Below are 57,671 nucleotides of genomic sequence, written 5' to 3' on the forward strand. Positions count from 1 at the left end.
ACCCTATAAGATGGGCTTTTTTCAAAGTGTCCATCTTATAGGGTACATTTTATTTTTTGAAGTGGCTTTTTACTCGGCTATTTTTTACTCAGCGATCAAATGCTGAACGGCAACCATCTTATCGTCTACCTAGTGTCTCCCAAATTCCTTGGAGCCAGGAGTCGAACTCAGCATCTTTGTCGCCCTCGTAAGTATCATAGATATCCAGACGTGTCTTTTGTAGTTTTTCCTTGAATTCCTCAAATGTGTGACCTTCGGGAAGGCTTTTTTTGATCCGTAGCAAAATTTTGTTAGTACCTTTAAACAGCTCACCTTTGTTTTTGGCAGGCATTTGTACATCTTCTTGCAACTGTTTGAGCTTGAGATATGCGGCTTCGCGCACTTGAAACACTTGATCATTTTTCAAAACATTCTGCAGCAACTTAATGGTAGGTTCTGTATCCCAGTTTCCCAACTCGTTCACCGCATTCAGTCTGTCTCTCCAGCTTGACGTCCGATTAGCCGCACGTTTGAGCTCTTCAAGGTTCTCTGGTAGTTCGTTAACTGCTCCAATATCATGGTTGTTCGTCAAAATTCAATCTCCTTAATCATCGCCATCTCGGCAAATGATGAATGTTATTTACGTGATCACTATTATAGCACGAACCTGACTAAACTATCCTATGAAGCCGATTGGTTAGCCATATTGTTAACCATGTACACCCAACCAATGAGTCCACATAAGACAAAACCAAACGCATGCAGAGCTCCATAAATGGGAATAAAGTCGAGTATGGTTAAGGAATACATTTTTTTCAGTAACGGATAGAAGATTGAAATGACAACAACTGTATAAAAGGCTAGGCAAGAAAAGCCTAAGAAGAAGGATGCCTTCATATTTAAAGCGTTTTTTCTCAAGTAAGCAAGGAGATAAGCGGTATAAACCACAATATTACAGGCGAATAAAGCGACACCAATGTACTCGATCGGCTTAGAGAAAATCATTCCAAAAGCAATCAATAGCGGTCCAACAATATCGATGGCAACCACCCAGGGATACCAGCTTTTTTTCGTCATAATCCGTCCCAGTGCACCAATAAAAATTGGAACAATCGCAGATGAAAAATGAAAGTGAACCGAGCTTAACGCGTGCGTTGCCACATTAGCATTGAAGAGATCGACTTGATATTGATATAACGTGAACCACGTGCCCCCGATAAAAAAATAAACGAGTCCCGCGCCAATCGCTATTTCCGCTGCTTTTCCTTTAGAAATCACAATCGTGCTCAAGCCATAGATGCCAAGCAACAGTGTGAACAGTAGCCATCCAAGGGAAAGAGTCCCTGGTATTGCCGTGCCTTCGAATCCCCACATCTTATTACTCATAACGGAAAACAAGGTAAGAAACGCGGCAGGATATTGAAGCCATTTCATAAGAGCATACATCATTCGTTGTTGTGTATTCTTAGCATCATATCTCAAAAGCAAAATGACAAGAGGTACAATGACAAATGCCGCAAACAGTAGAAATTTTTCAACAAGTTGAAATTGGAAGTAATCCAGATAAAATATAAGAATCGTCATAATTCCACCGGGAATTACGGGTACTAGTATGGACTTCGTCCTTTGCTTCAGAGAACGATTCATGGTGGCCCCTTTCTAAGCTATGTTTGTCATATAAACGGCCTACATTCAGTTATGTAGCATTCTTTAGGATAGATAGGCAATGCTCGTTTAAGTTTAGCACATATATCTGCCCTATATATTCCTGGTCGATATATTCCGGGTATAGATTTATTAGATTAAGTTTGTGAGAAATAGATACCTAAACATTCAATTCAGATGTGAATCTGCCGATAGATACTTTATAAGTGTTGAGATAATATACAAGAACGTTTTAATTTTAAGTGTAAATAATAAAAACTGACACTGGGGTGCGCGAAAAATGATTAATTATATATTTCCGTTTGATAAGGTTGAGAAAGGTTCGAAGATTATCATTTATGGGGCGGGAGCGATAGGAAAAGGTTATTTAGAACAAATAAATAAGTTGAATTACTGTGAATGTATATTTTTTGTTGATCGAAATTTCGAAAAATTGCAAATACTAGACGGCATTAAAGTATCTTCTATTGAAGAAATCAATACTTCAAAGTACGACAAAATAGTGGTTGCAGCAAAAGATCAATCCATCTACGAGATTCTTCGTCAAATGGAAATTTCAGAAGACAAAATAGTTCACAGTTTAGTAACGCAAGTACTTACCTCTGAGGTTCGCCATCTACCGGATCCTAGTAATAGTCCATTCTGGGATGATTACTATCAAAAAGCAGAGAATGCAGCCAAAGGTGAGTTCGATCATTATTTAAATCCAATCTTAAGTAAACATAATGATATTGACTTTAGCAGTACACTGGATTTTGCTTGTGGTCGAGGAAGAATGGCTAATATTTTCTCAAATCTTGCCCAAAATATCACTTGTTGCGATATAAATACTACTGCTATAGATTACTGCAAGGCCAGATTTCAAGATTCCCAAGATAGCATCTTTCATTTCCAAATAAATAATAGGGCTGGAAGTAATCTAGGGCAGTTGGACTTTGAGGATGAATCATTTACATTTATATATTCTTGGGATGCAATGGTGCACTTTACATATAAATGGCTTGATTACTATCTGAAAGAGTTCTACCGAATTTCACAAAATAATTCATATGTTATGATCCATCACTCGAATTATGCAAATACATCTACTGGTGATGAAGTAAAAAGCGAAGATTGGCTTAATAATCCTCACGGTAGATCGAATATCAGTAAGGAAGATTTCCGTTTTATAGCTGAAAAACATGGGTTTTCCGTTGTGGAGCAACAGCTTATAGATTGGGAAATCAGAGAGCTAGATTGTATTAGTTTATTGAAAGTGGTAAAAAATTAGATAAGTAACCAACCAAGGCACAATAAGGACAGCTGAACAAACTTTGTTAAATCCCCTCCATAGTAGGCAGTGTAAAAAGAGAGTATCTTACAACGAACTCAAGCACTGATAGCGGAGGGGATTTTGCTATTCCTAAAAGCTACACCAAAGATCATTCATATGTCATGTGAAAATAATGTTTTTGAATAATGCAGTGACCCGTACCACCACAAGTAACATCAAGTTTTCGAGAAAACTCGTGTAATTGGAAAAATGTTGTTCTTCGTTTTCTTTCCCAAAGTACTTCTGTGTCTGAGATCGTGGTATCTTATATTCGTCAAAAGAATGAAACGGTTCAACGAAAAGGGGAGATTTCCGTCGAACAGGAATTTTTGAATACGATCGCGAACGAATTTAAGAAGAACCAGAAGGTGCTGAATGCCATCGGAGACGAGACTCGGCAGGCGATCTTGATGGCCTTGATTCAAGGGCCGCAGAAACCCGGCATGCGTGTGGGTGAGATCAGAGTGCAAACGCACCTCTCCCGGCCTGCTGTCTCGCATCATCTCAAAATATTGAAAGACGCACAGATTATCAGCGTTCACAAAGAAGGAACCCGTAACTTTTATCGTCTGGACGCCGGGAGTAAGCTGATGTCGTTGAAAAACTTGGTGAACGAAATTGATAAGCTTTTTGAACAATGTGAGGAGCAAGTTACGGAATCACGATCCCGAACCAATGGAAGGGACGATTCTCGATGAAACATACAATCCAGGCAGCAAATGGAGTCGATATTCCTCAACTCGGATTCGGCCTATACAAGATCAAGAAGGGAGAATCTTTCAAAAAAACGGTCGAGGAAGCTATTCGAATCGGGTATCGCCATTTCGATACTGCGAAAATTTACGGTAATGAAACAGCGCTAGGCCAAGTCATTCAAAAAAGTGACATTCCTCGAGAGGAGTTCTTCATCACCTCGAAAGTATGGACGACGGATCTCGGATACCATGCGACGAGAAAATCATTTGAGCAAACTTGCCAGAGACTGAACGTAGCTTATCTCGATATGTATTTGATTCATTTTGCCGGTGCTCACTATGTGGATGCTTGGAAAGCGATGGAGGAATTGTACGACGAAGGCCGGGTCAGAGTCATCGGTGTAGCTAATTTCGAGATTGAGCATTTGGAACACCTGAAGAAACATGCCCGGATCACGCCGATGGTAAATCAGATCGAAACACACCCGGAGTTCCAGCAACACGGATTACATGATTATATGGTGAAAAATCAGATTCTACATGAGGCTTGGGGGCCGCTGGGACAGGGGAGTAAAGAACTGCTGAAGCATCCGGAACTGCTTGCAATCGCTAGAAAGCATCGGAAGTCGGTGGCACAAGTCATTTTGCGCTGGCATCTGGAGCGAGGAATTATTGCGATCCCGAAATCGTCAAATCCCCAGCGGATAAAAGAGAACAGTGATCTATTCGACTTTGAGTTGAACGCAGAGGATGTGGAACAAATTCGCCGCTTGGACACGGGGGAAAGATACTCCGTAAGCCCGACAGGTCTTATGGTCCATCCGATTTACGTCAAATTTATGAAGTTATTCAGTCGTCCATAATCACGTATAAAGCGAGGATCATCGGGCAAAGGATGGCCCTAAACATGCTGCATACAGGGATATATAGGACGGAGAAATCCTACTCTTCATATGGCAGCACACAGGTTCCTCTTCAAGATGTTGTTTCTTTGGTCAAATACGTAATCGACATAGCCAAACTTTGGTTCGGGCCAAGATATACAAATCAATTGTACTCGCCCCCAATCAGTGTTACGCTGAGAATCGAAACCTCAGGCTTATTCAAATTTACGTTTTGCAACAATCCCACACCATAATCACACTATTTTAGATACCAAGAAAGGTAACACCATGATCAAAGCCCAAAATCTATCTTTTTCTTTCCCGCAAAAAGAACTCTACAATAATATTTCATTCACGCTTGAAGAAGGCCAACACTGTGCCTTTATCGGTACAAGTGGTAGTGGTAAAAGTACGCTGATTGAGATCCTGATGGATCCGGAAAGACATTTGTTCGAGGGGAAGCTGGAGATCGATCCGGATTGCACAATCGGGTATATGAGTCAGTTCTCACAGGTAGACCCAACAACAGATATGACTGTGTTTGAATATATCGGGGAAGAGTTTATCAAGGTCCAGGATGAAATTACAGCGATATATGCGGAAATGGAAACTACAACGGATATGGATTCGCTGCTGGAAAAGGTTCAATCGGCTCTGGACGCACTGAGTGCAATGGGCGGCGATGATTTCGAAAGTACCATTCATAAACAGCTAAATCTGGCCAACCTCTTGAAGCTAAAGGATATTAGCATATCCTCCTTAAGCGGCGGGGAATTCAAGCTTATTCAAGTGATGAAGGAAATGCTCCGTAGACCTGATCTGATGATTATGGACGAACCGGATGTATTTTTAGACTTTGAAAACCTCAATGCGCTTAAAAAGTTAATCAACTCCCATAAAGGCATGTTATTGGTCGTTACGCATAATCGCTATCTGTTGAATCATTGTTTCAACAAAATTATCCACCTCGAAAACACGGAACTCCAGGAGTTCGACGGACGATATATCGAATATAATTTCTCCTTGCTACAGACGAAGATTGAGCTGCAAGAGATCGCGGTTGCTGAAGCGGAAGAGATCGAGAGATACGATGGTGTCATCGAAAATCTCAGAGCGATCGCAACGATTAATTCGGAAGCTTCCAGAGGAAGAGCGTTAAAGGCGAGAGTGAAATTTCAAGAACGATTAGAAGCGAGAAGAATTAAAGCACCCTTTGTTGATATCAAGCAGCCGAATATTCGATTTGATCTGGATCATAAAGTAGAAGAAAGTACCGCGATTAAACTCAATAACTATAGCGTTTCCTTTGACGAGCTGCTTCTGGAAGATGTGAACTTTGAGATCAAATCGACAGATAAAGTGGCTATTATCGGCCCCAATGGTACCGGTAAAACGACGTTACTTCGTGATATTTTCAAAAACAATCAGGATTCCATTGAAATCAATGAGGATCTCAAAGTGGCTTATCTATCACAGCTTCAAGGGGAAACGCTCAAAGATTCGAATACGATCCTCCATGAATTCATCGATGCCGGGTTTGAAACGTATGATGAGATCAGAGCCTATCTTGTGAACTACGGCTTTGAAGGTGAAATTCTGGACCAAAAGATCGAATCGTTGTCTGGCGGCGAAAAAAATATACTTCAACTGGCCAAAGCGGCTGGCGTTCAAGCCGACCTGTTGCTTCTTGACGAACCGACAAGCCATTTGGATATCTATACGCAGATCGCACTGGAGAAAGCCATTGTAGAATATCAAGGCGCGATCCTTATGATCTCCCATGATTTCTATTCCGTCGTAAACGGTATGGATTATGTGCTCATCATTGAGGGCAAGACGATTAGAAAAATGAGTATGCGCAAGTTCAGACAAATGATATACGCCAGTCATTTCAATAAAGACTATTTGCAAAATGAACAACATAAAAAGGCCGTTGAGATGCAAATCGAATTGGCCTTGAAAAATACTGATTTTGAACGCGCAAAAGGCTTGGTTGATGAGCTGGAAGGGATTATCAAGCAGTTATAATCTTCATAGCTGGCATGCAGCAAATAGACCAATCTTTATATCTTGATTATATTCAATTCATAAGTATGATGTTTGTTCTCCAGGCACATGAAATGGTCATAACGATGATCCACAGCACTTCGCTACACTCTATATATCCATGACCCTATGCGGTTGTGGATTTTTTGCTTTCTAAGGTCTTCTAGCTATTGTTAAAAGCTATGACCAGTCATGCTTTTTTCATATAACCTGCAATCTTTTCGATCATGCTATACTCAGTTAACTAAAAAGTGAGAAGGAGAAACATCTATGACACCATTTCGGAATGATCATGTAGGTAGCTTTCTACGTCCTGCGAATTTAAGTCAGGCGCGCGAACAATATAAAACAGGCAACTTTACATATGAGGAATTAAGAGCTGTAGAAGATAAAGAGATTATCCGAATCATTGAAAAGCAAAAGGAAAACGGCGTACTCGCCGTTACGGATGGTGAATTCCGTAGAAGCTGGTGGCATTTTGATTTTCTGGGCGGCTTGGATGGCGTAGAGCTGTATGAGGAAATCGATGGACCACAATTCCATAACATGAAGACTCGTAAGGGTGGACTTCGGGTAGTGGGTAAAGTCGATTTCTCTACGCATCCCTTTGTTGAGCATTTTGAATTTGTGAAAAAGCATGCAGGTGAAGCAGTGGCGAAACAGACCATTCCAAGTCCCAATATGCTTATTTATCGATTGGAAAACGGAGCAAATAGCTATGCGGATCGGGAGCAATTTCTTCAAGATACGGTTGCAGCATATCAAAAAGCTATTCAAGCCTTCTACGATGCAGGATGTCGTTATCTGCAATTAGATGATACGGCTTGGGCAGACCTATTCTCAGAGGCTGGTCACGACAAGCTACGCGCCAAAGGGTTGGAACCGGCGGAAGAATTGAAAACGATGCAGCGAATGATTAATGAAACCTTGGCTCATAAACCGGCAGATTTAGTAGTGACGATGCATATTTGTCGTGGGAACTATAAATCTAACTATTTCTCAACGGGTGGTTACGATTATGCTTCTGAAGTTATATTTGGAGGCTTAGACGTAGATGGATTATTTTTAGAATTCGATGATGAGCGTTCAGGTAGTTTCGAGCCATTAAAGTATGTGAATCGAAAAGATTTGAAAATTGTGCTTGGTTTAATCACATCGAAAACCGGCGAGTTAGAAAATAAAGAACAGATTAAAGCCCGCATTGCAGAAGCGGCAACTTATGTTCCCCTGGATCAACTTTGCTTGAGTCCACAATGCGGTTTCTCATCTACAGAAGAAGGCAATATCTTAACCGAAGAACAACAATGGCGCAAACTTCGTTACGTTAAGGAAATTGCAGAAGAAGTATGGAATTAAGGGAGGGGATTTCAAATGACGATTCAAGCGGACCAAGAGACAGTTACAGTTGAAGCCTTCATTAATGGTCAACATGTAAAATCCCTTTCGCAGTTACCCAAAGAGAATCCGGCTAATCCAACTGAAATTGTAGGCTATTTCCCTGTCACTACGAAAGAGCAGGCAGTTGATGCAATTGAAGCGGCGGCAGGGGCTTTTAAAACATGGAAACAGACCTCCATTGATGAACGCATTGAGATGATGCGTAAGGCGATCGAGAAGATTAGAGCAGCTGAGAATGACATTGTGCATCTGCTGTCCAGAGAGCATGGCAAGCCGCTGTATGATGCACATGGTGAAATTTATGTTTCGTTAATGTGGATGGAGTTTGCTTGTAATGAAGCGAAAGCAGCTCTACAAGAAGAGATCCAAGAGCATGATCACGGTAAAACGATTCTTTCCTATGATGCAATCGGTGTGGTGGCAGCGATTAGTCCATGGAACTACCCTATTGCTTTATCTACTATTAAGATCGCTCCTGCCTTGCTTGCGGGTAACACGATTGTGCTCAAACCAAGTCCATATGCACCACTGGCGGCGGCGAAGGTGGCCGAGATCATTGCAGGTGAGTTCCCTGCGGGTGTAATCAATGTCGTATACGGTGATGCGGACGTGGGCGTTGAACTGACGAGTCATCCTCTTGTTACGAAAATTGCCTTTACAGGCGGAACCGCAACAGCGAAGCATATTATTAAAGCAGCTTCGGAAACGATTAAGGATATGACGCTGGAGCTTGGTGGTAATGATGCGGCTATCTTCTTGGAGAGCTTTGATGTTCATGACGAGCGAGCAATGCGTCGGATTGTCATTTCGAATTTCCTGACAACAGGCCAAATCTGTATGATCGCCAAACGTGTATATGTACACCGTTCGATTTATGATGCTTTTGTGGAAAAATATATAGAGGCAGCCAATCGCTGGATTCGAATTGGTGACCCATTTGATTCCAATACGACGGTAGGTCCAGTTAATAACCTGAAGCAGAGAGAGTATGTGCAGGGTTTGGTGGAAGATGCGCAAAGGCGCGGGGCTAAGGTCATCCCTCTTGGTCAAATTCTTGATCAGAAGCTGTTTGAACAAGGGTACTACCTGCAACCTACGCTTGTTTTGGATTGCGATGTTCATGATCCGATTGTGGTGGAGGAACAGTTTGGTCCTAGCGTTCCAATTCTGCCATTTGACGATGAAGAACAGGTTATTCAACTACACAATGAAAGTATATATGGGTTGACGAGTTCTGTTTGGGGGAAAGAAGAGGAAGCGATCTCCGTTGCACGACAGCTCGAAGCTGGAACGACAATGATCAATACAGCTGCTGTACAGGGGCTGGATGTTGGTTTCCCATTCGGCGGCTTCAAGCAATCGGGTATTGGCCGTGAATACGGCGTAGAAGGCATCCGTACGTATACTGAAAAGCATGTCATCAACGTTCCGAAAACACTGGATCTTCCGTATATACCCGAATAGATTCTAACCCCAAAACTTCCACATCGTACAGGGAATGAATATGATGTGAAATGAAAATGAGGCTCCATACTTGCGCCCTGTCTACTGATTGTTAATCAGTAGACAGGGCGTTTTTTTGTTATATATGATTCGCAACCCATATTTTAAAGCTAAAAATGCAGCATTGATCGGATGGAGGCGATTCAGTACGAATCATGCCTAAACGGCATATATACGGTGTTCAGAATTTGGTTAGGCCTCTAAATTTATAATGACTAGGTGTGCCATATAAAATTGATGAATTTCATCAATTTCCTGTTGTAAGGAGAAAAACGGGCAGGGGACAGAGAGAACGTTTGGGTTTCTGCCAAAAATTTTAGAAGTGGAGGGGACTTTCGTATTGAAACAAAGAAGCAATGTAGGTAAACCGATATTGTCCTTATTTCTGGCAATTGTGCTTGTGCTGCAGACGGTGCTATTCTCCACTGCTGCATATGCGGAGAGTGTACCTAATGATACTGAAGTGGGAGCAGTTAGCGATCCCAATTCGCCGATTGTGGACGAACCATCCGAGGAAACGGTTAACGAGACCGACTCGCCAATTGTGGACGAACCGTCTTCAGTATCTGAGGAAGTGCAAGATGTACCAGACAATTCCATAATGATGGCAGCTGTCCCAATGGATAAAACATCAGTGTTTATGGAATCTAATGCATCCTTTCCGCTGGAGTTGAAGCAAGGAAATGTGGTCATTAATCAGAACGGTACTATTCAGGGACGACAACCATTTACGCTCAAATCGGAAGGGCTCAAGGTACCCGTGAATGGGGACGACTCCAATCCAACAAATGCAGATCTGGAGAAATACATCCAAAAGGGTGATTGGATTGAGCTGAAACGAGAAGATCACTTTAAGGAAGTCGTGCTTCCGACAGCGACGAGACCCCTGTATGCACAGACTGACTCAGGCACCAAACAGTTGGGTACGACCTATTTTACTCCAAACAGCATTCGAGTTGTCTTCGACGGTGATGATAACTTTTTCAATGGTGTTGGACGAGGTATTACCTTCAGTTTCGAAACGACAGCTGATGCAGATGTAACAGGATTGAATTATGGCGATAAGAAGCCTGTCAGCATCTTTGGTAGTACATATCAGCTAGAGAATCCAAATGTCACAGCAGAGTATGGTATCACGTTAACCTCGCCTGGAATGATCAGATGGGATCAGTACAGTTACCGCGGCATTCAACCGGCTCAATTCGTTGAAGGCGCGATCACTTGGCAGTCAACCGTATCTGCGTCCGATCAGTTCGATAAAACGATCAAATTGCCATTGGACGGGAAGATATTTTATACGAATCCCTCAACCTATAATACGGGCTCTGGTAATTCACGCGGCATTTATGTGGAGGGTTCCTTCAAAGTTAACGATCAGAACGTAACCCCAGTTGTTGGAGCAGACGGATCGCTGACGTACATTTTTCCACAAGGAACAGGTTCAGAACCCAAAGTGGAATATAAAACCTGGATTCCTAAGGAATCGTATTATTACGAGTATCGGAATCCACCAAGCAATCTGGGGCGCAGCCACCGGGATATGAATGGTAAAGTGGAACTGAGACAGGACAGTAGCATGCTGGTACAGGCCGGGCTGGAGATTTCCTTTGCTCCCGACTGGATTCAATCCAGTGCCTCTTACGATCATGCGAGTGAGACCATTACCTGGAGAGTCACAGTTAACCGATATAACAAAAATGGGTTGAAGGACTTTACAATTACCAATAATTTACCTGCCGGGTTGGATTTTTTATCGGCTGAATGGCAAGAAGAGGGCACTGAATCTGGAGTAACACCCATTACACCAGATGCAAACGGTGTGTATTCTTTTGGAGACATTAACGGTAAAGTGGATTTAGTTATAAAAAGCAAAGTAACAAGTGGTTCCAGCTTCAGAATTGACCCTCGTGCCAACTGGAGTTTGAATACACCGGCTGGTATACAGAACAACGATGTGAAGGCGGGTGTAAGACCTGCAGCGGTAACGGACGAGGCCATCGTCAACATCGGTGCGCATGATTTCACCAAATCAGGCGCGGTTTCTAATGAGGATTATAACCAAGGCAGCATCACGTGGACGGTTAACCTTGCTCCACAATATGCTCTGCCGAATGCGGCGGTATATGATGTCCTGGTACATGGCGGTAATTTGGACGTCTTGGACAATGCCGTAGATGTAAGTGGTGAAGTGAGTGCAGAAACCATTGCGAAGATCAAAGCAAATGTAACTTCCGCACAGCTTTGGAAGCAGTATAAGGCAGGGACGCTGAAGACGGGTGCAGCCAATCTGACCACGAAGGCAATCCCTTTAACGGTGGATGGTAAAGTAGTGGCGGATTTGATCAAGGTGACTGGATATACAGAAAATTCCGCATCCTTCAGCTTCCGTGCACTGGAGACCAACCCGGACATCCTGTTTAGACAGGACATCAACGTAGGGAAAACAAGTTCGAATCGCGCTTTGCTCATTGACGGCGAAAGTGTAAGACAAGCGCAAAACAGCGCCAATCTGCATCTGCGTATGCTGAACAAGGATATGCTCTTTGCTTCGAGACCATTGAAAGTAGATGGCACATTTGAAAATGTTAGCCCAAATAACATTAACAGTTACATTAGAAACGATAGTAATGATGCATGGACGATTTCTGCTTATGACCGGACAACCAAGACAGTCACCTTCCGTCTAGGAGTGAACATGCCTGGATATAACACAGAAGAAATGGCTAAAGATGGTGGTAATCGAGTCATTAGTAATATGAAGTTAGTGGATACATTGCCTGAAGGCTGGGAGTTTGTTCCTTTTGCTGAAGGCAAAGATTATGAGCTTTGGAAAGGATATTCCGACAACGGTTCAGGTACAGAATACGGTACGAGAAACGATGCCAAAACCATGATTGAACCAGGCACGGATGCTCATGTCGTAAGCTCCTTCACCCATAATGGCAACGTAGGAACGTTCACTTTCTCTAAATTGGAAAGTCCTTATGTTATCTTGGTGAAGGCAAGACCTTCTAACGAAGCTTTAGAGGAATATTTGCATGACTACACAACCAATGGCACGGACAAGCAGGTGTTATATAACAAAGCTGACCTCCATATGTCTTGGGGTGGAGTAGAAAAGATTGTCTCCGAACAGCGTAAGATTATCGTACCGATCCAGACTCTGGGCAAGACGGTAACTAAACCTGTTCCAGGTGTGTTGGAATGGACAGTAAACTATACTCCACCATTTAACATGAAGCAGGGCGTTTATCTGGAGGACACCTTGGGTGCAGGCATGAACCTACGTTATGAAGGTAACGGAAAGCTTGTGCTGACATCACCTAGTATGGCCGTCTATCCTGCGAAACTAACAGCTAGTGGTACTCTGGAACGAGGTGAAGCTCTTGACCTAAGCGACCCTAATGCCGAAGTTCAAGTTGAGGTTGCACCAGGTGCAGAAGGGACTACCGTCCTCAAATTCAAAATGAACGACCCAAATACGTTTTACCAGTTTGTATACCAAACGGAAGTTGATCCTACAAAAGCGAAAGCCGGAGACAAAATGGGCAACGAGGTAAAACTGGAGGGCGATGACAGTCTGAGTGCTGTCAGTGCCAGAAGCGAAAGTACACTGGATAGTTCGGACGTAGCAGGTAGTTCAAGCTCTAATGCCCTACTGCCTTTGATAAAAGTAGATCCGAATGGGAATCCGCTAAAAGATGTAGAATTTACACTCTATAAAAAAGACAGCGGAACTATAGTTGTCAAAGGGAAAACCGATAGTTCAGGGAAACGTAATCTGCTATTCCCTGACCCAGGCTACTATGAGCTGAAGGAAACATATATTGACACAAATACTTGGTTGCCAACGACAAGAGTTTATCAAGTATATGTAGGAAATACACCGGGCAAACCTCTCTGGGTCGACGGAGTAAAAGTAACCACGGATCAACCGCTGATTGTGCCTACACCTGCCCAAGGTAAGCTGACCATTACCAATAAGGTAGAAGGCAATGGCAGTGATCCGAACAAAGGATTTGTATACACCGTGACCTTCACTGGTGAAGGTAAGGACGGAGAGTATACCTATAAAAAGTCGGATAATACGTCTGGAACGTTCAAAAATGGAGACAAGATTACCCTCAAGCATGGGGAATCTGTAATGCTTCCGGCTTTGCCTGCGAATCTGGGCTATACCGTAACCGAGGACGATTATACGACCGTTGATGGCTATACGACGACACCTGATACGAGAGAGCTATCCGGCTCCATTGTGAACAAAGGTGATCATAAAGCGGACTTCATCAACGAACGAATCGTTAACAAGCTGACCATCAGTAATACGGTTATGGGCAACGGTGGCGATAAGACGAAGGAGTTTGAGTACACCATTCACTTTGAGGAAACAGGCAAAGATGAAAGTTACTCCTACATGAAGTCGGATGATAGTAGAGGTACGATCAAGTCTGGAGACACATTCCGTCTCAAGCACGGAGAGACACTGGATGTTTCGGGTCTGCCTAAACATCTAAAATACACCGTTACCCAAAAAGATTACACAACCGATGAATACATGACTAATCCTGAGGAACGGTACTATACCGGAGTCATGAAAGGCATGGATGAAGATGCTCCATTCACGAACGTACGAGTCTTGAAGGGCGGCCTGCTCATCAGCAACACCGTTAAAGGTAAAGATGACGACAAGAAGAAGCTGTTTAAGTACACAGTCACCTTCACAGGCGAGGGAGCAGACGAATCCTACGTCTATGAGAAGTCAGATGGAAGCAAGGGTACGATCAAGAACGGAGAGAGCTTCGAGCTTACAGATAGTCAGACGCTCGTAGTGCAAGGATTGCCAGCATCTCTCAAGTATACGGTAACCCAGAATGATTATACGCAAGATGGTTATGTAACAGATCCTGAAAATTTCGTTCACACAGGTACCATTCTGGAGAAAAAAGTGGCTGAAGCTAAATTTGTTAATACCCGCCCATATCTGGAAGGTGTACTGCGTGACAACAATACAGGAGAAGTCATTCCGAATGCATCCATCACCGTGACCGATCTGAATACAGGCGAAGAGCTTCAGATTAAGACGAACGAGAAGGGTGAATATGCGGTTCCAGCCGTAGCTGACACAGACTACACGATCACATATACGAAGGTGTATCGGGTAGGCGGAAAGGATGTACCTGTCGAGTTTACGCAAAAAGCAAATGTGAACAGCAGTGTGACGGATGAGACCGTTCCAGCGGATATTACGGCCGTAGGTATCATTCTGCTCAAACAAATGGATGGAACGACAGAGTTATTTAACAGCTTGTATACCAGCCATATGTATATCTACCTGAAGGACAGAGACGGTAATTACATTATGGAGAATGGTAGCCCTAAGGCGTTTCCAATGGCATCGAACGGAACATTTTCTGTGGAAGGGTTAAGCGAGCAGAAGTATACAATGGAAGTTCGTTATCAAGTGCAGACTGGTGAGGAGCTGCTCCTCAAAGTGACGCAACTTGACGTGAAAGCTAACGGAGAGTTGAATATCTCTGAAGAATTAGTTGACCCTTATGGTACGGTCTATGATGAAACTACAGGGAATGCGAGCACGGGCAAGAAGATTGAAGGAGCCAAAGTTACACTGTATTATGCGGATACACAGCGGAATAGAGATAAAGGCCGCATTCCGGGTACAAAAGTAACACTTCCAGCGGTTCCAAATTTCCCGCCGCACAACAACAAGAGTCCAGAGCAGGATAGCGATGTCAATGGATTCTATGCGTACATGGTATTCCCTGAAGCAGATTACTATCTGGTCGTAAAGAAGGACGGATACGAAACGCACACAAGCGGTACAATTTCAGTAGATTTTGACATTGTCAAATACGATGTGCCAATGAAGCCGATCCGTTCAGGTGGTGGTTCCGGCGGCAACAGCGGCGGCAACAATGGCAACGGTGGAACCAACACGGGTACCCCAGGAACGAACACTGGCAACAGTGGAACCGACCCGGGTATCCCAGGAATCAATAATGGTACTCCAGGAACGAACAATGGGAACGGTGAGACCGATAATGGTATTCCAGGAACCAACAACGGTACTCCAGGAACGAACAATGGAAACAATGGAACCGATAACGGTACTCCAGGAACGAACAACGGCAACAGTGGAACCAATAACGGTACTCCTGGAACGAACAATGGAAATAATGGAACCAATACGGGTACCCCAGGAACCAACAGTAGCAATAATGAAATCAACAACGGTAACACTGGCGCGAGCAAAGGTGACCATGTTACGGATAACGTTAGCGACGAGTTGGACGATGCTCCGAAAACAGGAGACAACAGTGTATCGCCAATGTTCTATATGATTATGGCGCTGATGTCCTTGATCACGATCGCTTTCTGTCTGCTCGGTAACAAGAAGAAAAAGCACATTTAATGACCAGGAAAGGCGGTAAGAACATGAGCAAAACTAAAAAAATTCTTATCGCCATTTCCTCCCTTGTGTTGGTATTTTCTCTGATTGGTTTTTCGAGAACGCTGCTGCGAGATTATGTTGAGCAACAGAAAATGGATGAGTTGGCGAGCATGTGGGAGGAAGGGTCGAATAAAAACGGAGGGGATGCAATCCCCTCTTTTTTGTTCAATAAGAGGAAAAGGCAAGTTATGCTTCCTGAATTTCGAGCCCTTTACGAGCGGAACTCGGACATTGTGGGATGGCTGAAAATTAACGGCACCCGAATTGAGTACCCGGTCATGCAAAATCCACAGGATGCGGAGTATTATCTCAATCATGATTTTGATAAGAAGGAAACCCAAGGTGGCCTTCCTTTTTTGGACAGGCATAGCCAGATCAAGGGTTCAGATATTTTGCTGATTCACGGACATCATATGAAAAGTGGCTGGATGTTTCAAGATCTAATGAAATACAAGAGTGAAAGCTTTTATAAAGAGCACACTACATTCGAGTTCAGCACGCTTTACGAAAAGGAAGAATACGAGATAGTGGCTGTGATTCTGTCCAAAGTTTATCGTAAATCAGATGACGTGTTTAAATACTATCAAATTGGGGATGTACAGACGTCCACCGAGTTCGATTCATATGTTCAGAATATCAAAAAACTCGCTCTTTATGACACAGGTGTAACAGCTCAGTATGGTGATAAACTTGTTGTACTGTCCACATGTGAATATTCGACTGAAAATGGGCGGCTAGCGGTAGTTGCTAAAAAGCGTTAAGTTCGATGGCAAAACACGAAATGAATGGGTTCCATCTCGCGTGCTCTCTTTAGAGGACGCGATTTTTTTGTCCCCTAACTTTTAATGAAGTTCCAGGAATGAGGTTAAACGTGGTGGATTAGAGATAAGTCTTCTTTATAATGGAGATGAGGGCTATACATATCAGATTCTGGAGAGGGAGTTGTAAAGTGACGATAGAGAATCAAGCGAATATTTTGACGACCAGATCAGAGCTCATCCACGAAGGTAACCAAAAGTATGCTTTTTATCTGAGCCTCAACCACCCCTTCTAACCAGAGAGCATGATCACGATCTTTATCCCTGAAGACCGTGAAACCTATTTGGAAAATAACATCTATCCTCATTGCTTAATAGGTGGGCGGCAATCCGAGACTGATTCAGGATGAAGACTATTATTTCGCAAAGCTCAAGGAGGAGTCACTATCATTCTTTTTCCAAGTCGATGAAGATGGTTATCCCGATACATTGATTCAAGAGGATGGGGATTATCCATTTGGTTTTGGTTCGCTATATATTTTCGCCAAAATGGGTAGAGAAGTACAACATCCTGTGGCCGGATTCTGTCAGTTTTCTTAAGTGAAATAGACGAATTTCTTAAGCGCAGTAGATGAAAATCGCAAGTCATGAAAGGAAGAGTGATTACTTTGAGGTACACCGAATATGTCCGTATAAAAACAGGCAGCGCCCAATCTGTAGGGACGTTTGGCAATAACATCTATGCGTATGAGATTTTAACCGGTGTAACAGACTCCCCGGAGTACCATCAGATTTCAAAGGAGGAGTTCGACTCTTTCGAAATGTGGTCTCAGGATCATACAACGAATAATAAAAAACTTTATGAAATCCTTGGCCGTCCTGTCCTCTGCAGTGGTTATTTGGGGAGAGGGGAATTGGATAACTCGTTGCTTCGTGATATGTGATTCCAGACAATACTTATTAACGCTACTGACATAACGTTGTCAGTGGCGTTTTTTTATAATCAGATCAGTACAGCAAAGGAGACAGGTAAGTAACAAGATTTAGGGAGAAATAATGAAGAAGATTAGGGAGGATGATCTGTTGTGAATTTTGCTTCTGTACGTATAATTACTGACGATGTAGATGGTCTTGTGGCGTTCTATGAGCACGTTCTTGGGATTTTAGCAGAGCGCCCTGCGCCTGTATTTGCACAATTTATTTTACCATCATGCACACTTGCCATTGGTCACACAGAGACCACAACATTATTTGGAGTGGACTCTGCAAATACAGCCGGGGCCATGAATTATCCAGTCATTTTGGAGTTCCATGTTGCCGATATCGAAGCTGAGTATTTACGCTTAGAAAGCTATGTTGATCATTGGATACAGCAGCCGACGACGATGCCGTGGGGGAACCGTTCGATGCTGTTCCGCGATCCGGAGGGCAACCTGGTTAACTTATTTGAACCGGTAACCGAGGAAGCAATTCAACGATTACAATGAGGGACATTCATCCGTAAATAAACACATAAAAACAGCTCATCATTCGAGGAGTTTCCAGATAGGTTTGCAAAACTAGAAGTCCCCGCATTGACGTGGGCCGTATTCGAGGCTTTCGGACCGTCCCCGAAAACGTTGCTATGTAAAGTGATTTTCAATAGGATCTAAACGGAATTAAGTAAGTCAGGAAATCGCAATCAAGAAAAACGAAAAGAGCCGAGGCAGGGATGAACTCCTGCTTCGGCTTTTTCACATATTCATGGTGAATATCATTCAGCAAATGGCCCGCCGGTGTCTGCCTACCTTAACGCCCCCCTGTATTGGATGCCCAGACAGGAATCCAGCTATTCGGGTAATATTGGTTGGTCAGGGTAGTATTGTAGAGAACCAGATTACCATCACTTTGCATGATGAGAGTATCACCTGTTGTATTTACTGGTAGCCCGCTTCCGTGGTGACCTGGAATCCATGCTTCCGTATTCATAGACCAGACAGCTACTACTTTGGATGTATCAAGCCCCCAAACTTTATCCCATCCCCAGCTCCCGACATATTCATATCTGAATGTGACAGGGTTATACACATAGCGATAAGCATATTGGTACACGTCTTTATATGCCCAACCGTATCCGTACATTATAGGTCTACCATACTGTTGATTAAATTGGAAAGTTTGTGGAACGACGTTGACGTGTGTATTACTACTCCAAATCGAAGAACCATTCTGATAGATTACAAAATTTCCGTCGTTCTGCCAGACGGCTTTAAATCGGCCATCTTGGGACAGGAGATAGTCTTCCTTTTGCATGCTCTGGCCGATCAAGAGTTTATCTCCAAGATAGCCTGCGGAGGCTGTTGCAGGTACAGCAAAGGCCAAGATCAGTAAACAGGCGATAAAAATGCGGAAAGATCTGGGGAAGAATAGCTTTTTCATTGGGCACACTCCTATATTCCTTAGAATGGTTAAAGTCAATTGCGTAGTACAATGAACGCCTACAGTTATTGCGTAGTGCAGCAAAATGTTGGGTCAGGAGTGGTGAAAGAGCAATCAACACTTCCCCCAGTAGTGATTCTTGGGAAATCCATATGTACAGTGCTCTCAGAGTCACCTCCTTTAATAGAAAAGGTAATGTTAGATTATAGGGTTATGTGCTTCAACATAATTTGCAGAAGTTACATGAAGGTGTACTAAGAGAGGTTTATTCTTATAACAAAGATGGAAGGTGATTACAAAAACAATATATAACAAATTATTCCACTAAATCAACTAAAAGTTAAAAATAATATTTTTCAATTTAAAGAGAACGATCAATCTCGTAAAAATTTTTACATAGATTTAATATAAATGGACACTTTTGTGAATTAAACTATGGTAAAATATCTCAGGATCTGAAAATGGAGAGGGGTTTTGTTTACTCATGTCTTGGAAAAAAGTTTTGGGGAAAAGCACCATTCGTTTGGCTGCTGCTACATTATTACTCACTCAGCTATTCGGTGCAGCAGGTTCGGTTTCTGCCGCAGGCAAAGATGTAGAAGTACATTTGATAGGAATCAATGACTTTCACGGCCAGCTAGATACGACTTCTGTGGTTGGTGATAAGAAGGCAGGATCGGCTCCAATTCTAGCAACCTATCTCAAAGAAGCTAGGGCCAAATACGAGCATTCCCTCTTATTCCACAACGGGGACTCGGTTGGCGCATCCGCTCCAGTGTCATCTCTTGATCGTGATGAGCCTACGATGGAATGGATGAATATGATGGGCTTTGATGTGGGTTCCCTGGGTAACCACGAATTTGATCAAGGGATCGCAGCATTGAAGGCACAAATTTTTGGCGGTCTTGATCCAAAAGAAGGAAAAGTAACCCATGCCGGTGCAAAATTTGATTATGTGAATGCCAACGTGATCGAAAATTCCACAGGTAAACCCCTGATTAAACCGTATGTCATCAAAGAAGTAGGCGGCATCAAAATCGGATTCATTGGACTCGTAACGAAATCAACGCCAAACAAAGTATCTCCAGCAGGTACGGCAGGTGTACGTTTCTTGAGTGCGGAAGAAGAGGTTGCAGCTGTTAATAAATACGCAAAAGAATTGCAAGACCAAGGCGTAGAAACGATCATCGTCCTGGCACATGACCCAGCATCGACCAAAGAAGGTGTAACGACTGGAGAAGCGGCTGATCTGGCAAAAGCTTTGCCTGCAGACTCTCCTGTTGATGTCATCGTTGCGGGGGACAATCACGCTCTGGCGAACGGTGTCGTGAATGGCAAGCTAATCGTGCAAGCGTACTCTTATGGTACGGCTTTTGAAGATATCAAGCTAATGATTGACCCTGTTACCGGGGATGTAACTGAAAAATCAGCTACTGTAACAACAACGTTCCAAGAGGGTGTAAAAGAAGACCCTGAAACACTCGCTATCATTAAAAAGTCTTTGGACAAGCACCCTGAGCTGACTAAGCCAGTAGGTACAACAGATGGCTCTGTTTTGCGTAAAGATGCTTACAATAACGAAGCACCACTGGGCAACCTGATTGCAGACGCTATGCGTCAGGCAGACTTTGGAGACAAAGCAAGCAAGGCTGATTTTGCATTCATGAATCCAGGTGGTATCCGTGCAGATCTGCCAAAAGGTGATGTGACCTTTGCGGATTTGGCTAAAATCCAACCTTTCGGTAATACACTCGTGAAGCTGGAACTGACAGGTGAGCAAGTGAAAACATTGCTGCAACAGCAATGGGGTACCAATGCAGACGGTACACCAAACACGAAAACATTGCAGATCGCTGGTTTGAAATACACAGCTGACTTCAGCAAGCCGGTTGCTGAACGTGTGACGGCTCTTACGCTGGAAGATGGTACACCGGTTGATCCTAAAAAATCATACACCGCTGTTGTGAACAATTTCATGGCTGCAGGTGGAGATAACTACAAAGTACTGCTAGATGCAAAATCCTCTTTGGCTGGCCCAATTGATCTGGATGTATTCTACAAATACATCACAGATACATTCAAGGGTGGCGATATTCAAGCTAAGAAAGAAGGACGTATCACAAACCTGGCTGTCGCTACAGAGCCGACAGAAACACCAGCACCAGTAAGTAATGAACCCATTTCTCGTGCTGAATTTGTAACTGCACTCGTGGATCTGTTGAAGCTTAACGAAGTATCTACAGCACCTGTGTATCAGGATGTTTCTCCTAATGCTGCATATGCAGATGCCATTGCAGAAGCTTCCAAAGCCGGATTTATTCAAGGCTACGGCGGTAGCTTCTATCCTGAGCGTGATATCACTCGGGAGGAGGCAGCAACGATTTTGGCCAAATTGTTGAACAGCCCGGCATCCGAAGCGAAGGCAGCAACAATTATTGCTGGTTTTGAAGACGGAAAATCCGTATCTGCTTATGCGGTGAAGCCACTGGCGAAACTGATTGATATAGGTATTTTCAGTGCAACAGACAAAAAAATGCTGGAGCCTAAGCAAGGCCTTTCCATGAATGACGCTAAAGCATTCATTCAAAAAGCAGTTGCGGCGAAAGCTTCCTAAGCTTCCTGGCTTTAAGCTGCCCGGCAATAAGGTAGATCATCGTGCAACGGGCATCATACATGGTTACAGCAGCTGCAAACCACTCGCTAATCCAAGCGGGTGGTTTTTTTATTGGACAGACACACTTTTTCAGCCTTGTCCACGTCTATCCCTCACCAAAACCGCTCTATTGCCATCTAATAAACTATCAACAAAAAGGAGGTTTTGAGAATGGGAAATCGTAGACCTACGGGCGGATATGATCCGGTTCAAATCTATAACTCTACTCCGTTTAATGCGTATGGAACAGTCGAGTATGCATCCATCTTCTGTAGCAATGACCGTTATAGTGTTCAGCGTGAGGGGACATGGCGGGCTTCGGGGCGTGGTGTGTGTCTGTTGACCCGAATTACAGCAACGGTGATCACACCGAGTGGAAATATTGAGGCTGAACCGTACACGTCATCAGGGACATCATACAGCCAGTTTGCCATTATTCAGGTCGGCCCGAACCAGTTTCGGGTAACGCGTGTGGTAGGCTCCGCTAGACATCGCCGGAAATGTTAAGGAAGATCAGTAATATGGTAGAGCAAGGCAAGATCAAGCAGATTATCGCGTAAAAAATATCTATGCAACGCAAGAAGCGACTCTCCAGATCAACGGTGAGTCGCTTCTTTGCGTCGTAACGTCGTAAAGCTTCAAAATTAGTGTTTCTGGTACCACAATATTCGGCGATACATCGAGGAATCTTTCAAGCGGCGAAAAGGGCGTAGATCAGGCCGATAATTGCCTTCAATGATCCAGACCCGGCCTTTCTTATCGATGCCGATATCAAAACCGATTTGTCTCAGATCAGGGTAGTGCACTTCCAGACCCTTGGCAGCCAGCAACACAGTACGCTCGGCTTGAAGCAGCAACTTGCGTCCCCCGATACGTGCTAATTGTAGCGCTTTGAGCGCAGGAATGGTGCGATTCGTCACATTGGTCACCAGGTATCCGCGTGATGCGACCTTGGCGTAGGACCCGGTCACCTTCCAAGCGGATGGAGCTGCCGTTTGGCGTTGAACCATAATTCGAAGATCGAACGGCCTTTGCTGAATGCGAGCTAAATATAGACGCTGCTGAATGATATACTCACGATCTTTATCGACTTGATCAAACCAATTCTGCAATTCATCTCTGTTTTGCATCGTAATGGTGTTATTCTCATTTTGGATTTGGTAGGTGCCGTTCTTCAGACGACGGATGAATATAATATCTCTTCCATAACGTCCATCGCAGGGTTTCAGCACGACACTTGAATGTTGAAGCAGCATATGGTGTAATGTTTCTTTTTCCAGCAACAGTGTTTCTGGCAGCCGCCGAGTGAGTTTGGGTACACTACTAAGGGCGCGATACTGCAGCCATTTGTCCCGTTGGACTAACATTGACATCACAGCCTTTGGTCAGGATCAAATCAGGGCCTACGATTCTTCTTTCATTTTAGTCTAAACCCGTCTGTGGCATAAGCCACCATTCGTCTATAAATGATAGGCCCCTTCCCCAAATTGAACCGCTGCAAAAAATCCTCTATAAAGATATACATGTTGTCATAGATGGATAGGAAAAGCTGTGCTACACTTTATCGCATAACTAAGTGAATTATTTCACAATACAACATGAGGGGAAACGATCTCAGTGGAACTGACCAAAAAGAGATGGATTATTCTGATTGCAAGCTGCTTTATTAATCTATGTATAGGCTCCATCTATGCATGGAGTGTATTTGCTGCACCGATGGCTGCTTATCTAAGTGGTCTCACCGGGCGTACATTAACACCAGGCGATCTGGCTATTGTTTTCACCATATGCAACTCCGTCGGTCCGATTACGATGATATCGGGTGGATGGATTAATGACAAGTTCGGACCCAAAAAGGTCATTCTGATTGGCGGATTATTATTTGGGGGCGGTATGATTTTATCCGGTTTTGCGGCTTCTGTAGGTTTTCTGGTATTTGCCTACGGGATTGTGCTTGGTTTGGGAACAGGGATGATCTATGGGTGCACCATCAGCAACTCGATCAAGTTTTTCCCGGATAAACGTGGATTGGTTGGGGGCGTCACTACGGCAGCCTATGGATTAAGCTCTGTAATCATTCCTCCGATTGCCAATATATTTATCAGTAACTCGGGTGTAACCTCTGCATTCTTTATCATTGGGAGCGCTTTTCTTATTATTATCTGCGTGGCTTCATTCTTTATTGAGAAATGTCCAGCCGATTTTGTTCCGACAGGTTGGACACCGAAGGCAGCTAACCTTGGCCGTGCTGTGAGAGAAGATAAGAACTGGAAAGGCATGCTGGCAAGCCCGATCTTCTATGTTATGATCTTGTTGCTCATCAGTGGGGCTTTTGCCGGACTGATGTGCGTCTCCCAAGCCTCGCCGATCGCTCAGAAAATGGTGGGATTGTCGGCTGCTGCTGCAACAACAGTTGTTTCTGTCCTGGCACTGTTTAATACAGGTGGCCGGATTTTGGCCGGATATATCTCAGACAAAATCGGCCGAATCAATACCCTTGCCATTACGTCTCTGTTATCCGTAGCTGGGCTGATTATGCTTTATCTTTCAGGAGAGAGCAGTGTGGCGACATTTTATATGGGAATTTCGATGATTGGTTTAAGTTTTGGATCTCTGATGGGCGTATTCCCTGGCTTCACTGCAGATCAGTTTGGGGCCAAAAACAACAGTGTGAATTATGGAATTATGTTTATCGGCTTTGCGCTAGCGGGGTATTTCGGACCGTCAATTATGAGAAATGTGTACAGTGCGGATGGCAGTTATCAGAGAGCCTTTATTATTGCAGCGATCTGTGGCTTGACCGGATTTATTCTAACCTTTGTATATAAGTGGTCCGTCAAAAATCAGAACAAGGGAGCAAGTAACAACTATAAAGTGACTGTTTAAGGAAACGAAACTCAGGCAGATACGACAAACCCGAACCACCCGTTTAATAAACGGGGGTTCTTTGTTATTTATATGAATTTACTACTGGAGTAGTTTATTAGAGTTGTATAGTCTGTTACGACTAACCTGTACATTGAAAATGTAAAACTTTTTTACCATTAGATTACAAAAATTTCGTTTACGACCCACCTTTTCGGTGGTATACTCTCCTATATTCAAGGAAGATATTAACGCTAATATACAACAAGTTTTCATGAAAATATGTCGAATTGGGGCTCATTTCGGATGATTATAGCAAAAGAAAAGGACAAAACGATCATCCTCATTCCTTCGCTGGAACCAGATGACAGACTTTTATCCTATGTACGTCAGTTGCGAGACTACGGTTTTACGAAAATGGTCATTGTAGATGATGGTTCTGGTGAAACCTATCAGCACATTTTCGAAGAATTAGGAAATGTTGGATGTGTTTTGCTGCGACACGCGCAGAATCAGGGGAAGGGTGAAGCGCTGAAGACCGGATTTCGTTACATAGCTCAGCATTATGGAGAGACACACAACGTCGTTACTGCAGATTCGGATGGTCAGCACGCCGCGGAAGATGTGTATCGCATTGCTCAGGAGGCCAAACTTCATCCCAATGAATTGTTACTTGGTGTACGTAATTTCAGTGAAGGTGATATTCCGCCCAAGTCCTTGTTTGGCAACCGCATGACCTCGTTTATTTTTGCCCTTTTATATGGGAAGAAATTGTCGGACACCCAGACGGGGCTGCGAGCCTTCGGGGCAGGGTTATTACCTTTTATGTTAGGCGTACGTGGCAAGCGGTTTGAATATGAGCTGCAGATGCTGATCTCCTGTATTCAATCCGGGATTTCCATTCATACGGTGCCCATTCAGGTGATCTATGAAAACGGTAATGCAGGTACACATTTCAAAGCGATTCAGGATAGTGCCCGGGTGATGGGTGTGTTGTTCTCGAATTTCTTTCGTTTCATCTCATCGTCGGTTGCAAGCTCTGTGGTCGATTTGGGCATTGCCTGGTTCCTGATTGATTTCCTGCGTCCAATGATGGGGGATCAGCATTATTTGAGAATTCTGCTCGCGACGGTCATCGCCCGAGTAATCTCTATAGTCGTGAATTATGTACTCAACAGATATTTTGTGTTCCGGAAAGAAGATAGCAGGGGAAGCCTATGGCGTTACTTGACGTTGTGCGGCTTAATTATTTTGCTGTCGAGTACGGGCGTATATTTATTCCATACCATATTCTTCGTGGACGAGAAGGTGGCGAAGTTTGTATGTGACGCCATTCTGTTCCTGCTAAGCTTTCAACTGCAGCGGAGGTGGGTATTTGCAGCAAGGAGGAAGCAGCTGTAGTGCAAAACGAGAAAAGGCAAAATGTTTTTTTCATTATCACCATGATTCTCATGACCATCTATCTGATCTGGCGTATGTTCTTTACGCTGCCATGGGGCGAAGGGGTGCTAAATGTCATATTTGGCATACTGCTCATTATGGCGGAGGCGATCACGGTTGGCACGACCTTCGAGTTATTTTTTCAAAAGATGCAAAAGAAACGGGCACAGCTCGATTTTCCGGTGATCCCGGATGAATATTATCCGCATGTCGATGTGTTTATTGCTACCCATAACGAACCAGTTGACCTGTTATATAAAACGGTGAATGCTTGTACGTTTATGGATTACCCGGACAAGTCGAAGGTACATATCTACCTTTGCGATGATGGCGCACGACCTGCGGTGGAGGAACTGGCGAAGCAGTTCGGCATAGGGTATCTGGGGTTCCCGGGTAACAAGGATGCCAAATCCGGCAACTTGAACAATGCGCTGAGCAAGACATCTTCTCCGCTGATTGCTACCTTTGATGCGGACATGATTCCACAGCATACCTTTCTGATGAAAACCGTACCTTATTTCATGCTCTCTACGTTTACCCAGGAAAATGGAGAATGGCGCCTGCGGCGTGAAGACGAGATCGATCCCACCTTTAAGCTGGGATTGGTACAGACACCGCAAAGCTTCTATAACCCGGATCTATTCCAGTTCAATCTGTATGCAGAGCAAGGGATTCCGAATGAGCAGGATTTCTTCTCCCGCGAGGTTAACATTCTGCGCAATGCGTCCAATGCAGTTGCGTATACAGGCAGTAATACGGTGATTGCCCGGCAAGGAATGGTGGATATCGGTGGATTCCCGCTGAACACCATTACGGAGGACTTTGAGACAAGCATCCGATTGCAGCAGGAAGGTTACATTACCTATGCCACGCAGGAGGTTCAGGCTGCGGGGCAGACGACAACCACGATTCCAAGCATGATCAAACAGCGGATTCGCTGGGCGAGGGGCATTATTCAGAGTTTGCAAAATACGCGTGCACCAATCTCCAGGAAGCTGCCTCTCTGGACCAGGATAACCTATGTAAGCAGTTTTCTATACTGGTGGTCTTTTTTCAATCGACTGATCTTTATCTTGTCTCCTATTCTGTTTGCCTTGTTTGATTTCCAGATCGTTAATACGACCTTTTGGCAGATTCTGATCTTCTGGTTGCCTTCGTATTTTTTCTACAGCCTGTCGATGCGTTATCTGTCGAGTAACATACGGAACCAGCGCTGGAGTCAGGTCATCGATACCATCTTCATGCCATATCTGATCTGGCCAGTCATACTGGAGACGGTGGGCATCCGTGAGCGTAAGTTCAAGGTTACGAATAAAAACCGTTCAACGGGACGCGAATGGATCGCCTCGATGAAATATGCGCTACCGCATATTTTTCTGCTCCTGTTATCCATCGCCGCCATTATTCGGTATGTGAATGGCAAGTACGGCATTGCTTTGTTTTTCAGCAGCATCATTATTTTCTGGCTCGTTCACAATATGATTGCCTTGCTCTATGCTCTCTTCTTCATGATCGGGCGCCGGGCATACCGGGAGAATGAACGTATACGGGCGCAGGAGGATGTCATCATCCGTTATCCAGACAGCACGCTGCGATATGAGGCCAAAAGCGTTGATCTTTCGGAGAACGGGATTGCCTTCTATGTTCCGTACCCGATTTATTTGCCGGAGAAAAAGACGATTTCTTTAGTGGTCAAATCGGATCGATATGAAGCGAATCTCGATGCGGTTATCGTTTATGTAAAAGCAGATGGCGAAGGCTGGCGTTATTCGGCAACAGTTCAACCGATTGATGAAGCGGATAATCGTCAATATATGCAGCTCATCTACGACCGGAAGCACTCGCTGCCGGAGCAGATGAACCTATGGGACACTGCGTATGATGACATGCTGCGCAATGTGAAGAAACGCATTATACAGCCCAAATCCGATCAGCGGAAAATGCCGAGGCTGTCCCTTCATCTTCCTGTGACCTTCACAAATCATGCAAGCTGTACGCTGCTCAGCTTCAATTATCGTTTCTTCTCTGCCACAGGGCTGCAAGGTAAAATAGCCGAAGGGTCAGAGGTTACCTTTTATACGGACAGCAATATTGAAGTGATCTTAAAACATACTGGGAAAACAACGGCGAATAAACGTGAAGTGCTTCTCTCCGTAGAGAATATCGATGAGATCTTGGGGCGTGGTTTGATTGATCAGTTACTGAGTGATTTGATCCGTCCACAAGCTGAGCGGTTCACCAAAGAGGGTTAGGAGAGATAGAAATGCTGTTTTTGCTTCAACTTGTGATGGGCATGTTACTCATAATATCGATGGTCGGTTATATGCAGTTTGTCCGCAAATTCATGTCCATCCGGTGGGAGTTTATTCCGATATTTGTGTTCTCGGCCATCGCTTGTATCGTCTATTTCGCCGGATTAGCAGGTCAGCTCTTCACGGGTAGCATCGCTGTGTTGGTTGCAGGCTTACTGTTGTTTCGAGGCAGAGTTATCCACGCTCTGTATCAGAGCAAACGGGGGACATGGTCCTTTTCATTTTCATTGTTTCAGTTAAGTTTTCTGGGCGTGGGTTTTATATTTCTACTGATTCTGTTCCAGACGGAGCTGACACACTACGATAATTTCTCGCACTGGGCGATTGTGGTGAAGGATATGCTTAGCACCAATGCATTTCCAACACCGAATTCAGATTTAATTGAGTTTAAAAATTATCCACTGGGTACTTCATCGTTTATCTATTACATTTGCCGATTTATGGGGCATGCTGAGCCGATCATGCTGCTGGCACAAGGTTTGCTGATCTTTGCATGCTTCTATGCCATGTTTGGCGTTGTGTCAGAGAAAAAAAGGTTCCTGCTCTACGCTTTTCTCGGGTTAGGATTATCAACCTTGTCCTTCTTCAATCTGACCATTCGAATCACTAACCTGCTGGTGGATTTCCTGCTTCCAATCTATGCACTCGCGATTGTGGCAGCGATATACCAGTATCGCCATGATCTTAAGCGAGCTTGCATCATTATTCTGCCGCTGGCAGGTCTGCTGACAGTCATCAAGAGCACGGGCATTATTTTCGCTGCCGTGGGGCTGATCTTTCTCGTATACATGTGGCTGACGAATAAGCAACGTGCCAACTGGAAGGTCGGACTTGCTGTGCTGGGTACGATCGCAGGGGCATTGCTGCCCTATTTCAGCTGGAGCTGGCGTATGGCAACGGTATTCCACGGCGTGAATAACAAGTTCGAGGGAGCCGCTGCGGCGCTAAAGTCCGGTAAAACTGCGGAGCAAAAGTGGGATATTCTAGTGCTCTTCCTGAAATCGAGCGTGGATATTACCACCAGACCGGTACTGGGGATTGTCATTTTCGAGCTTGCTGCGATTGCTGCTTCCATTGTGGCCTATGTGGTGCTCAAGAAGAAGTGGAACCTGTGGAAAGTGCTAATTGCACTGAATGTGGTGGTTTTACTATACTATGCGGGCATTCTGGCCCTGTATCTGTTCTCCATGCCGGTGGATGAAGCAATAAGGCTGGCGGGATTCGAGCGTTATGCATCAAGTATCGTCGTGCTGTTCGCCGGAGGGCTGGTGCTCTGTGCTGCCGTTGATATTGAGCGTACGTTCCATTACCGCATGGGTGAGGTTCCCGATTATCAGGCGTTCAAGACGGTGCAGACGAAGAGGCATTATCAACAGGGAATTATTGCGTGTATGGCACTGGCCGCGACCACCCTCTTGTCGGAGTATAACGGGATGATATCAATCACCAGTACGTACGACAAGACCCTTCCCTACGAGGTGCATGCTGTGACGGGGGATCGATGGTATACGGGCGGTAACGAGGATATGAACAAGTATCTGTTCTATGGCTCTGACCGGGATCAGCAGGTGACAAGTTATTACATGCAGTATGTCGGCAGATACTTCTTATATGCTCCGAATGTGGACGGTATCGTGCTGTTCTACGAGGATAACATGGACAATCTGCTGAGTGGCTACGATTACCTTGTCGTGATCGAGACGGATCGTAACGCCGAAATGTTATTGAAAAAGCACTACGGCATTGATATGCAAAAAGGAATCTACAAAATCAGCCGTTCCGGTGACCGAATCGTGCTGACGTTAACTTGATTCTGTCCTTTCCTGCTCTTCCTGCGGGAAAGAATAGAATAGATAAAAGCTCCACTCACACTTTGTTTTCGTGAGTGGAGCTTTTCATCTGTGAACAGCGGAACTGCTGCTCAGTTGGCATGGCCCTGCGGTTGAAGCTTCCGCATAAAGGCCTCGATATTATCGATCAGCAGCTTGTTGTTTGGCGAATCAGTCTGGTTGATAATCTCCTTAACCGCATGTACAAATGAGCTCAGGCTGGTCGGGTCAGCCTTCTCAAATCGGTTCTGGGTAGGCAGGCTGCCAGAAGATCGGACCGCATCCTCACGATATTCTTTCAACCATTCCTGATTCGTGGCTGCCTGTTTTGCAAAGCTTTGCAGAATGCTGCTCCAGTCTTTGTTGTTTACAATAGCATCTTGCAGCTTATCAAAGGTGTGGGGCTGGAATTTGCGCATCATGTCATGGAGATTAATGTAGTCTTCTGGTGCACCATTAGGTCGTTGTTGCGGTGTATCATACTGAATTTGTTTTGTTTCAGGGTTGATCGTTCGGGTTGTGGAGATTGCTCCGATCTGGCGGATCGTATTCATGAACTCGGCAGCCTGATCGCCCTTCATGTAGTTGCCTGCTATGTATTGTGCTTGTGTTAGACCAAGTTCGAGCAAAGTGGATCGGCTATCCTCTTCCGTCACATCCGTAATCAGATTGGATTGAATGATGCCATATACCGCCTCTTTTACCTCCATAGATTGATCCTTGAGCAGACGCTCCAATGACTCGTTAATCTGAACCGTCCCGAAGTAAACCGCCGCATGGTTCACGATATCAGAGGAGGCGAGCTGTCTCGAAGCGTTACTGATCTCTACGGTATCTGTGTTATGGGACAACTCGAATTTCCCAGTGACCATCGTTGGTGAAGTTACGTGTCCCGTGCGCTGTTGTGAATGAGTGTAGGCTTTGAGGTCAGACGGAGTTGTGCTTTGAACCTTCATTCGTAAACACCCCTATTCGTTAAAAGATAGATGCTCCAAGTTCTATATCATACATGTCTCTTCTTACTATCGGAATAATATTCCATATTTTTAATATAAATGGACAAAACAACAAAAAAGCAACGAACGGTTCCTTCCACCGCTCGTTGCTCTACTAGGTTCAATTAGCCGCCGTAAATACTATAGGCGAAGTGATAGACGATGTCGGTTGTATTTACACTTGGACGACTCGTCACTCTGGCCAGCACAGCACAAAGATCATAATAGTGGGTAAAACTTATGGCTCCTGGCAAGTACTGACTGAGGCTTCCCGCGGAGGGAGGCAGGGACAGCGTTGCTGTAAACTGTCCGCTGCTGTTGGTCATGACTTTGGACGTCCGATAGCGGTTGTTGCTACTGTCAGACCAGGCATCATTCGCCCAAATAACTTCGACTTCTGCATTAGCTACGGCATAATTATCAGATGTCGCTGCAACACCTGTCACGGTAAAGCTATTTCCGGTGATACGATAGTAGCGTCCATACGCGTAAGAAGGATAATCATTGGGCCCGCCATTCGAGTTGTACCCTGTGATGACCACTTTATCCGCTCGTAATACGGGTTGCAAATGCAGCGAATAGTTGTTATCAGAATAGGTATTGGTGGTATAAACCTTCAAATAATAAGTGCCTGTGCCTAACGATACATTACCATTCGTGGTGGGCATCAAGGCCATTCGATTGTTGCTTAGTGCACCATACATTTCAGCTTTATAACCATTGGCTGTAGAAGCTTGATCCAGCGTGATGCGCATCGCATCATAGTTTCTGCTCTCAGGAACCGTGATTTTGTACCAATCCTGATCAATCTCCGAATTTAACGAGCGGGTTGCGAGTGTAGAGCCGCCCACAGCAACGGTAAGCGGATAGGCACGCAGTGCGTTCTCGTCTGTCTCGAAGGCATCATACGTTGAGCTTGTGGAGACCGTTAGGGTAAACGCTTCGTTAATGCTGGCACCAACCTTGCCGTAGACTTCAATCAAATAGGCTTTGGCGCCAGAAGTGATATTTTTCGTGCCTACATTTTCAGATAAGGTTCTGGACCCGTTCCCGTAATTGTTCAAGTATGTCCCGTAGATGGAGTAATCAATAGGATTCGGATTCACTTCCCCGGTGGACATATCGAATTCATAGAGATATAGATCGTAATCAAGCTGTGCTGATGCAGGATTATCCATCTGTACTTGCAGGATGTGACCGGGTTGTGCATAAACCGGGTATAGATAGCTGGAGGTACCTTCCTCCTGGATGTAGCCTGTGTATGTAGTCGTCTCTGCTGCGGTTGCAGTGTTATCCGTATTCTCCGATTGTGGAGTGGACAACATTCCTTGTTGCTTGTGCGTTCTGGAAGTGGCAGAAGTCTGATTCAGATTAACGGTTGCCTTGAGCTGGTGTTCCTTCAATCGGGAAGAATCCAACTCGGTGGGAGCCTCGCTAAGCTCGGTAATAACCTCTTTGTATGGCTGTACGAACTGTTCAGTAATACGTGATCCCTGCAACTCTTTACCCTCAGAATCATTGTTAGCCGAAGCGATGAAGCCAAAAGCAAAGGTAAGAACCAAATTCATGACGATGAGCATGGAGAGTGTCTTTTTCAAAGTGTAAACTCCTCTCTTCTTATATTTTTTTGCTGCAATTCTATAATATACCAAATGTATGCGTTTGTTAAGTGATGAACATCATGGTAGTACAGTTCGTAGGTTCATCGACAAAAATAGCTTTCTATGATAGGCTGGAAGCATCCCAAGGGCATTCTACTTTTCCAAGTAGAGTGCCTTGCTGTATATTATGGGAGTTTACATTTAATGGTTTTAAAATGAATGCTATGTGGAGGTGGTGATGCTATGTTTCTCTCTTTAGCCCCCGAAGGGGAATGTTGGATGATGGAAAGTGAATGTGTACGAAAAAACATGGAAAACAGAGGAGCGAACATAGCATGACTACTTTTATACAAGCAGAGACCCGTATTAAATTAAAACCTTCAAGACTTCAGAATTTGCGCCAATCTGGCCGCCTGCCAGGCATTGTTTTTGGCAAAAATACAGAGAATGAGATGATTCATATACCGGCGATCCAATTCCAAAAATGGCTGAAACAAGGTGCTTCCGGTTTTATTGAACTGCAGTTCGAAGAGAAACCTTCACTTACCGTGTTGTTGGAAGATCTGCAGCGTGATCCGGTTACACGAGATTTGATTCACGTTGACTTTCAGCAGGTACAGAGCGGCGAGGTGCTGCGCACCAAAATTCCGGTCAAGTTCAACGGAACCCCGGAGGATGCGAAGTACGGTGGGGTTGTGCAGATTCAGTTAGCTGCTATTGAAGTGGAGGCGTTGCCTCGTCATCTGCCAACCGTGGTAGAGTTCGATATCAGTGCCATGAAGATTGGAGAAACTCTGCATGTTGAGGACGCCAAGTTCGCACCGGAAGTAACGGTGATTTCAGAGGGGAACGAGTCACTTCTCTCTGTCATTAAACCTTAACAATTTTTTGATACTTAAAAAGCTTTTTGAGAAGCTGCTGCATGGACTAATCATCCATGCAGCTTCTTTGGTTGGAGCTTAAAAAGAAAATATTCCTTACCCATGGAAGGTAATACAGGAAATAAGTTACAATACTATATATATGAATTACGTGAACGAAGGTGGTGAATCTATGAAGGAATTGCACAGTCCGGTGAATCGAAAAACCTATTATATATCCATGTTTCTAATGATTGCTCTAATGGTAGCTGGATTAGGTGTATCTACCGCAGAGCTTCAGGGGATTACAACCGGGTATGTCATTCATTTGTTATGTGTTGTGACTATACCTGTATGTCTACTCGTTTACCCCCGATATGAAACATTTGCGTTTCGATTGAGCATCATTTTACTCGGATTTGTCTATTTCTACACGCTTGCTCTGATCTACCCTCAGACCTGGACTACATACATTATGATCTGTTTGCTTCCGGCACTCGCTATTCTGTTCTATGATTTCAAGTTGTTTTATATTTCACTCAGTCTCAATGTGGTTTTACTGATCGTTGTGACGAGTTACATTCATAAGCAAGAAAATGTGTACAAGTATATACATACTGATCTGGCTGGCAATCTGATTAATATTATGGCAAGCCAGTTACTCCTGTTTCTTATTTTTTATCTGACCTTTGATCGTATACGAAAGCAGGAATTATATTTGGAACAGGTCCAACAATCCGAGCGCCTCAAAATGGTAGCACATCTAACGGCAGCCGTTGCTCACGAAATTCGTAATCCAGTGACGGTGGTGCGGGGGTTCCTGCAGCTGTATCGGGAAAATCCTGCTTTTGATGCTTCGGATAGATCGAAGTTTGCGCTAATGATCGATGAATTGAATACGGTAGAGCAGGTGACCTCTCAATTTTTGTCCATTGCCAAACCGAACAGAGAGGTGTTGGTTGATGAGAAAGTAGATGTGCAAGAGGTGCTTGAGGGGGTAGCCAGTCTATTGAGCTCCTATGCCATGTTATCGGATAAACATATCGAAATCGAGATTGGTGAGGGCTGCACCATCCTCATGAATGCCGTTGAGTTCAAGCAGGTCATTATTAATCTGATCAAGAACGCTCTTGAAGCCTCTGATAAAGGAGCGATGGTTCACGTAACAGCAAGGCATGTGAAGCAGAAGGTGGAGATCAAGATTGTGGATCAGGGCTGTGGCATGACCGAAGAAGAAGTGAAGGCTTTGGGCACGCCGTTCTACTCCCTGAAAACGAATGGTACGGGACTCGGGCTTATGATCTGCTTCAACATTGTGGAGAAGGTTGGTGGAACCATCAAGTATCAGAGCGAGAAGGGAGAGGGAACGACGGTAATTTTAACGTTTCCGGCGGCAGACCTCAGCTAAAGGGAGCAACGAGAATACATCCGGATTCGAAAAATAATCTAAAGAAAGGCTGCCGAATGGCAGCCTTTTTCCTGTTCTTATTCAACTCTGATTCAGGAAAACGAAGGGTAACGCTCCCCGGCTGCAAACCCTTTTGGTGAGATATGCTCAATCTCAGCCAGTTCTTCCGGTGTAATCGTTACCTGCAATGCACCGAGGTTCTCCTGCAACCGATCAAGACGTTTTGTACCTGGAATAGGGACAATCTGCTCCCCCTGCGTCAGCAGCCAGGCTAGAGCCAGTTGAGACGTAGTGCAGCCTTTTCGTACGGCAAGCTGCTCGATCAGCCGAACGACTTCCAAGTTTTTATTGAAATTTTCTCCCTGGAAACGAGGAAAGAAGCGGCGGTAATCATCCGCAGGCAGATCATCATACGTCCGAATCTGTCCAGTCAGGAACCCGCGTCCCAAGGGGCTATAGGGCACAAAACCGATACCCAGTTCATCCAGCACAGGCAGCACCCCATCCTCTACTTCGCGGCTCCAGAGCGAGTATTCTGTTTCTACCGCCGTGATGGGATGAATGGCATGTGCCCGCCGGATCTGATCCGCCGTGGCTTCCGAAAGACCAAGGAAGCGGACTTTACCTTCCTGCACGAGTTGAGCCATAGCGCCGACGGTCTCTTCAATGGGGACATCCGGGTCAACACGATGCTGATAGTACAGGTCGATGTAATCTGTGCCCAGTTGAAGCAGGCTGGAATCGATTGATTTTTTGACATACGCCGGGTGCCCGAGTACCTTCATGTCTGGAGAGACGATGCCGAATTTGGTCGCCAGAATGGCTTGATCACGACGTCCTTTCAGAGCTCGACCAACCAGTTGCTCGTTACCTCCGAACAGTCCTTGTTGCATGAAATGTTCCCCATATATATCAGCTGTGTCGAACAAGGTAACTCCTTGATCCAGTGCACCATGGATCGTGCGTATAGAATCCTCGTTGTCAGGCATCATCATGGTACCAAGTCCCAGTGCGGATACCTCAAGTCCAAGTGAACCTAACATCCTTTTCACCGCTCCATTATTAAACTTCATCCGATCATCCCTCTTTTCCGCAAATTAGAGAATATAGTACCTTCATCGTTATGCTTAAGGCATGATTCCATTCTAATTCGGAGTTACTTCCCCAACCACAGCATGCTTATGCTAGTAACGGCAGTACCAGAATGGCATGACTCCGGTGGTCTTGTATAGGACTACTGTGGTAATTGAAGTGTAGATCAATCGATTCGTGAAAGAAGAGGGGCAAGCGAAGTTTAAGATTCCTGCTCCTTGACTGGAGAATAGATGCACAGATGCAGATCCGGATGATCCAGCGTGAATGATAACGAATTAATGTCGTATGCAATAGCTTGTTCTTGGTCAGGCAGTCGATAGTAAACGCGCGTAACTCTCTTTGTCTCTACTCGATGCAGCTCCCATAACGATGCAAATTCAGAACTTTCTCTGGAAAGATCATTTACAAACTTGGGAAACCACGGATCATGTGTGTATTTATCATAAGAGGTACGGAATATGGCAACGGAATGTGCCGCCATCTCCTCCCAATTGATAAGTCGAGCACGTATTTCAGGATCTGTAAATAAGCTAGACATCATGTTCCGTTGTCCCGGAGCACGTGAAGTGTAGTCCAATACGTATTTGTCGACAGATGTGTTCCAGGCAAGCAGCTCAGCGCGATCATTCGTGATGAACGCAGGAAACACCATCTGATTCACAATATCCCGCCAAGGTTGAGTGATCTCCGAGGTAATTGGCGGGGCCATCTCAGGTTCATTGCCATTCCATAGGCCGAGCAGATGGGTGTGCTCGTCGGGAGACAACTGAAGTGCCCGACCGATACTCTCGATAACATCTCGGGAGACGGCGACCTCTCGACCCTGTTCCAGAAACGTATAATATGTTGCACTAACCCCTGCCAATATGGCAACCTCTTCCCGGCGTAATCCAGGTGTTCGGCGTTGCCCAGGAGTCTTGGCGAGTCCTGCTTGCTCCGGTTGAAGCCGTGCGCGTCGTGATTTCAGATAACCTCCCAAAGTTTTGGCACGCATGCTGTTCAAGTCCACAGGTGACAGATGTGCTGGTTGTGATAGGCCGTTCATTTCAACCATGACGAGGTCACCTCCTGAGCTCTTTTTATCCAAAATGGTATTGCTCGTGTAAACGTAAATAAGCGTAAATCATATGGAACTCTACGCCATCCTTACGATATATGTTACTACTTGCCCCATCCATTATATCACTTGCTACTGGCTCACGAAGTTTCCTATCCTTACAGAATAGAGTAAGCATAAGAGCCAGGATGCGGAAGAGTATGAGTGCGAGCAAGGGAATACTTACTCGATCTCCATCTCCTTCACCGTCTCGCCTTCCACCAGTTCAGGCTGATAGTAGGTTTGATTGGGGAGATCTTTCTTCCCCTGCAGCTTGCGGATGACCCAATCGGCAGCGTCACGGCCCATCTGCTCTTGGGGATGAGTGAGTGTCGTGAGTCTGATGTTTGCATTTTTGGCGATGTACGAATTGTCCTGACCAATAATCGACAGCTCATCCGGGATCGAGATTCCGAGCTGGCGGCAAGCTTGCACGACCTCCAGCCCAACCTCATCGTTGTAACAGACGATCGCGGTGAGTGCATCCCGATTATCTTGCAGATAAGCTGTCACGTTCGCGGACAAATCAGCTTTAGATGCGGTGTCAAACGAGAGCACATGCTCGGGATGGAACCTCAGTTTTGCTTCTGCGAGTGCCTTGATGTATCCCTTCATCCGGTACTTCCCCTGTAGATCGTCCATTTTGGCAATGATCCCAATCTGGGTATGACCCTTGGAGATCAGCTCCTTGGTTGCGAGATAACTGGACTGCACATCATCCAGACAGAAAAAGGGAACTTCTAACTCCTCATAAAACGCATTAATCATGGCAAACGGTACATCCTGCTCCTTAAAGGACAAATAGTACGCAATATTCGGGTTGTACAGATTGCTTTTTGTCGGTTCAACAATCAGACCATCCACGCCATAGGACAGCATCATCTCAAGTGCTTTTTTCTCCTGTGCCACATCATTGTTCGTACTGGCGAGCAACAGCGAGTAGTTGTCCTCATTCAGACGACGTTCGATACCGCGAATAATGGACGGAAAAATATAGTCCGAGATATAGGTGGTGATGACACCAATCGTCTTTTTGGAAGTACTGCCACCTGCACGCGATCGGTATTGATTGCTGACATAGGTGCCGGAGCCCTTTTCGCTGCGTAAAAATCCTTCGTTGGATAGTTCCAAAATGGCCTTGCGAACCGTCTGACGGCTCACGTTATAGCTATCCTGTAATGCCGATTCCGTGGGGATCTGCTCGCCAATGCTGTATGTTCCCGACAGGATATCGCTCTTTATATCATCAATAATCACTTGGTATTTGGGTTTCACATCGTCCACTTCTTTCGTTGTAACTTCAATATCGATTGAACAAGGGGTTCTTGCAATGCACTTCAATGAAAGAATAACCTTCTATAGTTAGTTCAATATAAACGTTAGTAAACCTGCGGTTAAGTTGTACGTACATATTCTAGCATGATTCGTTTTACTTGCAAGGGGAACCGTACATTTTCTGAAATGATACGTACAACCGAGATCTATTTTGTCGAATTCAACCGTATACTTTCACGTGGAAAATGAATAAAAATACGTTGGTGTAGCAGGTTATTAAGCAAAATTAGCCCTTTGTGAGTATAACTTGGATATCTCATTGACAAATGTACGTACAAAAAATATACTAAGGCTGTCAGAACAGGAAAGCGCATTCTTGGAATGCTGAAATAGATTATAGCCATAAACGGAAGTGGAGCTGCACTTTATTGGTTGTGCACCTGAATAGATGCCATTCCTCGAACGTAAATGGCGACCAGAGAGGGGATATGCCGAAGTGACGAGTCATGTGGATGTGAAAGAGACGATTGCCAAGGGGGCAACCGCGCTTGGGATTGAGCTTGGATCGACGCGTATTAAAGCGGTATTGATTGACGAGCATTTTGAAACGATTGCCTCCGGCAGTTATGAATGGGAGAACCTGCTGAAGGACGGGTATTGGACGTACAATCAGGAGGATATCATCAATGGTTTGCAGACGGCATACCGCGAGTTGAAGCAAGATGTAGAGCAGAAGTATGGTGTACCGCTGACGACCGTAGGTTCAATCGGTTTCTCGGCGATGATGCACGGATATATTGCGCTGGATCAGGCAGGGGAAATGCTCGTGCCGTTCCGTACATGGCGTAACTCTACCACGGGTGCGGCTGCACGCGAACTGACGGAGTTGTTGCAATTCAACATCCCTGAACGCTGGAGCATTGCCCATCTGTATCAGGCGATTCTGAACGGAGAGCAGCATGTACCTCAGATCGATTATCTGACTACACTGGCGGGTTACATCCACTGGTTGCTGACAGGGAACAAGGCGATCGGAATCGGCGATGCATCGGGTATGTTCCCGATTGATGAGACGACACATAGTTATCATCCGGCAATGGTCAAACAATTCGATGAGCATATCGCTGGCAAAGGTTATCCGTGGAAGGTCGAGGATTTGCTGCCTAAAGTGTATCTCGCAGGAGAATATGCAGGTGCATTGACGGAAGCTGGAGCGAAGTTGCTAGACCCGACAGGAGAACTGGCAACAGGTATTCCACTGTGTGCACCTGAGGGTGATGCAGGAACAGGTATGGTTGCTACCAACAGTGTGCGCAAACGGACCGGTAATATCTCGGTGGGCACGTCCGTATTCGCCATGATCGTACTGGAGAAGGAATTGTCCAGCGTATATCCCGAGATTGATATGGTGACCACGCCAGATGGTAGTCCGGTCGGCATGGTGCATGCCAACAACTGTTCGAGTGATCTGAATGCATGGATCGGATTGTTCCGTGAGTTCGCTCAAGCGATGGGCATCGAGGCCGATTCTGGCAAGCTGTTCAGTGTATTGTTCAACAAGGCACTTGAGGCTGACCCGGACGGGGGCGGATTGCTTAGCTACGGGTATTACTCCGGTGAAAATATTACAGGGCTGGAACAAGGACGTCCGTTGTTTGTCCGCTCTCCAGAAAGCAAGTTCAACCTGGCCAATTTCATGCGCACGCATCTGTTCAGTGCCTTCGGAGCGCTCAAGCTGGGCATGGATATTCTAACCGAGAAGGAGCGGGTAGCCATCGACAGCATTTTGGCACATGGCGGTCTGTTTAAAACACCTGTAGTGGGACAGCGGATTGTGGCAGCGGCGATGAACGTTCCGGTATCTGTAATGTCTACTGCTGGTGAAGGCGGTGCGTGGGGCATGGCTTTGCTGGCTTCGTACCTAATTAATCAGGATCAGCAAGAAACGCTAGACGTCTTCCTGGAACAAAAGGTGTTCAAGGATGTAGAAGGGGTCGAAGTGGCACCGGAAGCAGCCGATGTGAAGGGCTTTGAAGCATTTATCGAACGCTACCGGAGTGGACTTGCCATTGAACATGCCGCTGTAGAGCATCTGGCAGAGAACGGAGGAAACTAAACATGTTGGAGCAACTGAAACAAGAGGTATTTGAAGCCAATCTGGAGCTACCCAAGCACGGACTGGTGAAGTTCACTTGGGGCAATGTGAGCGCAATTGATCGGGAGAGCGGTCTGTTCGTTATCAAACCAAGCGGAGTCGATTATGAAAAAATGAAAGCCAGCGACATAGTTGTCGTCGATCTCGACGGTAACGTGGTTGAAGGGGAGATGAGACCTTCCTCGGACACCGCAACTCATGCTGTCTTATATAAACACTACCAGGAAATCGGCGGCATTGTGCACACACATTCCACCTGGGCAACGATCTGGGCGCAAGCGGGTCTGGACGTACCTGTTATGGGTACGACTCACGCGGATACGTTCTACGGAGCTGTACCGTGTGCGCGTTTCCTGAATCAGGACGAAGTTGACCGCGGATACGAAATGGAGACGGGCCGCGTAATCATTGAAACGTTCGAACAGCGCGGATTGGATGTCATGGCGATTCCGGCCGTACTCCTGCATGGTCATGCACCGTTTACGTGGGGCAAAGACGCCAAGTCGGCTGTGGTGAACAGCGTTGTGCTGGAGGAAGTGTGCAAAATGAACCTGTACGCACGCCAGCTGAACAACTTTGCCAAAGAACTGCCGCAAGGCATCTTGGATAAACACTATCTGCGTAAACACGGCAAAGACGCGTACTACGGACAGAAGTAATTCTTAATTCTAACGGAGAAAGATGGGTACTACACTCGCAGTGACCCGGTGTAACTACCCTGCCCAACCCAAAGTTTGATAACCTTTTTACACCACTAACGGAGCAGACAGAAGAAAGCTGTAGAAGCGGAGCGTTCACCTTTATCACCGGATTTCCCCTTATACATAAGGGGTTCAAAGAAATCTGGGGATAACAGTGATCGAAAGATTATTCTGTCTGCGCAGTGACCCGGTGCAATCCCTGTCTAACCCAAGGTTGTATTAGAACTTTTACACCACTAACGGAGAGTGCAGAACCAATCTGAAGAAGCGAAGCGCTCGCATTTATCATCGGATTTCCCCCTTAAAGAGGGGAATGGAAAGAAATCCGAGGATAACCAGCGATCGAAAGATGGTACTGCAATCGGAGTGACCCGGTGTAAACCCATCTTATCCAACTATAATCTAATGAAATGAGGATGATTCCATGTCAGCAACAGCAGCAAAAGAGTTTTGGTTCGTTGTCGGTTCACAACATTTGTACGGTGAAGAAGCACTTGGTGAGGTTAAAGCAAACGCACAGAAAATTACGGATGCCCTGAACGCTAGCGGCGTACTTCCTTACCCGCTTGTATTGCAAGATCTGGCTGTAACCGCAGACAAAATCACCAGCGTTATGAAAGAAGTGAACTATCGCGATGAAGTAGCAGGCGTTATCACTTGGATGCATACCTTCTCTCCAGCAAAAATGTGGATTCGCGGTACGAAATTGCTGCAAAAGCCATTGCTTCACCTTGCAACGCAATACAACGAGAGCATCCCATGGGCAACCATCGACATGGACTTCATGAACCTGAACCAAGCGGCACACGGTGACCGTGAATATGGCTTCATCAATGCTCGTTTGAGAAAACAAAATAAAATTGTTGTGGGTTACTGGGAGCGTCCGGAAGTGCAGCAGCAGGTTGCAGACTGGATGGACGTAGCGGTGGCGTACAACGAGAGCTTTAATATCAAAGTTGCTCGTTTCGGCGATAACATGCGTAACGTAGGGGTAACAGAAGGGGATAAAGTCGAAGCTCAAATCCAGTTTGGCTGGACTGTAGACTACTACGGCATCGGCGACCTTGTTGAGTACGTGAACGCTGTAACTGAGCAAGAGATTGATGAATTGATCACACAATATGCGGATCTGTATGAATTCGATTATGGCACTAACAGCAAAGAAGCGTGGGAAGCTAGTGTTCGTGTGCAAGCAAGCTATGAAATTGCGATCAAAAAGTTCCTGGATAACGGCGGTTACACGGCCTTCACAACGAACTTCGAAGACCTGCACGGCATGAAGCAACTTCCGGGTCTGGCAGTACAACGCCTGATGGCTCAAGGCTACGGATTTGCAGGTGAAGGAGATTGGAAAACAGCTGCGCTGGATCGTTTGCTCAAAATTATGGCTCATAACGAAAACACAGGCTTCATGGAAGATTACACGTATGAAATGGCAGCCGGCCAAGAAGCGATTCTTCAATCTCACATGCTTGAAGTTGACCCGACACTTGCTAGCACAAAACCAAGAATCATCGTGTCTCCACTGGGGATTGGCGATCGTGAAGACCCGGCTCGTCTCGTCTTTGACGGCAAAGCTGGCGAAGGTGTCGTCGTATCCATGGCAGACTTCGGTACACACTACAAATTGCTGATCAACGAAGTATCTGCCTTCGAACCAACGGTTCCGGCGCCAAATCTGCCAGTCGCTCGTGTACTATGGACGGTAAAACCGAACTTCCAAGACGGCGTTAAAGCTTGGATTGAGAACGGTGGCGGACACCACACCGTGGTATCCCTGAACCTGACGACAGATCAGATCGTAACGTATGCGAAGCTGGTGAACCTGGAGTACGTGATTATTAAATAGTCATACTGACAAACGTGGAATTATAGATGGTATATATTGTTTTAGAATCATCACTAAGGTCTTTAATCCACGCCTTGATTCCAATTCCAAAGGATAAATCTCGGTTGTACTCTGCTCATGTCTGAAGTATGATCAGAGTATCAGAGATCAAATTCATAAGCGTATTCAACGTTAAAGCGAGCATCTGCTTGCCGTATAAAAGTGTAATTACAGAGGCCGAGAACCTATCTCGGCTCTTTGTTTTATTTTTCGATACATCACATCGATTCCTAAGGAGGTTATTCCAAGATGACACATACATACGAAAGTCTTATCGCGCAGCTAGAGGAATTAGGCATAGATCGTCACGGCACCTTGTTGATGCATTCTTCCATGAAGAGTATGGGCGAGGTGGAGGGCGGGGCAGATACCGTGCTGGATGCGCTGAGTGAGTATATGAAGGATGGGTTGCTCGTTTTGCCTACACATACATGGTCTACCATTAACAAAAGCAATCCATTGTTCCACGTGGAAACGTCTTCCTGTTGTGTGGGCATTCTGCCGGAGTTGTTCCGCAAACGTCCTAATGTTGTCCGTTCCTGGCATCCTACACACTCTGTAGCGGCATTAGGTAAGGACGCACGGGCGTTCACACAGGACGACCATCTCTTTGATACGCCATGTGCACGAGGTTCTGCATGGGGCAAGCTTCTGGATCGTAAAGCGACAATTCTGCTGGTGGGGGTGGATTTGAAACGGAACACGTTTATTCATGGGATCGAGGAGTGGGTGGACATTCCGGGCAGAATGACCGATGAACATGAGATGCTGTATACTGTTTTGCCAGATGGAACTAAAATTTCCGTACCTTCACGCAGACATTGCGGATTATCTTGGTCAGAGCACTTCTGGAAGGTGGATGAGGTGCTGGTTCAAGCAGGCGCGATGCACAAAGGAAGTTTTGGAGATGCCGTCGCAAGTGTCTGTGATGCTGAGAGAACAACCGAGGTGCTTACGGAGATGTTGAAGGAAAACCCGGATCTGTTCTCGGACAATGAGCCGTTGGCAGATGTGAAGTAAGTGGAGTTGATGAATCATGAGCAAGTCATGGATAGATTAAAAAAAATAGAATTAGCACGGATGTAGGAGAGCTACAAGTGATGAAGCTGAAGCTTTCTTTTAGCAAAAGTAGATTACGTATCCCGTTACGGGCTGGAAAACGCTCAGTTGAAAGCTGGGCGTTTTTGGCGTGGAGCCTTCAAAAACGTTCACAAAAGCACAAAAAATGATTGCGGTTTCAATCAGAGGTTGGGCTGACTTCCAGTGAATGGGCTACTCAGCGTATCAGGGGTATGGTACGATATGGGTAATTTAACCAGAACAAAATCAAGGCCTAGCAGATGTATCTCATATAGTTGTTTGTAGAATGATCAGAAGAAAAATCAAAGTTCAACGTTTGGTAACGTATCAGAGTTATCCCTGATAACCATGGAACAGTGTCACATCCAAAAAGGAGAAGATTTGTGAACCCATTAGTGTGGTATGATCTTTCGTTATTCGTGCTATTGTTTGGTGTGGGCGTGTATGTGTTTGCTACCGTTAGAATTACGAATTTACATAAGGTGTATTTTTTGTTTCACGGTTTGATGATGATGTGGCCTTTCTGTCAATTTGCGAGTATGCTCACGGATGATCCCGGCTTGCAATTGTTCTATGTCTTGCTGTCCTTTGTGGCCGTCTCTCTGCTGGGGGGCGGATGGCTACTGCTAACGCTCTTTATTACCGGTTATGCCGAACGACTCAGCCAAAGGCGGCTGGTGCTGCTGTTTGTACCCGCTGTGATCGGAGCGATTGGAGTCGTTTTGAATCCATGGCATGATTTTGTCATGCCTCTGGAGGGCGGTTATATCGAGCGTGCCTATGGCCCGTGGTTTTGGGTGGTCATGTTCATCTTGGTGAGCTACTTCGTGACGTCCCTCGTCATTATGTTTCGTGCGGTACTTTCCGCTAGGACACCCGTCATGATTCAAAAGCAGGTCAGAATCACCCTTTGGGGAATTTTTGTGCTGGCCATGTTTGCAACGTTGGATGCGGTCCTCAATGTATTGTTGAGCAGCTGGCTACCAATTATTCCGGGTCTGACCTCGCTGGGAATTTTCCTGTCCGACCTGTTCTTCGTGTATGTGATCAAAAGGTACAACGTGTTCAATCTGGTCTCCATTGCCCATGAGGATGTCATTAATACGATCCCGTATGGAATTCTGGTGCTGGATGAGAACGAAGTGATTGTGGAGGTGAACAAAGCCTCTCGTTTTTTCATAGAACAACAGGTAGGAGATGTCTGGGACATGGAGGCATTTCTCGCTGGGGTGTCTGTCGAAGGAAATGTCCGGAAGTTTCTGAACAAGTATCGTTTGAAAAAAATGGAGCTGTGCCAGATCGAAGTGATCGTAGAGAAAGACGGCCAGCTCTGCCACTATATTCTGCAATCTTCTCCGATTGTAGACTCGGCGCTTGCACCACTAGGGCACCTGCTGACGTTCCAGGATGTCTCGCAGGAGCGCTTCTATGCTAAAACGATGAACCAGCAGTACAAGACGCTACAAGAGCGCAATGAGGCACTAGATCTGATTCGGCAGGAGTTGTCCGAAGCCAATCGCAAACTGGAAGAACTGGTGCTGACGGATAGTCTGACGCAATGTTATAACCGTCGTTACCTGACGCAACATCTGAATCATGAAGTACTCACAAACCTGCAATATAAAATGCCGTTCTCCCTCATGCTGCTTGATATCGACCACTTCAAAGCCATTAATGACCACTATGGTCATGTGGTTGGGGACGAAGTTCTGGTGCGCACGGCAGAGGCCCTTCGGCAATCTGTGCGCAGTACCGATATTCTGACTCGCTATGGCGGAGAGGAATTCATGATTTACCTGCCGCATACGGAGCATGATCTAGCGCTGGATATGGCGGAGCGTGTAAGACAGGCCGTGGAGTCCAACCGGATTGCATTGAATTATGGGTTGGGGGAAATAGCGATTACAATTAGCGTTGGTATTCTATCGATTGATGATTTTGCATATGAGGACGAAGCCGTGCCGGAGGATGGTGAACGCTATTTAATTCAGCTATTTGATGCAGTGGACAAGGCGCTATATCAGGCGAAGCAAAAGGGCCGGAACCGGGTGGAGTATGGGGTGTTGGCGCGGGGCGTGGTGTGAGACGGGTAATGTGGAAAAAGAGTGGAGAAAAAGGCTCCACTCTTGGAAAGAATATGTATGATATACATGTTCAAATTAACGTTCATCTGAAAGCTTTTTGGCATTTTCAATGGATATCAGAATTTCCTTGTTAATTCTGGTTAAAGATTCGATTTGTTCCGCATGTTGACCGCTAACTAAAGTCATATGCTCGTCTAAGGCTCTTCTGTACAAAGAGTCTTCTTTGAATTTAAAAAGTTGCTCGGCAGGAACCTGAAAGCCATTTATGATCTTCTCGAGCGTCTCCAAGGAAATGTTGCGATCTCCTCGTTCAACTCCACCAATATAACTGTAATGAAGACCCGCGGCTTCAGCCAGTTGTTCCTGAGTCCAGCCCTTGACCTTCCTTAATTCACGAATCCGATTACCAACAGCTTCTGGTAAACTCATTTGATCACCTCCACTTAAGGTTAGAAGAGGATATAAAGTCATGACAGACTAACGGGTGTGAAATAAATTCAGTTATAATAGTACTTATTAGTACAATTTATATTGATCTTCTTTTTGTTTATCTATACAATAATTTCAAATGAGCTAATAAAAGGAGGCCTCCCTTTGCGATCATCAATCCTGAAATCACTCAAACCGGACATTATTGTTGATATGCTCGATATGGCTGTGGCATTTGAAAATTGGAACAAGGTGCTGGAGACAGCGGACGTGTTGTACCAGTGCGCGCAGTGTATATATGAAGAACGGGTGGAGTGTCAGGAGGAAGGTGGGTCTAAACTTCATTTACGTACTGAACGTCTATTGGTTTATTACATAGGATGGAGTCATATGATGCGAGGGATGGCTTTTCAGAAGCTGGGGCAGATCGATCAGGCGCGAGCTTGTATCCGGCAGTATGCAGCATTGGGGTGTATGGAAGGATTGGATGAGGCAGAGCTGCAAGTTGTGCAGGAGTTCAAACGTAAAGCTGAAATAAATCGCTATGCACTTGAGATTGAAATAGGACAGGTCGAACTGCTGGAAGGCTATGTGAACCTGTTGCTGGAGAGTCCGGAGGAACGTTTGTCAGGGTTGAAGGTGATCACAGAGGCCGCGGTGCGGCAGGGGTGGCGGATTGATTTTATCATACAGATGCTTGAGGAGAAGGTTGATGGGTCGGGAGTGGGGATAGATTCGTTAAACAACGATGATATGTACCACTATTGTTACCAAAGGGCTTTATATGAACAGTGGATGGGAAGGCCGCAGGAGGCAGTGGAATTTATTTTGAAGGCGATGTGTATAGCGGACAGGCTGGGGATGGAGAGGCATATTATCAAGTGTACAGTGGTATTGGAGTCGTTGCGAGAAATAGCGACGGAGGAGCAGATTGAGCGGTATCGGGTGTTTTTGGCGGGGATAAAGTAGGGGGCGTTATTGGGTTTACTGAAAATGGTAGGATGTGCTTGGATGTGGGTATATGCATATAGGACTATAGCACCGATGAGTGGTGTGTCAGATGTCGGGGTATAGGTAAATTCAGGATGTTAGCCGGATGGTTTTACATATTATACTTCTGCTAACATAGGATAATCCTATTTCAAATGAGCGGAGAAAGCGTATGAGTACAATCAAAGTGACCCCTGAACAATTACATCACGTATCCAATCAGGTGGATCAGGCGAGACAACAGTTGGAGCATATCCAGGATAACCTTTCAAGGCAGATCATGTTTCTTCAGGCTGTATGGCTGGGTGTGACGCAGGAGCGTTTTTATGGTGATTTTGCACGGTCACGTCCTGTATTACAGAAAGCACTGGAGAGCATGTTGTATACTTCGAAAGAGTTAAAGGATATTGCTACGAGGTTTGAGCAGGCAGATGCCGAGAAGGGCAGTCTGGGTGGTGTTATTGGTGCTGTGGGTGCGGCAGCGATGATGAAGAGCTCGGGGAGTGGTGCGGGTTCGGAGGATAAAGGCTACCGGATGGCGCAAGTGAATATGTACGGTAGGCTGATGTGGATGCCAGTGAACGAGAATGGTGTTCCAGATCAAGCTTCTTTGCAGGCGTATCAGAAGGATCAAGGGCATGTAGATATCAATCGGATGCAAGCAGGCCATGCAGAAGATCTGGGGGTAGATCTTAATGCCTTGCAGATTGAAGCCTATGAAAATCGAATTCATCCTTTCACAGGCGAGCCAGTGAATGATCGATATGCACAGATGATGGTGACTTCTCTGAAGTTCAGTCAGATTTTAATGGCTTTTCAGATGGTTCGCGGAAGTATGCCGGGACGCAAAGGCCCGTTTCGCTTGCCTTCATCTCATCCGGCGGTGGCGAAGATGAAGAAGAATTTGGAGGATGTGAAAAAGAATAGAGGTAAGGCTCAAGGGGATACAACAAAAATCGCAAAAACTGAAACTTTAGTTAAAGAAAAAAATAAAACAACATACAAAAACTTGGCTGGGACTGAACTAACATGGGTAGATCATCATCCAAAGAATATTAATCGTGATGTTGATAACTTCCTCGGTAGCTCGAATGTTGGTAAAGCAACGGAAGCCAAGGTTGCCAATTTTGTCAGAGAAGAAACTGACGTTGTTGGGTTTGGTTTAAAAATAATGAAAAAGGATAACCAGCCTGCAGGAGATTTAGATGTTGTTACAAAAGATGCAATAATCGAAGTTAAAGCATCTGTCAAAGCCGTAGATTCTGAACAATTTTTGAAAATGACTCAGCGTGACCATCCTGACTTTTTCAATCCCGAGAACAAAAAAGTCATTTTATATATTGATAAGCCGATCCAAAAATTAAGGAATGAACATGAAGTCATGTTAAAAGATATTGAGTCCTATGGAGTTACGGTTGTTAATTCGCTGGATAAATTAAAGGAGGCAATGAAATAGCATGGGAACAACAGCTTTTTTTCTAACGGAGCGTGAAAAGTATTCACCAGAAAAGTTTTTATCTGACACTATTATTGCTGTGTTTCAATCAGATCATAGACTGATTTTTGATAATCATAAACATAGTAAAAATGGGAGGTTTTCTTCAACAACCATGAATGTTCTAAGTCATTCGTACAATAGTGTTGAGAATAACCACCAATTTATTCTATATGTAAAGGCAAAAGAAAATAAAAGTGTTTTATTTCATGATTACGAAGATCTGAATTTAGACCCTAAACAGGATCTCATTCGGGTAGGTACAATAGAAGAGGTATTTGGTGCAGAAGAGGTTATTTTTCAATTTGTTTATGAATATTTGAAGCTTAACCAATCGGACTACTTTTGGGTAGCAGATTACGACTGGGTCTACACATGGGAAGATATTAAGAAACTAAACTCCATGTCCTACGACTCAGACTGGTGTTATAAAGATCCTAAGATGATGGGATAGATCAAGGAAGGATTAGTTTAAATGAAAGAGAGAATTAATCACACCTATTATGTTGTATATGAGGGACAACCGGAAATTTCGTTTTTCTTTGAGAGTCCTATTGAAAAGCATATTCTTAAAATGTGGAATGGGTATTTTGAGACGCTACTTGATCTTATGACTCAGTACGCCCCTTCTGATGAATATATATTACATGAATACTGTGCTCATGAAGGGTGGTACGATGAGAGTCCTTGGGAAATACAAAACATTGATGCGGCTATTCGTTTATTCGAGTCTTTTGATCTTAATAAAGCCAGTGGTGAGCAACTAGAACAAGTAAAAAACATCGTTCCTGACATTCCAGGAGTAGCACATCAGATAACGGCTTTTCTTGAAAAGGCCAAAACAAACGGATGCAAAGCATATATTGAATATGATTGAGTGGAACCGGAGTGTGCTCAAAATATGTTCGCGATTTCGTTTAAAGCCATAGATGATTTGGACTCGTTAGAGCAAATGTCTGCAGAGCAGTTTGATCAGGCCAAACAAGATATAGATGGAATGATTGAATTGGATTTCAACGGAAGTACGTATGGCATGTTTTTTGATGATTGCCCATTCGGTAATGAGAGACTCATCAGATGGTTTGCTGACTTACTGACGGTGGCTCAGATGATAGGTGTGAATCCGTACGTCGCTTATCGAATTCCTGATAGTGCTAATCTATGGTTGGAGTTTAAAGCACATGGAGAAGAACTGCTAGTTAGCTTAGTGGAAGATACGGATCGTGAAGTTATTTGGACTTATTTATTACTGAACCGCTTGAGGAATTCAAGTACTCAACATGGAGTGGGGTTTCTATAAATTTGGAGTCGTTTGTCAAAGAAATCATACGTAATACACATCTGTTTCTGGATTTCATCTCTGAACTCAACGCTAAACTACTGAAAAGTGAGAATGTTGCAAGAATGAATGCGAAGTTATCTGATTTAGAGCCAGAATCCTCAACGTGAAATATATCAGCAGAACTATATATGCACCAAGAAGTTATCAAGATAATGCGAAAGAGCGATTCTTCATATGAATGATCCCGTGATTGAGAAGTATAGAGAGGAACTAATTCATGTTTTAAGCCAAAAGGCATTACAGTTATTTTCGCTAGAGACCCGTATGACATCCAAGGATAATCACTATACATTAATGAATGCTAAATTTTTCTTGTATTTTACAGCCTGAGGATGTATCAGTGAGTTTTACACGGAAAGAGTTAGTCTAAATATTGGCTACAACTTATAGATATCAGGATTCTCTCGGCAACTGGAGTTAATTTTAAGCTGGCTAACAGTCAGACTGCAGAAAGATCCTTCAGATAAACTATCTGTCGGTGCTATACTTTTATCAAGTTGTCTATGATAGTTTATTACGCTTGAGAATAACAAGCACTGCGTCTCCTGCTGAACGTGAGAAGGTTGTAAAAGGGATACAATAAGATGGTTCGATATCCCACAAGAGAATTAAGTAGTACGAATGCCGAGAAATGTAGGTAATTTGATGTATGACTGTTTGTTACTTTGATGAGAGTATAAAAAAAGTGAGTTCATGATAAAATCAATCCCTCACTTGAATATATTATATTAATTTTTGCAATATGTCGGTATTGAAACCGATTACTGACTGTTCATACCCATTCTCATCGATCACAACTGTAAAGGGGAAGCCTTGAATAGAATCTCGAAGGCCTGTATCCACAATTTCGGTATAACTTACCTCACTAAATTCAATTTCTTTTTCCTTTAACCATATTTTCATCCGGGTACAGTAGATACAGTTTGGCGTAGTATAAACAATCAATTTTTTCATTTTTTTAATCCTCCTATTGAAATAATTATTAAAGAAGAGATAAGTCATGGCGGAATATATGTTAAAGTGTCGAGTAAATCTTAAAATACAACTACTTTACTTAAAATGACCTAGAAAATTTCAAAGTGTTAAGTTGCATTTGTTATAATCCCTAATAATTATATAGCCATATCTGTTGCAAAAGCCCATAAATAGATAAATATTGCACAAAAAATCTGCTCTGAGCTATAGCAGTTGGGTTATGTAATTCAATGAACTGGGGACTTTTGCTTTGCCCTTAAAGTAGAAATTTTACTTGTAAATAGTACTTCAATGAATTCAATTATCATTAATTCTCAGGTTAACTGCTTAAAAAACATTCAAACATTATAAGAATCTCTGCTCTCGTTTACAAATTCTATAAAGCCAGGGACTTTTTCGATGTCATATCTATATACAGCTTCGATAATCTTCATTTTAATTTCTTGTTGCAGATCATTTCGATTTTGTAGATGAGTTTAAACTTTTTTGAAGTTTGGGATTAAATTTCACAATGATCGTTTCCATGGCTTGAGTATCATTTTGCTTTGCTTGCTTTAGTAAATTTAACAAACAATCCATTATTTTTACTCATCCTTTCTTTGTTCAATATAGTTCTTAATTTTTTTTAAAGCTTTTGTACGCAGTTTTGATACAGACTGTTGAGAAACATTATTTGTTCGAGCGATTTGAGTATCTGATAATTCCATAATGTAAGCTTTAACTAAAATCTCTTTTTCTTTCTTGGTTAGCTGATGTATAGCTTTAAACAATATGGGATCAGAAAATAATTCTCCGAGGCTAACCTCCTTCTCATCATTTTTGACTGTATTTTTTTCTAATAAATACGAATTTTCTTGATTGTCCAACACGAGTACAGATCTTTGACTATTCTTTCTTTCCTTTCTATCGAAATCGATTGAAGCAAAGCGAATTAAAGATAGGATGTAAGATGTAAAACGAATCTCAAAATAAAATGAGCGAAAACATTCATCCAGTTTTATCATATTTTTTGAAGTTGGATAGTTTATATAGTCAAAAATCAATTTTTTATGCTTGTCATTATCCATAAAGTCTTTTAAAATTGGATTTTTTTTTTGTTTTTTAATCAAATCATCTAAGTTATTCATAAAAATTCCTCCTAAATGAATATATATATATTTAAGTGGTGCAACTCAATGGATTAACAACCATAAAAAAGAAATATGAGAACTTATGTTCCTATTATAGTGATTTTTACTGAAAAAAAAAACCTTCTACTGTGGAAGGTTTTTTAGTTATCCAATTAATGAGCAACCTTTCTTATTTATCCTTACAAATGTTAGTAAAATAATGCCCGCATTGTTCTGGGGTAAAATTACAGATGCAAATATTTACTCCTAGCGAGTCATAACATTCACTTTCAATTCTCTTTAGATGGCGCGCATAATTCTCGCAGATCTCTTGGTAGAACTCCAAGTCAATGGGATCAATCATATTAACAATTTTATTGCTAAGTGCCAATAATTCTAATCTGAAAAAAAGATGCCTCTTTCTCCAATGGCTTAAACTCTTATCCATTTAAAATCCTCCTTACTATTTCTATGATAAAGTGAAGAGTACGCTCTCTTTCACAACTCGTTGTATAAACTATTTTTCTCACACATGTAGTTATTTGCATTTAGGATTTCAGTATTTACAGAGCTAAACGACAGTAGCTTCAAAATCTAGCTGCGCTCCTCGTGCAAGTCTGAACTAAGTTTTATAGATATTAAGTTCCTGCTATCTCAGATATTTATGTTCTTCTACAACTGAAACACGACAGGTGTCTTTCTCCATTTCATAATGTATCGAGTAAAGGTTTAACCTTCTTTGATGGCATAAAAAAATCCCCTCCATTTTTCACTGTCTACATTGAGGGGGTAATTCGATAAGAATCAAGTTTTCAGACGAACTTGATTAAGATTTTTCGTCTAACATATGGAGGGAATGCGTTTTCAAAAATTGAAAGAATTAATAATTAGTTTAACCTTATAAAGTTACTTTTTATTCCAAAATACAAAAGGATCCCTGCTGCTACAAAAGTGACTGCAAGTAATAATCCACCAAAAATGATAATCTTGTCAGTGGTATTCCACTTCTTTCCCATTGTAATCCACTCCTTGCTTTCAATTTTCAGGAATCTTTAGACCTGATTATAGCACATACTCTGTTTTTTTTCTTACGGTTGTGATTAGAAATTCTGGTGACACTTTAGTTTTTGAATCAAATGTTAAAAGCGTTTGGTCAATAAAAAAATGAGGTGATAAGAAATGAAAATCATTAACAACCTGCAACAAACTCCTGAAAGAACGGAATCACTGTTTCATGATCTGTTGAATACTACCCAGTTTGGGAAAGTCAATGAACAGACGAAAGTAAACCTTCTAAATGAATACCCTGTTGAGAAGGTATCGTATCAGATGACATTAGTATATGAAGAACAGCCATCTGTGCAATTAGAAATTTTGTTTGTAAAATACAACGGAAATACGGTGCTTTCCTTTGAACGGGTTATTAATGGCACATCTAAACGTTCTCTGGTGGTGACGGGATACTTTGTTGAAGGTAATAATCTTAAGCAGATTGAGGTCCAAGCTAACAACGAAATTTTAGTGACAGAGAGTACAGCGGGTGATAATATTTTTTCTTTTATGAACTTGATTCCGGAAGGTTCAGAAATGAAAGTACAAAGTATATTTGATGGAGTTGGTTGTTTAGTTTTCCGTGATGATAATAATAAATCTCATATTTATAAGCACTGTGGTAAAGGGTGTGGAGATGGATCATCAAGTGGTGGAGGAACTCCAATTAATACTCTTGATTACTGTTGTCGAGCACATGATCGTTGCTATTCCAACTTTGGTTTTGATGATTGCGGTTGCGATTCGGAGCTTGAGAAATGCTCAAGAACTGCAACTGATTCACCGGGTTGGCGCTCTGTTTATATGTGGGCAGGAAGCAAAAGTTGTAAGAAGTAGTTTGATTGAATCGAAAAGAACGCTGAGACTTCTCAGCGTTCTTTTTTCATTGCACCAAATTCACATCAATAGCTTTCTAGGCCTAAATTAGAACAGCTAAATAAAGTAACATCGAGGTAAATATAAAAGACTCAGGTTATGTATGTCGACCTAATTTAATATCTAACCGCCTCTTTTGATGCAATTGTCAAATCGATGACTTTGTATCGCTCTCCTTAAACTTTGGTGCTTTAATAACCTCAGGAATCTATTTTAAATTGTGCAATTGGAGCGAATATCATCTCCACCTCACTTTCCTCTCTAGGATTAACTCAAGCATTTGAACGGTTATTCGATATATAAATTTCAGTAAATTCTATTTTCGTTCAGCAAAACATTTATTTATGGCTATATCTGGGTTTAACACCTAGTCGAATGTATAACAAGAAGGGTGCAGTATAAACTGCACCCTTCTTAACTCTCAAAAGTTAAACTTTTAACATCCGCAACGTTGAAAAACTATATTCCCGTTGGGAGGGAGGATTTTAAATATTCCAGAGCAACCTTCATTATGTTGACAACAACTCCGCTCTTTAAAACATGTGATTTCTGCTTGTGGCTTTACGATCTTATCCTTGAGTGTCTTTTCCATAGTATACCTCCGTAATATATTTTAATTTGTACACTTAATAAAGTGTTGTAAGTGAGACTGATAACAACCTTGTTATATTGCTGTGTTGAAAATAATAAATTATACACAAATACCAATTTATGATATAATAAATCGCTACATATTAGGGGGGGGAGTATGACAATGTATTTCCGTTGTTTCGTATTATCTTTTATATTCATATTTTTCATCGTTTTAGCGGGTTGTAATACTTCTGAAGAAAACTCTGCAATTAAGACGGCAAGAGGATACAAAACAAAAGAGTTTAATATAGACCTTCTTAATGCCTCTAGTCCTGAAGGTATAGAGAAACAGATGCAGTCTACAGAATCTTACTTATCAGAGGAATACTATCTGAAACAATATGATAGTAAGAATATTGCTTTACCTTTACAAATTGCAAAAAAAGAGCAAGCATCACTCTCTACAAAAGATTTGAAGCTTAAGGTGAAAAAAAATAATGGTGAAAATATCACCTTAGATTATAGGTTGAGGCTACAATTAGAATATAAGGAAGCTCATAAGGTAGATAAAATTGATATAAAGGGAGTATTAACTTTAGAAGAAATAAACGGAACTTGGTTAATAAAAAATGATGAGTATAATATTAAAGACTTAAAGAATTTGCTTACTTCCAAATAAAGAGGAGCACACATAGTTTGTGAGCTCCTCTTCTTTATATGTGAATTACTTCATTTGGGAGTTTTAAGTGGGCTATCTTTCTTAACTTTGTGAATCAGACTTAATGTTATTAAATTCTTGTATAGTACTATTCAGTTTATTAACAGAATTGTCAAGCCGATCTAATTTTTCTCCCAAAGTTTGCAAAATGTAGCGGATCAGTATAAAACATAGTGAAACAGGGAAGCCAACATTAGCGATCAATGATACTATCTCCTCAGCACTCATTCGTTTCCTCCCTTCTAAGGGATTCTAAAACTCTCTTTTGAGTTTCCATCTACACCCTCAACTTAATAATAAGGGGATACCCGGATTTGAACCGGGGCTCAAGGTTTTGCAGACCATTGCCTTACCACTTGGCTATACCCCCATGTTAATTGTTGACGGATGCTAATACCAATCACAATGTTATTTTGTTTGCATAATCTGAAAATTTGCCGAGTTTATTATGGTCTAGTGAAAGCACTCTAATGTTTTGTTCTGTAATAATAGTTTGTTTTTTAAGCTCTCTATAGAGTCTGTCCACAGATAAGTTCTTTCCTAACTTCTGTAAGATCAAGGCTGCTGCGCCGGCGACATGTGGTGCAGCCATAGAGGTTCCTGTTAACTGAGCATACATTCCATTGGGAACAGTTGAATAAATTTGTGTGCCTGGAGCATATAAGTCTACTTCATCATTTGTATTACTGAATGCAGCTACTATTTTTTCATAATCTACCGCTCCGACAGCAATGACTTCTGGATAATAAGCAGGATAGAGTATCTCATCAGTATCCAGATTCCCATCACCATAATTTCCTGATGAGTTTACTATTAAAATATCATTTTTAACCGCTACTCGTATGGCTAAATGCAGCATAGGATCTGGTTCAGCTCCGCCAAAGGACATGGTGATTATTCTCACCCGTTCTTGATTTGTCCCACGCCAGTAAATTGCATGGAAAATTGCTCTGATAACGTCATTGTATGTTCCTGAGCCATCACCTGAGATCACTTTTAGAATCAGCAATTTTGCTTCAGGAGCAACACCTACAATTCCCTTACCATTGTAAGAACCCGCAATAATTCCAGCTACATGAGTACCGTGCTGTAAATTATCCTCAAAAATTGAACTATCTCCTTTATAATCTGAGGTGAAATTATATCCTCCGATAATTCGATCTTTCAAATCAGGATGATCTGATTGACAACCACTATCTAGTACTGCTACTACAATACCCTTACCTGTTATTCCTTTACTCCAGAAGGTTGGAGCCCCTATAAATGAAATCCCTTTTGGAACTTCAGTATGAGAATCGGAGTTATTATCTAAATGATATTTATCGAGAGCTAATTTAGTCATTTCACCGCCTCCTTTTTGGATGAAAAAGATATATAACATATAGTGAATGATCAGAATAATTTCACAACTTTTAGAAAATGTTTGTTAAGAGATATTTATAGTCGATATGTAATACCTTAATATATAATTGACAGTTCTCTTATTCTCATATTTATAAATTTTCGAGTACGGAATACATAGCCATTGAAATGCCGAAGGCTACTGGTCATCTACTTGAAGACTACGAAACAGGCTTGTAGAACAGCATATGAAACAAAAAAACATACCCAATCCGCTCTCAATCGAGAGACGGATTTTTTTGCGTCCAA

At 43.6% G+C, this 57,671-nt stretch carries 44 protein-coding genes and 1 tRNA gene; 29 read left to right on the top strand and 16 right to left on the bottom strand.

Annotated elements, in window-relative coordinates:
- Window positions 1–118 precede the first annotated feature (118 nt).
- Window positions 119–571, bottom strand: coding sequence for a HEAT repeat domain-containing protein (locus ACUTVW_RS14200; protein WP_445646420.1), 453 nt, complete (start codon window positions 569–571; stop codon window positions 119–121).
- An 89-nt stretch (window positions 572–660) separates the two neighbouring features.
- Window positions 661–1,626, bottom strand: a complete 966-nt coding sequence (locus tag ACUTVW_RS14205; protein WP_445646421.1) for a YndJ family transporter — start codon at window positions 1,624–1,626, stop codon at window positions 661–663.
- Window positions 1,627–1,924: 298 nt separating this feature from the next.
- Between ACUTVW_RS14205 and ACUTVW_RS14210 the strand changes: the two genes are divergently transcribed.
- The 9 genes from ACUTVW_RS14210 (at window position 1,925) to ACUTVW_RS14250 (ending at window position 18,196) form a co-directional block, all read left to right on the top strand.
- Complete coding sequence (locus tag ACUTVW_RS14210) at window positions 1,925–2,914, top strand: class I SAM-dependent methyltransferase (RefSeq protein ID WP_445646422.1); 990 nt, start codon at window positions 1,925–1,927, stop codon at window positions 2,912–2,914.
- Window positions 2,915–3,264: 350 nt separating this feature from the next.
- Window positions 3,265–3,654, top strand: a complete 390-nt coding sequence (locus ACUTVW_RS14215) for an ArsR/SmtB family transcription factor (protein ID WP_445646605.1) — start codon at window positions 3,265–3,267, stop codon at window positions 3,652–3,654.
- Window positions 3,651–4,514, top strand: a complete 864-nt coding sequence (locus ACUTVW_RS14220) for an aldo/keto reductase (RefSeq protein ID WP_445646423.1) — start codon at window positions 3,651–3,653, stop codon at window positions 4,512–4,514. The genes ACUTVW_RS14215 and ACUTVW_RS14220 overlap by 4 nt, the downstream gene beginning before the upstream one ends.
- Before the next feature lie 309 nt (window positions 4,515–4,823).
- Window positions 4,824–6,563, top strand: a complete 1,740-nt coding sequence (locus tag ACUTVW_RS14225; RefSeq protein ID WP_445646424.1) for an ABC-F family ATP-binding cassette domain-containing protein — start codon at window positions 4,824–4,826, stop codon at window positions 6,561–6,563.
- Window positions 6,564–6,851: 288 nt separating this feature from the next.
- Complete coding sequence (locus ACUTVW_RS14230) at window positions 6,852–7,937, top strand: 5-methyltetrahydropteroyltriglutamate--homocysteine S-methyltransferase (protein ID WP_445646425.1); 1,086 nt, start codon at window positions 6,852–6,854, stop codon at window positions 7,935–7,937.
- Between the two features lie 15 nt (window positions 7,938–7,952).
- Window positions 7,953–9,443 carry an aldehyde dehydrogenase family protein gene (locus ACUTVW_RS14235; protein WP_445646426.1) on the top strand — a complete coding sequence of 497 codons (1,491 nt, stop codon included), beginning with the start codon at window positions 7,953–7,955 and terminating at the stop codon, window positions 9,441–9,443.
- Between the two features lie 379 nt (window positions 9,444–9,822).
- A complete protein-coding gene (locus ACUTVW_RS14240; protein WP_445646427.1) occupies window positions 9,823–15,912 on the top strand; it encodes a DUF7601 domain-containing protein in 6,090 nt (2,029 codons plus the stop codon).
- 23 nt (window positions 15,913–15,935) lie between these two features.
- A complete protein-coding gene (locus tag ACUTVW_RS14245) occupies window positions 15,936–16,712 on the top strand; it encodes a class B sortase (RefSeq protein WP_445646428.1) in 777 nt (258 codons plus the stop codon).
- Window positions 16,713–17,794: 1,082 nt separating this feature from the next.
- Complete coding sequence (locus tag ACUTVW_RS14250; protein WP_445646429.1) at window positions 17,795–18,196, top strand: VOC family protein; 402 nt, start codon at window positions 17,795–17,797, stop codon at window positions 18,194–18,196.
- 301 nt (window positions 18,197–18,497) lie between these two features.
- Here the strand turns inward: ACUTVW_RS14250 and ACUTVW_RS14255 are convergent, their stop codons facing one another.
- Window positions 18,498–19,127, bottom strand: coding sequence for a hypothetical protein (locus ACUTVW_RS14255; RefSeq protein WP_445646430.1), 630 nt, complete (start codon window positions 19,125–19,127; stop codon window positions 18,498–18,500).
- A gap of 484 nt (window positions 19,128–19,611) precedes the next feature.
- On the opposite strand from ACUTVW_RS14255, the gene ACUTVW_RS14260 reads away from it, so the two are divergent.
- Together ACUTVW_RS14260 and ACUTVW_RS14265 are read left to right on the top strand one after the other, a co-directional pair.
- The gene (locus ACUTVW_RS14260; protein ID WP_445646431.1) at window positions 19,612–21,741 is read left to right on the top strand and encodes a 5'-nucleotidase C-terminal domain-containing protein; all 2,130 of its coding nucleotides are present in this window, start codon (window positions 19,612–19,614) and stop codon (window positions 21,739–21,741) included.
- Window positions 21,742–21,951: 210 nt separating this feature from the next.
- The gene (locus ACUTVW_RS14265; RefSeq protein WP_445646432.1) at window positions 21,952–22,287 is read left to right on the top strand and encodes a hypothetical protein; all 336 of its coding nucleotides are present in this window, start codon (window positions 21,952–21,954) and stop codon (window positions 22,285–22,287) included.
- Between the two features lie 137 nt (window positions 22,288–22,424).
- Here the strand turns inward: ACUTVW_RS14265 and ACUTVW_RS14270 are convergent, their stop codons facing one another.
- Entirely contained in the window at window positions 22,425–23,147 is a 723-nt protein-coding gene (locus tag ACUTVW_RS14270; protein WP_445646433.1) for a YheC/YheD family protein, read from the bottom strand.
- 250 nt (window positions 23,148–23,397) lie between these two features.
- Here ACUTVW_RS14270 and ACUTVW_RS14275 point away from each other — a divergent pair, with 250 nt between their 5' ends.
- The 4 genes from ACUTVW_RS14275 to ACUTVW_RS14290 all read left to right on the top strand — a co-directional run bounded on the left by ACUTVW_RS14275 (window position 23,398) and on the right by ACUTVW_RS14290 (window position 30,208).
- Window positions 23,398–24,666 (top strand): L-lactate MFS transporter, encoded by a 1,269-nt coding sequence (locus ACUTVW_RS14275; protein ID WP_445646434.1) that lies wholly within the window; start codon window positions 23,398–23,400, stop codon window positions 24,664–24,666.
- Window positions 24,667–24,951: 285 nt separating this feature from the next.
- Window positions 24,952–26,046, top strand: coding sequence for a GtrA family protein (locus ACUTVW_RS14280; protein WP_445646435.1), 1,095 nt, complete (start codon window positions 24,952–24,954; stop codon window positions 26,044–26,046).
- Window positions 26,046–28,337: a glycosyltransferase family 2 protein gene (locus ACUTVW_RS14285; RefSeq protein ID WP_445646436.1), complete on the top strand. Its 2,292-nt coding sequence runs from the start codon at window positions 26,046–26,048 to the stop codon at window positions 28,335–28,337. The genes ACUTVW_RS14280 and ACUTVW_RS14285 overlap by 1 nt, the downstream gene beginning before the upstream one ends.
- A gap of 11 nt (window positions 28,338–28,348) precedes the next feature.
- Window positions 28,349–30,208, top strand: a complete 1,860-nt coding sequence (locus tag ACUTVW_RS14290) for a hypothetical protein (protein ID WP_445646437.1) — start codon at window positions 28,349–28,351, stop codon at window positions 30,206–30,208.
- Between the two features lie 110 nt (window positions 30,209–30,318).
- On the opposite strand, the gene ACUTVW_RS14295 is transcribed toward ACUTVW_RS14290, so the two are convergent.
- Window positions 30,319–31,182, bottom strand: a complete 864-nt coding sequence (locus ACUTVW_RS14295) for a hypothetical protein (RefSeq protein ID WP_445646438.1) — start codon at window positions 31,180–31,182, stop codon at window positions 30,319–30,321.
- A 164-nt stretch (window positions 31,183–31,346) separates the two neighbouring features.
- Entirely contained in the window at window positions 31,347–32,819 is a 1,473-nt protein-coding gene (locus ACUTVW_RS14300; protein ID WP_445646439.1) for a hypothetical protein, read from the bottom strand.
- A 338-nt stretch (window positions 32,820–33,157) separates the two neighbouring features.
- Here ACUTVW_RS14300 and ACUTVW_RS14305 point away from each other — a divergent pair, with 338 nt between their 5' ends.
- Window positions 33,158–33,703, top strand: coding sequence for a 50S ribosomal protein L25 (locus tag ACUTVW_RS14305; protein WP_434748710.1), 546 nt, complete (start codon window positions 33,158–33,160; stop codon window positions 33,701–33,703).
- Window positions 33,704–33,875: 172 nt separating this feature from the next.
- On the top strand, window positions 33,876–35,090 hold the full coding sequence (locus tag ACUTVW_RS14310) for an ATP-binding protein (RefSeq protein WP_445646440.1): 1,215 nt from the start codon (window positions 33,876–33,878) through the stop codon (window positions 35,088–35,090).
- Window positions 35,091–35,182: 92 nt separating this feature from the next.
- On the opposite strand, the gene ACUTVW_RS14315 is transcribed toward ACUTVW_RS14310, so the two are convergent.
- From ACUTVW_RS14315 to ACUTVW_RS14325, 3 genes are all read right to left on the bottom strand, one after another.
- Entirely contained in the window at window positions 35,183–36,163 is a 981-nt protein-coding gene (locus ACUTVW_RS14315) for an aldo/keto reductase (protein ID WP_445646441.1), read from the bottom strand.
- A gap of 221 nt (window positions 36,164–36,384) precedes the next feature.
- A complete protein-coding gene (locus ACUTVW_RS14320) occupies window positions 36,385–37,239 on the bottom strand; it encodes a helix-turn-helix transcriptional regulator (RefSeq protein ID WP_445646442.1) in 855 nt (284 codons plus the stop codon).
- Window positions 37,240–37,464: 225 nt separating this feature from the next.
- The gene (locus tag ACUTVW_RS14325; RefSeq protein WP_445646606.1) at window positions 37,465–38,556 is read right to left on the bottom strand and encodes a GntR family transcriptional regulator; all 1,092 of its coding nucleotides are present in this window, start codon (window positions 38,554–38,556) and stop codon (window positions 37,465–37,467) included.
- Window positions 38,557–39,052: 496 nt separating this feature from the next.
- On the opposite strand from ACUTVW_RS14325, the gene ACUTVW_RS14330 reads away from it, so the two are divergent.
- Window positions 39,053–40,672 (top strand): xylulokinase, encoded by a 1,620-nt coding sequence (locus ACUTVW_RS14330; protein ID WP_445646443.1) that lies wholly within the window; start codon window positions 39,053–39,055, stop codon window positions 40,670–40,672.
- A 2-nt stretch (window positions 40,673–40,674) separates the two neighbouring features.
- Window positions 40,675–41,370: an L-ribulose-5-phosphate 4-epimerase gene (locus ACUTVW_RS14335; protein WP_445646444.1), complete on the top strand. Its 696-nt coding sequence runs from the start codon at window positions 40,675–40,677 to the stop codon at window positions 41,368–41,370.
- Between the two features lie 208 nt (window positions 41,371–41,578).
- Here ACUTVW_RS14335 and ACUTVW_RS14340 read toward each other — a convergent pair whose 3' ends face one another.
- Window positions 41,579–41,701: a hypothetical protein gene (locus ACUTVW_RS14340; protein ID WP_445646445.1), complete on the bottom strand. Its 123-nt coding sequence runs from the start codon at window positions 41,699–41,701 to the stop codon at window positions 41,579–41,581.
- 135 nt (window positions 41,702–41,836) lie between these two features.
- Here ACUTVW_RS14340 and araA point away from each other — a divergent pair, with 135 nt between their 5' ends.
- The 3 genes from araA to ACUTVW_RS14355 all read left to right on the top strand — a co-directional run bounded on the left by araA (window position 41,837) and on the right by ACUTVW_RS14355 (window position 46,464).
- On the top strand, window positions 41,837–43,261 hold the full coding sequence (gene araA, locus ACUTVW_RS14345; protein WP_445646446.1) for an L-arabinose isomerase: 1,425 nt from the start codon (window positions 41,837–41,839) through the stop codon (window positions 43,259–43,261).
- A 288-nt stretch (window positions 43,262–43,549) separates the two neighbouring features.
- Complete coding sequence (locus ACUTVW_RS14350; protein ID WP_445646447.1) at window positions 43,550–44,320, top strand: AAC(3) family N-acetyltransferase; 771 nt, start codon at window positions 43,550–43,552, stop codon at window positions 44,318–44,320.
- Between the two features lie 443 nt (window positions 44,321–44,763).
- A complete protein-coding gene (locus tag ACUTVW_RS14355) occupies window positions 44,764–46,464 on the top strand; it encodes a diguanylate cyclase (RefSeq protein ID WP_445646448.1) in 1,701 nt (566 codons plus the stop codon).
- 75 nt (window positions 46,465–46,539) lie between these two features.
- On the opposite strand, the gene ACUTVW_RS14360 is transcribed toward ACUTVW_RS14355, so the two are convergent.
- Window positions 46,540–46,893, bottom strand: a complete 354-nt coding sequence (locus tag ACUTVW_RS14360) for a helix-turn-helix domain-containing protein (protein ID WP_445646449.1) — start codon at window positions 46,891–46,893, stop codon at window positions 46,540–46,542.
- A gap of 165 nt (window positions 46,894–47,058) precedes the next feature.
- Between ACUTVW_RS14360 and ACUTVW_RS14365 the strand changes: the two genes are divergently transcribed.
- From ACUTVW_RS14365 to ACUTVW_RS14385, 5 genes are all read left to right on the top strand, one after another.
- Window positions 47,059–47,862, top strand: a complete 804-nt coding sequence (locus ACUTVW_RS14365; protein WP_445646450.1) for a DNA-binding protein — start codon at window positions 47,059–47,061, stop codon at window positions 47,860–47,862.
- A 193-nt stretch (window positions 47,863–48,055) separates the two neighbouring features.
- Entirely contained in the window at window positions 48,056–49,339 is a 1,284-nt protein-coding gene (locus ACUTVW_RS14370) for a WXG100 family type VII secretion target (protein WP_445646451.1), read from the top strand.
- 1 nt (window position 49,340) lies between these two features.
- Window positions 49,341–49,832, top strand: a complete 492-nt coding sequence (locus ACUTVW_RS14375; protein WP_445646452.1) for a hypothetical protein — start codon at window positions 49,341–49,343, stop codon at window positions 49,830–49,832.
- Window positions 49,833–49,853: 21 nt separating this feature from the next.
- On the top strand, window positions 49,854–50,255 hold the full coding sequence (locus tag ACUTVW_RS14380; protein ID WP_445646453.1) for a hypothetical protein: 402 nt from the start codon (window positions 49,854–49,856) through the stop codon (window positions 50,253–50,255).
- Window positions 50,256–50,279: 24 nt separating this feature from the next.
- Window positions 50,280–50,678, top strand: coding sequence for a hypothetical protein (locus ACUTVW_RS14385; RefSeq protein ID WP_445646454.1), 399 nt, complete (start codon window positions 50,280–50,282; stop codon window positions 50,676–50,678).
- 765 nt (window positions 50,679–51,443) lie between these two features.
- Here ACUTVW_RS14385 and ACUTVW_RS14390 read toward each other — a convergent pair.
- The 3 genes from ACUTVW_RS14390 to ACUTVW_RS14400 all read right to left on the bottom strand — a co-directional run bounded on the left by ACUTVW_RS14390 (window position 51,444) and on the right by ACUTVW_RS14400 (window position 53,820).
- Window positions 51,444–51,674: a glutaredoxin family protein gene (locus ACUTVW_RS14390; protein ID WP_445646455.1), complete on the bottom strand. Its 231-nt coding sequence runs from the start codon at window positions 51,672–51,674 to the stop codon at window positions 51,444–51,446.
- Between the two features lie 605 nt (window positions 51,675–52,279).
- A complete protein-coding gene (locus tag ACUTVW_RS14395) occupies window positions 52,280–52,822 on the bottom strand; it encodes a sigma-70 family RNA polymerase sigma factor (protein WP_445646456.1) in 543 nt (180 codons plus the stop codon).
- 869 nt (window positions 52,823–53,691) lie between these two features.
- The gene (locus tag ACUTVW_RS14400) at window positions 53,692–53,820 is read right to left on the bottom strand and encodes a hypothetical protein (protein WP_445646457.1); all 129 of its coding nucleotides are present in this window, start codon (window positions 53,818–53,820) and stop codon (window positions 53,692–53,694) included.
- A 163-nt stretch (window positions 53,821–53,983) separates the two neighbouring features.
- On the opposite strand from ACUTVW_RS14400, the gene ACUTVW_RS14405 reads away from it, so the two are divergent.
- Window positions 53,984–54,691 carry a hypothetical protein gene (locus tag ACUTVW_RS14405; RefSeq protein ID WP_445646458.1) on the top strand — a complete coding sequence of 236 codons (708 nt, stop codon included), beginning with the start codon at window positions 53,984–53,986 and terminating at the stop codon, window positions 54,689–54,691.
- 787 nt (window positions 54,692–55,478) lie between these two features.
- Window positions 55,479–55,982, top strand: coding sequence for a hypothetical protein (locus ACUTVW_RS14410; RefSeq protein WP_445646459.1), 504 nt, complete (start codon window positions 55,479–55,481; stop codon window positions 55,980–55,982).
- Between the two features lie 338 nt (window positions 55,983–56,320).
- On the opposite strand, the gene ACUTVW_RS14415 is transcribed toward ACUTVW_RS14410, so the two are convergent.
- Window positions 56,321–56,391, bottom strand: a tRNA-Cys gene (locus ACUTVW_RS14415).
- Window positions 56,392–56,421: 30 nt separating this feature from the next.
- The gene (locus tag ACUTVW_RS14420) at window positions 56,422–57,363 is read right to left on the bottom strand and encodes a S8 family peptidase (RefSeq protein ID WP_445646460.1); all 942 of its coding nucleotides are present in this window, start codon (window positions 57,361–57,363) and stop codon (window positions 56,422–56,424) included.
- Window positions 57,364–57,671: the final 308 nt, after the last annotated feature.

Source organism: Paenibacillus sp. TSA_86.1, from assembly GCF_052691815.1.

Excerpts from the sequence above, each read along its gene's own strand:
- ACUTVW_RS14205 (WP_445646421.1), bottom strand. The coding sequence starts at position 1,626 with ATGAATCGTTCTCTGAAGCAAAGGACGAAGTCCATACTAGTACCCGTA.
- ACUTVW_RS14210 (WP_445646422.1), top strand. The coding sequence starts at position 1,925 with ATGATTAATTATATATTTCCGTTTGATAAGGTTGAGAAAGGTTCGAAG.
- ACUTVW_RS14220 (WP_445646423.1), top strand. The coding sequence starts at position 3,651 with ATGAAACATACAATCCAGGCAGCAAATGGAGTCGATATTCCTCAACTC.
- ACUTVW_RS14225 (WP_445646424.1), top strand. The coding sequence starts at position 4,824 with ATGATCAAAGCCCAAAATCTATCTTTTTCTTTCCCGCAAAAAGAACTC.
- ACUTVW_RS14230 (WP_445646425.1), top strand. The coding sequence starts at position 6,852 with ATGACACCATTTCGGAATGATCATGTAGGTAGCTTTCTACGTCCTGCG.
- ACUTVW_RS14235 (WP_445646426.1), top strand. The coding sequence starts at position 7,953 with ATGACGATTCAAGCGGACCAAGAGACAGTTACAGTTGAAGCCTTCATT.
- ACUTVW_RS14245 (WP_445646428.1), top strand. The coding sequence starts at position 15,936 with ATGAGCAAAACTAAAAAAATTCTTATCGCCATTTCCTCCCTTGTGTTG.
- ACUTVW_RS14255 (WP_445646430.1), bottom strand. The coding sequence starts at position 19,127 with ATGAAAAAGCTATTCTTCCCCAGATCTTTCCGCATTTTTATCGCCTGT.
- ACUTVW_RS14260 (WP_445646431.1), top strand. The coding sequence starts at position 19,612 with ATGTCTTGGAAAAAAGTTTTGGGGAAAAGCACCATTCGTTTGGCTGCT.
- ACUTVW_RS14265 (WP_445646432.1), top strand. The coding sequence starts at position 21,952 with ATGGGAAATCGTAGACCTACGGGCGGATATGATCCGGTTCAAATCTAT.
- ACUTVW_RS14270 (WP_445646433.1), bottom strand. The coding sequence starts at position 23,147 with ATGTTAGTCCAACGGGACAAATGGCTGCAGTATCGCGCCCTTAGTAGT.
- ACUTVW_RS14280 (WP_445646435.1), top strand. The coding sequence starts at position 24,952 with ATGATTATAGCAAAAGAAAAGGACAAAACGATCATCCTCATTCCTTCG.
- ACUTVW_RS14290 (WP_445646437.1), top strand. The coding sequence starts at position 28,349 with ATGCTGTTTTTGCTTCAACTTGTGATGGGCATGTTACTCATAATATCG.
- ACUTVW_RS14295 (WP_445646438.1), bottom strand. The coding sequence starts at position 31,182 with ATGAAGGTTCAAAGCACAACTCCGTCTGACCTCAAAGCCTACACTCAT.
- ACUTVW_RS14305 (WP_434748710.1), top strand. The coding sequence starts at position 33,158 with ATGACTACTTTTATACAAGCAGAGACCCGTATTAAATTAAAACCTTCA.
- ACUTVW_RS14310 (WP_445646440.1), top strand. The coding sequence starts at position 33,876 with ATGAAGGAATTGCACAGTCCGGTGAATCGAAAAACCTATTATATATCC.
- ACUTVW_RS14315 (WP_445646441.1), bottom strand. The coding sequence starts at position 36,163 with ATGAAGTTTAATAATGGAGCGGTGAAAAGGATGTTAGGTTCACTTGGA.
- ACUTVW_RS14320 (WP_445646442.1), bottom strand. The coding sequence starts at position 37,239 with ATGGTTGAAATGAACGGCCTATCACAACCAGCACATCTGTCACCTGTG.
- ACUTVW_RS14335 (WP_445646444.1), top strand. The coding sequence starts at position 40,675 with ATGTTGGAGCAACTGAAACAAGAGGTATTTGAAGCCAATCTGGAGCTA.
- ACUTVW_RS14340 (WP_445646445.1), bottom strand. The coding sequence starts at position 41,701 with ATGATAAATGCGAGCGCTTCGCTTCTTCAGATTGGTTCTGCACTCTCC.
- araA (WP_445646446.1), top strand. The coding sequence starts at position 41,837 with ATGTCAGCAACAGCAGCAAAAGAGTTTTGGTTCGTTGTCGGTTCACAA.
- ACUTVW_RS14350 (WP_445646447.1), top strand. The coding sequence starts at position 43,550 with ATGACACATACATACGAAAGTCTTATCGCGCAGCTAGAGGAATTAGGC.
- ACUTVW_RS14360 (WP_445646449.1), bottom strand. The coding sequence starts at position 46,893 with ATGAGTTTACCAGAAGCTGTTGGTAATCGGATTCGTGAATTAAGGAAG.
- ACUTVW_RS14370 (WP_445646451.1), top strand. The coding sequence starts at position 48,056 with ATGAGTACAATCAAAGTGACCCCTGAACAATTACATCACGTATCCAAT.
- ACUTVW_RS14375 (WP_445646452.1), top strand. The coding sequence starts at position 49,341 with ATGGGAACAACAGCTTTTTTTCTAACGGAGCGTGAAAAGTATTCACCA.
- ACUTVW_RS14380 (WP_445646453.1), top strand. The coding sequence starts at position 49,854 with ATGAAAGAGAGAATTAATCACACCTATTATGTTGTATATGAGGGACAA.
- ACUTVW_RS14385 (WP_445646454.1), top strand. The coding sequence starts at position 50,280 with ATGTTCGCGATTTCGTTTAAAGCCATAGATGATTTGGACTCGTTAGAG.
- ACUTVW_RS14390 (WP_445646455.1), bottom strand. The coding sequence starts at position 51,674 with ATGAAAAAATTGATTGTTTATACTACGCCAAACTGTATCTACTGTACC.
- ACUTVW_RS14395 (WP_445646456.1), bottom strand. The coding sequence starts at position 52,822 with ATGAATAACTTAGATGATTTGATTAAAAAACAAAAAAAAAATCCAATT.
- ACUTVW_RS14400 (WP_445646457.1), bottom strand. The coding sequence starts at position 53,820 with ATGGGAAAGAAGTGGAATACCACTGACAAGATTATCATTTTTGGTGGA.
- ACUTVW_RS14405 (WP_445646458.1), top strand. The coding sequence starts at position 53,984 with ATGAAAATCATTAACAACCTGCAACAAACTCCTGAAAGAACGGAATCA.
- ACUTVW_RS14410 (WP_445646459.1), top strand. The coding sequence starts at position 55,479 with ATGACAATGTATTTCCGTTGTTTCGTATTATCTTTTATATTCATATTT.
- ACUTVW_RS14420 (WP_445646460.1), bottom strand. The coding sequence starts at position 57,363 with ATGACTAAATTAGCTCTCGATAAATATCATTTAGATAATAACTCCGAT.